The 57,671-nt window shown below is 52.7% G+C and carries 52 protein-coding genes (1 of these 52 running past the window's edge); 20 read left to right on the top strand and 32 right to left on the bottom strand.

What is annotated here, in order from left to right:
• The 9 genes from CCY01nite_RS11290 to CCY01nite_RS11250 form a co-directional block, all read right to left on the bottom strand.
• Positions 1 to 457: the beginning of a cryptochrome/photolyase family protein gene (locus CCY01nite_RS11290; protein ID WP_146861171.1), read on the bottom strand. 848 nt of this gene lie to the left of the window's left edge; 457 of the gene's 1,305 nt are visible here — the first part of the coding sequence; its start codon is at positions 455 to 457; its stop codon lies beyond the left edge, outside the window.
• Positions 458 to 467: 10 nt separating this feature from the next.
• The gene (locus tag CCY01nite_RS11285) at positions 468 to 1,271 is read right to left on the bottom strand and encodes an aminotransferase class IV (RefSeq protein WP_186831017.1); all 804 of its coding nucleotides are present in this window, start codon (positions 1,269 to 1,271) and stop codon (positions 468 to 470) included.
• A gap of 42 nt (positions 1,272 to 1,313) precedes the next feature.
• Positions 1,314 to 1,970, bottom strand: coding sequence for a 3-oxoacid CoA-transferase subunit B (locus CCY01nite_RS11280; protein WP_146861165.1), 657 nt, complete (start codon positions 1,968 to 1,970; stop codon positions 1,314 to 1,316).
• A 4-nt stretch (positions 1,971 to 1,974) separates the two neighbouring features.
• Complete coding sequence (locus CCY01nite_RS11275; RefSeq protein WP_146861162.1) at positions 1,975 to 2,667, bottom strand: CoA transferase subunit A; 693 nt, start codon at positions 2,665 to 2,667, stop codon at positions 1,975 to 1,977.
• Between the two features lie 35 nt (positions 2,668 to 2,702).
• Positions 2,703 to 3,155, bottom strand: coding sequence for a DUF4296 domain-containing protein (locus tag CCY01nite_RS11270; protein WP_146861159.1), 453 nt, complete (start codon positions 3,153 to 3,155; stop codon positions 2,703 to 2,705).
• 11 nt (positions 3,156 to 3,166) lie between these two features.
• Positions 3,167 to 4,096, bottom strand: coding sequence for a type IX secretion system protein PorD (gene porD, locus CCY01nite_RS11265; RefSeq protein ID WP_146861156.1), 930 nt, complete (start codon positions 4,094 to 4,096; stop codon positions 3,167 to 3,169).
• Complete coding sequence (coaBC, locus tag CCY01nite_RS11260) at positions 4,089 to 5,324, bottom strand: bifunctional phosphopantothenoylcysteine decarboxylase/phosphopantothenate--cysteine ligase CoaBC (protein WP_146861153.1); 1,236 nt, start codon at positions 5,322 to 5,324, stop codon at positions 4,089 to 4,091. The genes porD and coaBC overlap by 8 nt, the downstream gene beginning before the upstream one ends.
• A 66-nt stretch (positions 5,325 to 5,390) precedes the next feature.
• A complete protein-coding gene (locus CCY01nite_RS11255; RefSeq protein ID WP_146861150.1) occupies positions 5,391 to 5,732 on the bottom strand; it encodes a DNA-directed RNA polymerase subunit omega in 342 nt (113 codons plus the stop codon).
• On the bottom strand, positions 5,701 to 6,504 hold the full coding sequence (locus CCY01nite_RS11250) for an outer membrane protein assembly factor BamD (protein ID WP_246129913.1): 804 nt from the start codon (positions 6,502 to 6,504) through the stop codon (positions 5,701 to 5,703). Before CCY01nite_RS11250 ends, CCY01nite_RS11255 begins: the two co-directional genes overlap by 32 nt.
• 400 nt (positions 6,505 to 6,904) lie before the next feature.
• Here CCY01nite_RS11250 and mraZ point away from each other — a divergent pair, with 400 nt between their 5' ends.
• The 13 genes from mraZ (at position 6,905) to ftsZ (ending at position 23,180) form a co-directional block, all read left to right on the top strand.
• Complete coding sequence (gene mraZ / locus CCY01nite_RS11245) at positions 6,905 to 7,372, top strand: division/cell wall cluster transcriptional repressor MraZ (protein ID WP_146861143.1); 468 nt, start codon at positions 6,905 to 6,907, stop codon at positions 7,370 to 7,372.
• 9 nt (positions 7,373 to 7,381) lie between these two features.
• A complete protein-coding gene (rsmH, locus tag CCY01nite_RS11240) occupies positions 7,382 to 8,290 on the top strand; it encodes a 16S rRNA (cytosine(1402)-N(4))-methyltransferase RsmH (protein WP_146861140.1) in 909 nt (302 codons plus the stop codon).
• 69 nt (positions 8,291 to 8,359) lie between these two features.
• A complete protein-coding gene (locus CCY01nite_RS11235; RefSeq protein ID WP_246129912.1) occupies positions 8,360 to 8,731 on the top strand; it encodes an FtsL-like putative cell division protein in 372 nt (123 codons plus the stop codon).
• Between the two features lie 32 nt (positions 8,732 to 8,763).
• Positions 8,764 to 10,866: a PASTA domain-containing penicillin-binding protein gene (locus tag CCY01nite_RS11230; protein ID WP_146861137.1), complete on the top strand. Its 2,103-nt coding sequence runs from the start codon at positions 8,764 to 8,766 to the stop codon at positions 10,864 to 10,866.
• Between the two features lie 89 nt (positions 10,867 to 10,955).
• Positions 10,956 to 12,422, top strand: coding sequence for a UDP-N-acetylmuramoyl-L-alanyl-D-glutamate--2,6-diaminopimelate ligase (locus tag CCY01nite_RS11225; RefSeq protein WP_146861134.1), 1,467 nt, complete (start codon positions 10,956 to 10,958; stop codon positions 12,420 to 12,422).
• Between the two features lie 21 nt (positions 12,423 to 12,443).
• Positions 12,444 to 13,697 (top strand): phospho-N-acetylmuramoyl-pentapeptide-transferase, encoded by a 1,254-nt coding sequence (mraY, locus tag CCY01nite_RS11220; protein WP_146861131.1) that lies wholly within the window; start codon positions 12,444 to 12,446, stop codon positions 13,695 to 13,697.
• 4 nt (positions 13,698 to 13,701) lie between these two features.
• A complete protein-coding gene (gene murD / locus CCY01nite_RS11215; RefSeq protein ID WP_146861128.1) occupies positions 13,702 to 15,039 on the top strand; it encodes a UDP-N-acetylmuramoyl-L-alanine--D-glutamate ligase in 1,338 nt (445 codons plus the stop codon).
• Positions 15,040 to 15,057: 18 nt separating this feature from the next.
• A complete protein-coding gene (locus CCY01nite_RS11210; RefSeq protein WP_146861125.1) occupies positions 15,058 to 16,224 on the top strand; it encodes an FtsW/RodA/SpoVE family cell cycle protein in 1,167 nt (388 codons plus the stop codon).
• A gap of 43 nt (positions 16,225 to 16,267) precedes the next feature.
• Positions 16,268 to 17,362 (top strand): undecaprenyldiphospho-muramoylpentapeptide beta-N-acetylglucosaminyltransferase, encoded by a 1,095-nt coding sequence (gene murG / locus CCY01nite_RS11205; protein WP_146861122.1) that lies wholly within the window; start codon positions 16,268 to 16,270, stop codon positions 17,360 to 17,362.
• Positions 17,363 to 17,451: 89 nt separating this feature from the next.
• Entirely contained in the window at positions 17,452 to 18,849 is a 1,398-nt protein-coding gene (gene murC, locus CCY01nite_RS11200; protein ID WP_246129911.1) for a UDP-N-acetylmuramate--L-alanine ligase, read from the top strand.
• 15 nt (positions 18,850 to 18,864) lie between these two features.
• On the top strand, positions 18,865 to 19,887 hold the full coding sequence (locus tag CCY01nite_RS11195) for a POTRA-like domain-containing protein (RefSeq protein ID WP_146861116.1): 1,023 nt from the start codon (positions 18,865 to 18,867) through the stop codon (positions 19,885 to 19,887).
• Positions 19,888 to 19,902: 15 nt separating this feature from the next.
• Positions 19,903 to 21,315: a cell division protein FtsA gene (gene ftsA, locus CCY01nite_RS11190; protein WP_146861113.1), complete on the top strand. Its 1,413-nt coding sequence runs from the start codon at positions 19,903 to 19,905 to the stop codon at positions 21,313 to 21,315.
• A 113-nt stretch (positions 21,316 to 21,428) separates the two neighbouring features.
• Positions 21,429 to 23,180 (top strand): cell division protein FtsZ, encoded by a 1,752-nt coding sequence (gene ftsZ / locus CCY01nite_RS11185; RefSeq protein ID WP_146861111.1) that lies wholly within the window; start codon positions 21,429 to 21,431, stop codon positions 23,178 to 23,180.
• A 90-nt stretch (positions 23,181 to 23,270) separates the two neighbouring features.
• Here the strand turns inward: ftsZ and CCY01nite_RS11180 are convergent, their stop codons facing one another.
• Positions 23,271 to 25,241, bottom strand: coding sequence for a KUP/HAK/KT family potassium transporter (locus CCY01nite_RS11180; RefSeq protein WP_146861108.1), 1,971 nt, complete (start codon positions 25,239 to 25,241; stop codon positions 23,271 to 23,273).
• A gap of 156 nt (positions 25,242 to 25,397) precedes the next feature.
• Positions 25,398 to 26,942: an OmpA family protein gene (locus CCY01nite_RS11175; protein WP_146861105.1), complete on the bottom strand. Its 1,545-nt coding sequence runs from the start codon at positions 26,940 to 26,942 to the stop codon at positions 25,398 to 25,400.
• Positions 26,943 to 27,190: 248 nt separating this feature from the next.
• Here CCY01nite_RS11175 and CCY01nite_RS11170 point away from each other — a divergent pair, with 248 nt between their 5' ends.
• Both CCY01nite_RS11170 and recJ read left to right on the top strand, forming a co-directional pair.
• On the top strand, positions 27,191 to 28,156 hold the full coding sequence (locus CCY01nite_RS11170) for a polyprenyl synthetase family protein (protein WP_146861102.1): 966 nt from the start codon (positions 27,191 to 27,193) through the stop codon (positions 28,154 to 28,156).
• Positions 28,157 to 28,256: 100 nt separating this feature from the next.
• Positions 28,257 to 29,996, top strand: coding sequence for a single-stranded-DNA-specific exonuclease RecJ (gene recJ, locus CCY01nite_RS11165; protein WP_246129910.1), 1,740 nt, complete (start codon positions 28,257 to 28,259; stop codon positions 29,994 to 29,996).
• Between the two features lie 12 nt (positions 29,997 to 30,008).
• On the opposite strand, the gene CCY01nite_RS11160 is transcribed toward recJ, so the two are convergent.
• Both CCY01nite_RS11160 and htpG read right to left on the bottom strand, forming a co-directional pair.
• The gene (locus tag CCY01nite_RS11160; protein ID WP_222614368.1) at positions 30,009 to 30,776 is read right to left on the bottom strand and encodes a carboxylesterase family protein; all 768 of its coding nucleotides are present in this window, start codon (positions 30,774 to 30,776) and stop codon (positions 30,009 to 30,011) included.
• A 124-nt stretch (positions 30,777 to 30,900) separates the two neighbouring features.
• A complete protein-coding gene (gene htpG / locus CCY01nite_RS11155) occupies positions 30,901 to 32,727 on the bottom strand; it encodes a molecular chaperone HtpG (RefSeq protein WP_146861096.1) in 1,827 nt (608 codons plus the stop codon).
• 269 nt (positions 32,728 to 32,996) lie between these two features.
• On the opposite strand from htpG, the gene rpsF reads away from it, so the two are divergent.
• The 3 genes from rpsF to rplI are packed head-to-tail and all read left to right on the top strand — an operon-like array spanning position 32,997 to position 34,074.
• Positions 32,997 to 33,350, top strand: coding sequence for a 30S ribosomal protein S6 (gene rpsF / locus CCY01nite_RS11150; RefSeq protein ID WP_146861094.1), 354 nt, complete (start codon positions 32,997 to 32,999; stop codon positions 33,348 to 33,350).
• Positions 33,351 to 33,354: 4 nt separating this feature from the next.
• On the top strand, positions 33,355 to 33,621 hold the full coding sequence (rpsR, locus tag CCY01nite_RS11145) for a 30S ribosomal protein S18 (RefSeq protein WP_119078554.1): 267 nt from the start codon (positions 33,355 to 33,357) through the stop codon (positions 33,619 to 33,621).
• 6 nt (positions 33,622 to 33,627) lie between these two features.
• A complete protein-coding gene (rplI, locus tag CCY01nite_RS11140; RefSeq protein ID WP_146861092.1) occupies positions 33,628 to 34,074 on the top strand; it encodes a 50S ribosomal protein L9 in 447 nt (148 codons plus the stop codon).
• A gap of 268 nt (positions 34,075 to 34,342) precedes the next feature.
• On the opposite strand, the gene CCY01nite_RS11135 is transcribed toward rplI, so the two are convergent.
• From CCY01nite_RS11135 to CCY01nite_RS11050, 18 genes are all read right to left on the bottom strand, one after another.
• Positions 34,343 to 35,617: an ABC transporter permease gene (locus CCY01nite_RS11135; RefSeq protein WP_146861089.1), complete on the bottom strand. Its 1,275-nt coding sequence runs from the start codon at positions 35,615 to 35,617 to the stop codon at positions 34,343 to 34,345.
• Positions 35,618 to 35,821: 204 nt separating this feature from the next.
• Positions 35,822 to 37,195: an NADH-quinone oxidoreductase subunit N gene (locus tag CCY01nite_RS11130; protein WP_146861087.1), complete on the bottom strand. Its 1,374-nt coding sequence runs from the start codon at positions 37,193 to 37,195 to the stop codon at positions 35,822 to 35,824.
• A gap of 30 nt (positions 37,196 to 37,225) precedes the next feature.
• Positions 37,226 to 38,671, bottom strand: coding sequence for a complex I subunit 4 family protein (locus CCY01nite_RS11125; RefSeq protein ID WP_146861084.1), 1,446 nt, complete (start codon positions 38,669 to 38,671; stop codon positions 37,226 to 37,228).
• A 24-nt stretch (positions 38,672 to 38,695) separates the two neighbouring features.
• Positions 38,696 to 40,582: an NADH-quinone oxidoreductase subunit L gene (gene nuoL, locus CCY01nite_RS11120; RefSeq protein ID WP_146861081.1), complete on the bottom strand. Its 1,887-nt coding sequence runs from the start codon at positions 40,580 to 40,582 to the stop codon at positions 38,696 to 38,698.
• A gap of 24 nt (positions 40,583 to 40,606) precedes the next feature.
• Positions 40,607 to 40,924, bottom strand: a complete 318-nt coding sequence (nuoK, locus tag CCY01nite_RS11115) for an NADH-quinone oxidoreductase subunit NuoK (RefSeq protein ID WP_146861078.1) — start codon at positions 40,922 to 40,924, stop codon at positions 40,607 to 40,609.
• Between the two features lie 10 nt (positions 40,925 to 40,934).
• A complete protein-coding gene (locus CCY01nite_RS11110; RefSeq protein WP_146861076.1) occupies positions 40,935 to 41,429 on the bottom strand; it encodes an NADH-quinone oxidoreductase subunit J family protein in 495 nt (164 codons plus the stop codon).
• A 15-nt stretch (positions 41,430 to 41,444) separates the two neighbouring features.
• Positions 41,445 to 41,969: an NADH-quinone oxidoreductase subunit NuoI gene (gene nuoI / locus CCY01nite_RS11105; RefSeq protein WP_146861073.1), complete on the bottom strand. Its 525-nt coding sequence runs from the start codon at positions 41,967 to 41,969 to the stop codon at positions 41,445 to 41,447.
• Between the two features lie 28 nt (positions 41,970 to 41,997).
• Positions 41,998 to 43,047 (bottom strand): NADH-quinone oxidoreductase subunit NuoH, encoded by a 1,050-nt coding sequence (gene nuoH / locus CCY01nite_RS11100; RefSeq protein ID WP_186831016.1) that lies wholly within the window; start codon positions 43,045 to 43,047, stop codon positions 41,998 to 42,000.
• An 8-nt stretch (positions 43,048 to 43,055) separates the two neighbouring features.
• A complete protein-coding gene (locus CCY01nite_RS11095; protein ID WP_246129909.1) occupies positions 43,056 to 44,171 on the bottom strand; it encodes an NADH-quinone oxidoreductase subunit G in 1,116 nt (371 codons plus the stop codon).
• Between the two features lie 47 nt (positions 44,172 to 44,218).
• Positions 44,219 to 45,586: an NADH-quinone oxidoreductase subunit NuoF gene (nuoF, locus tag CCY01nite_RS11090; protein WP_146861071.1), complete on the bottom strand. Its 1,368-nt coding sequence runs from the start codon at positions 45,584 to 45,586 to the stop codon at positions 44,219 to 44,221.
• Positions 45,587 to 45,817: 231 nt separating this feature from the next.
• Positions 45,818 to 46,312, bottom strand: a complete 495-nt coding sequence (locus CCY01nite_RS11085; protein WP_146861068.1) for an NADH-quinone oxidoreductase subunit NuoE family protein — start codon at positions 46,310 to 46,312, stop codon at positions 45,818 to 45,820.
• Positions 46,313 to 46,397: 85 nt separating this feature from the next.
• On the bottom strand, positions 46,398 to 47,615 hold the full coding sequence (locus CCY01nite_RS11080) for an NADH-quinone oxidoreductase subunit D (protein WP_146861065.1): 1,218 nt from the start codon (positions 47,613 to 47,615) through the stop codon (positions 46,398 to 46,400).
• A gap of 17 nt (positions 47,616 to 47,632) precedes the next feature.
• Positions 47,633 to 48,148: an NADH-quinone oxidoreductase subunit C gene (locus CCY01nite_RS11075; RefSeq protein WP_146861062.1), complete on the bottom strand. Its 516-nt coding sequence runs from the start codon at positions 48,146 to 48,148 to the stop codon at positions 47,633 to 47,635.
• Positions 48,149 to 48,167: 19 nt separating this feature from the next.
• Positions 48,168 to 48,695: an NADH-quinone oxidoreductase subunit B gene (locus CCY01nite_RS11070; protein ID WP_246129908.1), complete on the bottom strand. Its 528-nt coding sequence runs from the start codon at positions 48,693 to 48,695 to the stop codon at positions 48,168 to 48,170.
• A gap of 108 nt (positions 48,696 to 48,803) precedes the next feature.
• Positions 48,804 to 49,199, bottom strand: a complete 396-nt coding sequence (locus CCY01nite_RS11065; protein WP_146861056.1) for an NADH-quinone oxidoreductase subunit A — start codon at positions 49,197 to 49,199, stop codon at positions 48,804 to 48,806.
• 243 nt (positions 49,200 to 49,442) lie between these two features.
• Complete coding sequence (locus CCY01nite_RS11060; RefSeq protein ID WP_146861053.1) at positions 49,443 to 51,176, bottom strand: tetratricopeptide repeat protein; 1,734 nt, start codon at positions 51,174 to 51,176, stop codon at positions 49,443 to 49,445.
• A 318-nt stretch (positions 51,177 to 51,494) separates the two neighbouring features.
• Entirely contained in the window at positions 51,495 to 53,213 is a 1,719-nt protein-coding gene (locus CCY01nite_RS11055) for a tetratricopeptide repeat protein (RefSeq protein ID WP_146861049.1), read from the bottom strand.
• Positions 53,214 to 53,248: 35 nt separating this feature from the next.
• Positions 53,249 to 54,172, bottom strand: coding sequence for a substrate-binding domain-containing protein (locus CCY01nite_RS11050; RefSeq protein WP_146861046.1), 924 nt, complete (start codon positions 54,170 to 54,172; stop codon positions 53,249 to 53,251).
• A gap of 530 nt (positions 54,173 to 54,702) precedes the next feature.
• Between CCY01nite_RS11050 and CCY01nite_RS11045 the strand changes: the two genes are divergently transcribed.
• Positions 54,703 to 55,134: a low molecular weight protein-tyrosine-phosphatase gene (locus CCY01nite_RS11045; RefSeq protein WP_146861043.1), complete on the top strand. Its 432-nt coding sequence runs from the start codon at positions 54,703 to 54,705 to the stop codon at positions 55,132 to 55,134.
• 28 nt (positions 55,135 to 55,162) lie between these two features.
• A complete protein-coding gene (gene hisS / locus CCY01nite_RS11040) occupies positions 55,163 to 56,506 on the top strand; it encodes a histidine--tRNA ligase (RefSeq protein ID WP_186831015.1) in 1,344 nt (447 codons plus the stop codon).
• Positions 56,507 to 56,600: 94 nt separating this feature from the next.
• On the opposite strand, the gene CCY01nite_RS11035 is transcribed toward hisS, so the two are convergent.
• Entirely contained in the window at positions 56,601 to 57,560 is a 960-nt protein-coding gene (locus CCY01nite_RS11035) for an SDR family oxidoreductase (RefSeq protein ID WP_146861037.1), read from the bottom strand.
• Between the last annotated feature and the right edge of the window lie 111 nt (positions 57,561 to 57,671).

Raw genomic sequence — 57,671 nt, 5'->3', positions numbered from 1 at the left:
TGCTGTAAGGCGTAAACACCGTGTAGGGTTCACCGTTATCCTTTACCACTTCGTTTTGTTCGAAGATGACCTGGTCTTTATAGCTGTGAAAGGAAATTCCGCCGGCTTCCAGGAGCTTTGCCACGGCGGCATCGCGGTTGCGGGCATAGGGTTCGTAGTCATGATTGGTGTAGACGGCTTTCAGCGGATATTTTTGCATCCAATGGCGGAATGCAGCTTCCGGCGTTCCGGAAAACACGTCCAGCGTACTTTTCAGCGGCTTCAACTGCAACTGTATATTTTCCAGCGCATCGTGGATGAACTGCAAACGCCTGTCTGCTTTATCTTCCAGATCATCGAGGATGTTCGTATCGAAAACGAATACCGGCACAACCGGGAAGCCGCTGCGCAGCGCGTGGTACAAAGCGGCCTGGTCGTTCAGCCGGAGATCGCGGCGGAGCCAGCAGAGAGCAATCATAATACATGGTTTACAGCATGGCTTCGTGCAGCAGCTCGTGGAGAATGGCGGTATTGGCGTTTCCGTAGCTGGTACCGCGGAACTGCCCCACCCAGCGGATGCCGTAGATCGCGTTGGTCAGGAATACTTCGTCCGCCTGCTCAATATCCCGCAGCGTTAGCGGCTGCTCCTCCACTTTGAAAGGGAAGTCGGATTGCAGCAAATGTTTCCGCATCACACCGCATACGCATCCTTCGGTTTTGGGCGGCGTGATCACCCGTTTGCCATCTATAATGAAGATATTCGCGATGGTGGTATCCGCGGCACGGCCGTACTGGTTCAGCAGCAGCACTTCGCTGAGCTGGTGTTCTTTGGCGTACAGCGCGCCCAGCACGTAAGGGAGGCAGTTATTGGATTTGAGGGCGGACAGCTTGTCGCTGCTCTTCACGGCGTCGGGGAATACGCCGAGCGTAACGCCCACGTCATTCAACTCGAAAATATGCCGCGGCAGCCGCCAGCACTGGATCAGGAATTCCGGGCGATGGTCCACCGGATCATAGAACCCGGTGCCGGAGCGCCATACGGTGAGGCGTACACGCGCCAGCTGGCTCACGCCGTTCTCACGGCAAAGCTCCAGGATGAGCCCCGTAAAATATTCTTTTGTAAAGTGCGCGGGAATGTGAAAATGCAGGATATGCATACTGGCTATCAGCCTTTCAAAGTGAAGGTCCGCCAACAACAGTTGCCCCTGGTACACTTTCATGGTCTCGAAACATCCATCGCCATACCGGAAACTGCGGTTATCCACGGTCAGCAATGGCTTATCACCCGCCATGATTTTTCCGTTATAACACAATTGCATATTGTAAGTTACGAATTATAATACCATTTCGGGCACGTCACCGTCAACGATCAGGCGGCCGGCGGTTTTGGAGCGTATCTCTTCCACGCTTACGCCCGGCGCCCTTTCCAGCAGGCGGAACCCCTGCGGCGTTACCTCCAGCGCAGCCAGTTCGGTAACGATCTTCTTCACACAGCGCACGCCCGTTAACGGCAGTGAACATTGCGGCAGCAGCTTGCTCTCGCCTTTGGGATTGGTGTGCATCATGGCTACGATGATGTTGCGCGCGGAGGCCACGAGGTCCATGGCGCCGCCCATGCCTTTCACCATTTTGCCGGGAATTTTCCAGTTGGCGATGTCGCCGGTGTCGGAAACTTCCATGGCGCCCAGTACGGTAAGGTCTACCTTACCCGCACGTATCATGCCGAAGCTTTCCGCGGAATCGAAGAATGATCCGCCGGGCAGCACGGTCACCGTTTCCTTGCCGGCGTTGATGAGGTCTCCGTCGATATCTTCCTCCGAAGGATAAGGGCCCATGCCCAGCATGCCGTTCTCCGATTGCAGCATGATAGAGATGCCGGCGGGAACGAAATTGGACACCAGCGTGGGTATGCCGATACCCAGGTTTACATACATGCCATCCTGCAGCTCCTGTGCAATGCGTTTGGCGATTCCATATTTGTCGAGGGCCATAAGATCAGATTTTAACGGTTTTACGCTCGATGCGCTTTTCATAATTGTTTCCCTGGAAGATGCGGTGCACGTAAATGCCCGGCACATGTACCTGGTCGGGGTCCAGCTCTCCCGGCTGCACCAGGTGCTCCACTTCCACGATGGTGATGTTACCCGCCTTCGCCATGGACGTGCTGAAGTTGCGGGTCGTCTTGCGGAAAACAAGATTGCCCATCGTATCGCCCTTCCAGGCTTTCAGCAGGGCGAAGTCCGCATGCAGCGCCAGTTCCATCAGGTAATCCTTCCCGTTAAAGTTCCTGGTTTCCTTGCCTTCGGCGATCTCGGTGCCATATCCTGCCGGTGTGAAGAAAGCGGGGATGCCCATACCGGCCATCTGGATACGGGTAGCCAGCGTACCCTGCGGGATCAGGTCCACTTCCAGCTCGCCGGACAACAGCTGCCGTTCAAATTCGGCGTTCTCTCCCACGTAAGACGACATCATCTTTTTGATCTGCCGCGTCTGCAGCAAAAGCCCGAGCCCGAAATCATCTACGCCGGCGTTATTGGAAATACAAGTGAGGGAATGTACGCCTTTGCGTACCAGCGCGGAGATGCAGTTCTCCGGGATGCCGCAAAGGCCGAAGCCTCCGAGCATCAACGTGGCGCCGTTCGGAATGTCCGCCACCGCAGCATCCGCGTTTGCTACTACTTTTTTCATCCGTGTAATTTTCTTGTTCTGGTGTTCGAATTATACTAGGGTAAAATCAATTTCCGGATATCCTTGTTGGGCCAGCGCGTGGTATCTTTCGTCACCGGGTCCTTCACCGTGAGCGCGTCTATTTTTGCACGTTCCAGCGAATCTATCACAGCTTTTTTCCTGGCCAGCACCTCCTGCATGGCCTTGTACACTTCTTCCAGCCTGTCCGGGTGGCCTTCATAGAAGCGGTAGCTGCGCATGAATTCCTCCCTTGTCACGCCGTGTATCTGCAATATCTGCACGTAATACCGCTTTACATTCTGTTCGCGGATGGAATCGGCGATACGCACGGTATCCATCTGCTCCCGGCCGTATACGTCCGCGAAGTTCATATCGAGCAAAATATCCCGCATCTTTTCTTTTGGCAGCACATCTCCCGGCACCCTGTCCGCCTGGCCGCAGGCGAACAGCAATCCGAACAAAAGTACCGCCGCTGTCTTACGCTTCATGTGTTGAATCTTTATCGTAGTTGCTGATATTTATTGGCATTGGGCACATCCAGCTGCGCCATCATCTGCGCGGCCCGGGCTTTTTCCTGCGGCGGCGCGGCACTGAAAATCTTCAGCAGCTCATCGCTTTTGGCATTGAAGAAGACCTGCATCAGCATGGAGTTAGGCACATCTTCATGGATGGCCATGAGCATGTTGAGGCAATTCACAATAGCCGCCCTTCCCTTGCTCACATCCTCATACATCTGGTCCAGCCCCATGCGGTGATACTGGTACATCACATCGTGAAAGCGGCTGAACTTTACATTCAGCAGGTTGTCCTGCAGCCAGTAGCGGTTCCGGTTGCCTTCAAAGGCTTTCCATCCCGCAATATCCCTGCCATCCGGCGCATTGTTCACTACGTTGAGCGCCTTTTTAAAATAGGGATCGCCGCCGCGGGGCGAAAAGGAATCATAATCCATTCCCAGGATGATATAAATATAATAGGCGATGGTGGCGGTAAGATTGGATACCAGCGGATCATTGCCCACGATCCTTTGCTCATTGAATTCCAGCGGCTGGAACTCTACGTATTTGAACACGATGTTCGGGTCCTGCGTATTCAGCAGGCTGGAATTGTAGCTGGCGTTGAACACCGGGCGGGTGGCCTGTATGGTGAGCGTAGCCTTGTACGTATTATTGCCCGGCGCGTCCGTGATATTCAGCAGGAAGTTGCATTCGATGCGCTCCGCCGGCGTAAATGCATCGTCTGACCAGCGACGGTTGTTGATGAACTCCGATAGCGCGGTCTGCAGGGTGGTCAGTACTTTTCTGTCGGTGCCCGTGCTGAGTTTCGGGCCGGCCTGAACGGATACATTGGCCCGTAATTCCTGTGCATGGGCGGATGAAACAAAAACCAGGCAGAGGGAGGATAGCAGCAGGATGCGGATATGTTTAAGCATGTTGCAGATCGATTATTGCCAGAACTATATTACGCGCCACCTCCTGCTTGGATAACAGGGGAAGCGCCTTTTCCTTTCCGTCGGGCGACAGCAGCGTCACTTTATTGGTATCATGGAAAAAGCCGGCGCCCGCATCGTTGAGCGAGTTGAGCACCACCATGTCCAGATGCTTGTCCTTTAATTTCTTTAACGCATATTCGCGTTCGTTGTTGGTTTCAAGGGAAAAGCCGATGAGCAGTTGGCCGTTCTTTTTCTGCGCGCCCAGCGTGCGGGCAATGTCCGCAGTCTTTTCCAGCTCGATGCTCATTTCATCGTCCTTTTTCTTGATCTTGATGTCCGCCACTTTACGCGGGCGATAGTCTGCTACAGCCGCGGCCATTACGAGGATATCCGCGGCAGCGGCATGTTCCATGCAACGCTCGTACATTTCTGCCGCGGTTATCACGCGGGTGGTGGTGATGCCGCTATGCGTTGTGGAAAGCGGGGTGGGACCGAGCACGAGCTGCACGTTGGCACCCGCTTCCGCCAGCGCTTCCGCCAGCGCGATGCCCATTTTACCGCTGGAATGATTGCTGATAAAGCGCACGGGGTCTATCGGTTCCTGGGTGGGACCGGCGGACACGAGCGCTGTTTTGCCCGACAGGGGCTTGCCGGTTACAGGCGTACCGGAATGACCGCCGGATGCCGCTGCACCCGCCAGAAACTCACTCACATACGCCACAATAGATTCCGGTTCCGCCATCCTCCCTTCACCAAACAGGCCGCTGGCCAGTTCCCCTTTATGCACGGGCAATTGCCGGTGACCGTATGACAGCAGCTTCGCAACATTAGCTTTGGTAGCGGGATGCAGCCACATGTCCTCATCCATCGCCGGAGCGAAGAGCACGGGACAGGTGGCGGAAAGATATACGGCCAGCAGCAGGTTGTCGCAAATGCCGTTGGCCATCTTGGCAATGGTATTCACTGAAGCGGGCGCGATCAGCATAACATCAGCCCAGCGCCCGAGCATCACATGGTTGCTCCAGTTGCCGTTCTCGCTGACGTGCACGCCTACTTCGTGTTTCGACAGGGTGGATAACGTAAGCGGTGTGATAAAATCACAGGCGGCCGGCGTCATCATCACCTTTACTTCCGCCCCTTCCTTTACCAGCAGGCGCACAAGCAGGGCCGCCTTGTAAGCGGCGATGCTGCCGGTAACTCCCAATAGAATTTTTTTCCCTTGTAACATGCGGACAAACAAAAACGGCAGAATTGAAACATTCTGCCGCTATGAAGTTAGTATTTTGTAACGAGATCAGCTATACAGATCATCGTCATTCTTACGGAAATAGATCTTGTTGTCCAGGAACTCATTGGTAGCCTGGATAGCAGAATTGGCCAGTCTTTCGTAAAAACGGGAGATCTCGATCTGCTCCTTGTTCTCATGCACTTCTTCCAGGTTGTCCGTATGGCTGGCGAACTCTTCCAGTTTGGAATGCAGTTCTTCCTTTACGGTGATATTGATCTGGTTTGCCCTTTTGGCAATAATGGCAATGGACTCATACAGGTTACCGGTCCTGTTCTTGATATCGGTGGTATTCCTGGTTTCTACCCAGGGATTGATGCTACTGGATAGACTTCTCTTTAGTTTGCTCATTTTCCAGGGATTTAATGTTATTTTTTGCTAAGTTATAATATTTTTCGGCATCATCCTTCAATTTGCTGGAAGGATAGCGGTCCGAGAACTCCAGGTATTCATTCACCACGGTTTCGTAACGTTCCTTTTGCCTGGGCAGGATGCTGTTCTTGGCATACAGGTAATAGGCTTTGATGGCCATGTACTTGTAGCTGTCGCTTTTATCGGAATCCGGGTAGGCCCTCATCAGGCTTTTGAAGGAAACACCGGCGGATTTATAATGCCCGAGGTTGTAATACAGTTCGGCGGCGTTATAATCTTTCTGTTCCAGCTTCTTGCGCAGCAGCTCAATGATCACATTGGCTTCCGCGGTTTTTTCCGAATTCGGGTAAGAGTTGATGAATGTTTGCATGGAGGCGATCGCCTTCATGGTGTTGGTCTGGTCCAACGGCACTTTGGGAGAAAGCTTGTAGTAGCAATATGCCTGCTGGTAGTCGATCTCCATGGCGCGGGGGCTGCTTGGCAGCGCTTCCAGGTAGTTCTTGAAGTGGAAGCCGGCCTGCGTATAGTCTTTCAGGTAGAAAGAGCAATAGGCATATTTATAATATAGCCCCTCAAACTTCTCGGTACCCTTGAAAATGGGGATCAGCTCCTCATACAGCGTTTGCGCCATCTGGTACTTTTTCTTTTCGTACATCTTGTCTGCGTACGCCAGTTTCTTTTCCAGGTCATTGCTTTTTTCTATGCGCCGGAGTTCCCGGTTGCAGGATGCTGCGCTGACCAAAATCGCCAAAAGGCCCGTGTATAAGAGAATTTTCCTCATAAAAAAGAATCGCAAAGGTACGAATTAAAAGCAAATATTGATAATGAGGAAGAAAGGAGCCGTTAAAGTTTTGTAAAAATGACCGTTTGGGGCATTTATGCCGATGAAGGCGAATTCGTCAAAATTAATCAGCTGATAATCAATCTATTAAAATCCACCTCGACTTATCAACATTTTCTCACTCACTATCAACAATTTATCCACACAAACCTCCATTCTATTCACATCCCATTACACAAGTTGGCCCCGTAACCCGGTACACGACACAAAATTCTCCTGTGGAAAAAATATATAATGCATTTTTTCGGTTAAAAGTGGGAAAAAGTGTTATTTTGTGTTAGAAAATGGAAATCAGGTATTAAATCGAAACATGACGGGCTTTCTGGGCGAATATGAAGCAACGCTGGACGCCAAAGGGCGCTTCCTGCTCCCTGCCGGTTTTAAACGGCAGATAGCAGAAAGTGCGGGCAACCAGTTCGTACTGAACCGCGGTTTCGAAAAATGCCTGACACTGTACCCGATGAACGAGTGGCAGCCTATCCAGGAAAAGATCAGCAAGTTGAATGATTTTGATCCGAAAGTTAGGGAATTCCGCCGCTATTTTCTGAACGGTGCCACCATCCTGGAGCTGGACAGCGCCGGCAGGCTCAACATACCGAAGAACCTGATGGCGCATGCGGGGCTGGATAAAGACATTGTGCTCGCGTCCGCCAACAACAAAATTGAAATTTGGGATAAAAGTAAGTACCAGGAGTTCTTTGATAATTTTTCACCGGAAGCCTTCAGCAGCCTCGCACAGCAGGTTATGTCCGGCGATCTGCCAAACCTTGGATTGTAAAACGGGCGTATGGAAGCATCACAGTATCACCAGCCCGTTCTGCTCCGTGAAGTGGTGGAGCATCTGCATATCCGGCCGGACGGCACGTATGTGGACGCGACCTTCGGTGGCGGCGGGCATTCCCGCGCCATACTGGAGCAGCTTGGCCCGCAGGGCCGGCTGATCGTATTCGACCAGGACGAAGATGCCTACCGGAACCGGATCGTGGACGACAGGGTCACTTTCGTCCGCGAGAACTTCCGCCACCTGCAGCGTTTCCTCAAGCTCCACAGAGCTTTGGAAGCAGACGGCCTGCTGGCGGACCTCGGCGTTTCCTCCCACCAGTTCGATACCGGTGAGCGGGGATTCTCCACCCGGTTCGACGGGAACCTGGACATGCGCATGGACACCCGCAACGACCTCACGGCGGCGGACATCCTGCACACCTATTCCGAACAGCACCTGCTGCGGCTCTTCCAGGACTACGGGGAAGTCACCAATTCCCGCACCCTGGCGAGGACCATCGTACAGCTGCGCAAGGCCCATCCGCTACGCACCATCGGCGAATTCAAATCACTCATACAGCCCATCGTAAAAGGCAATCCTGCCAAATACCTGGCACAGGTGTTCCAGGCCCTCCGCATCGAAGTAAATGATGAGCTGGGCGCCCTGAAAGAACTGCTCACACAATCACAGCAGGCGCTCAAAACAGGAGGCAAGCTGGCCGTTATCACCTTCCACTCCCTGGAAGACCGGCTGGTGAAGAATTACATGAAAACGGGCAGCTTCGAGACCACGGACGATAATCCATACAGTTTCGAAAACCCGCCAAAGCTGTTCAAGCCGCTCACCAAAAAACCGGTGACGGCCACAGCGGCAGAGCTGAAAGCCAACCCGCGTAGCAGAAGCGCAAAATTGCGGGTGGCAGAAAAAATATAGCCGCAAACGTTACTTCCGTCCTATTGCCCTGTTTTACCGAAAGCATTAAAAATATTCAAACCTTGTATTGTGTTGCAGGAAGAAGAAAAGGACATAAAAGAAGAAGCCGTTGAGGATACACTGCCCCAGGAGCCCAAAAAAGAATGGCGCCTGCGGATCAACTACCGGTTGATCACGCAAAACCTGCCCTTCCTGCTCTTCCTGGCAGTCGTGGCCCTGGTGTACATCGCCAACAGCCACCTCGCCGAAAAGAAAGTGCGCCGCATCAACAAACTCAGCCGGGAGATCAGGGAACTGAAATGGGAATACCTGAGCGTGAAAAGCGAACTGATGTTCCGCAGCAAACTGAGCGAAGTCAGCAAAGCCGTTGAGCCACTGGGACTGAAAGAGCTGAATACGCCCCCGCAGCGGATAGAAGTGAAGCAGGCAACGGAAGAATAATTGATAACAAAAATATACTGACTAACCCGGCAATGGAGATCAAAAAAGACATACTATGGCGTGCGTACCTGTGCTTTATCGGCATGGCGCTCTTCGCTGTGGCTATCCTTGCCAGGGTGTTCTTCATCCAGCACGTGGAAGGGAATTACTGGCGCAGTATGTCGGACAGCCTCCATACCACTTATATGGACCTGGATGCGGACCGCGGAACGATCTACTCCGAAGAAGGCCGCATGCTGTCCACCTCCATCCCCTACTTCGATATCCGCATCGATTTCAAAGCAGACGGACTGCTGGATAAAAAGGGCGAAGTTTTCAAAAAGAATGTAGACTCCCTCTCCATCTACCTCGCCAACCTCTTCCGCGACCGCTCCGCCGCCGCATATAAAAGACTGTTGCAGGAAGGTTACAAGGACAAGGACCGTTACTTTCTTTTGAAAAAAGAGATCAAGTTCGATGAATACCAGGCCGTGCGTTCCTTTCCCATGTTCCGCCTCGGCCGCAACAAAAGCGGCTTCATCGCGGAAACGAAGAACAAACGCATCAATCCTTTCAAACTGCTCGCCAATCGTACGATTGGCCTTGCGCGTGAAAACGCACAGAACGTAGGATTGGAAAGAACATATAACGAACAGCTGAACGGCGTCACCGGTAAACGCCTCATGCGCCGCATCGCAGGCGGTACGTATATGCCGGTGGAAGGATACGACATTGAACCGGAAAACGGGAAAGATGTGATCACCACGCTGGACGTGAACATGCAGGACATCGCGGAGACCGCCCTCATGAACATGATGGTGCAGAACGAAGCGCAGCACGGCACCTGCATCCTCATGGAAGTGAAGACCGGAAAGATCAAGGCCATCGCCAACCTGGGCCGTCAAAAGGACGGCAGCTACTGGGAAGATATGAACTACGCCCTGCAGGTAGGCGAACCGGGCTCCACCTTCAAGCTGGCCACCATGATCGCCGTGCTGGAAGATGGCTTCGTTACGCCCAACTCCATCGTTGACCTGAATTACGGCAGATGGAAGGTAGGCCGGCGGACCGTTTACGACTCCGAGCCGCACCACCTCACCGCCGTTACCGTGAAAAAGGCGTTTGAGCGCAGCTCCAACGTAGGCATGGCAAAGCTGGCTTACCAGTATTATTATAAAACGCCGAACAAATTTGCCGAACACTTTAAAAGGCTGCACCTGGACGATAAAACAGGGATAGACCTCGTAGGTGAAGGCAGGCCGGTGATCAAGACCACCGAATCCCGCACCTGGAGCGCCACAACGCTTCCCTGGATGGCTTTCGGATATGAAGTGCTGCAAAGCCCGCTGCAAACGGCCATGCTGTACAACGCAGTAGCCAACGACGGCAAAATGATGCGGCCCTACCTCGTGAATGCCATCATGGAATATGGCAAGGCGGTGAAAGAATATCAGCCCGTTGTGTTGATGGACAGCATTTGCTCCTCCCGCACCCTCGGGCAGTTAAGGGATATGCTGGAAGGCGTTGTGCTGAACGGCACCGCCACCAAGCTGCAAACACCGTACTACCGCATTGCCGGTAAAACAGGTACAGCGCTGGTGGCGAACGGCAACCGCGGGTATGCGGACAAGATCTACCAGTCATCCTTCGCGGGATATTTCCCGGCCGATGATCCGCAGTACACCTGCGTGGTAGTGATCAAGAACAAGCCCCACGCGGCGAAGTTCTATGGCGGCTCCGTAGCGGGGCCGGTGTTCCGCGAGGTGGCGGACAAGTTATACGCCCTCGCGGTAAACAAGCCAAGGCCCGTGCAGGGCACGCCGGGGCTGGACACCCTGATGGCGCTCAAAGGCGGCAAAGGCAGCGAGTGGAAAAGCATTGTGGAAACGCTGCAACTGCCCTGGCAGGGAACGCTGACCAGCTCCAACTGGGTGAGTCCGGACGTGACCAATAAGAAGCTCAGCTTCCGCTCCATGCAGCAAGCGCCAGGCACCGTGCCGGACGTAAAGGGAATGGGGTTGAAAGATGCGCTCTACCTGCTGGAAAATGCAGGGCTGCGCGTGGTGATCAAAGGATCAGGGAAAGTTAGTATGCAGTCCCTCCCCGGAGGAAGCCGCATCAACAAAGAACAAACGATCGTCATCGAACTAAGCTGATAAACCGGCCACAAACAACGGCCGGCAACAACATATCAACCGGGCAGCAACAGGCCGTCCGGCAAACGAAAAAGAAGAATAACGAAAGAATGCGAACGCTGCGGGAAATATTATATAATGTCAACATCCTGGCCGTGCAGGGCAATACCGATATTGCCGTGCGCGCACTGGCTATTGATTCCAGACAGATCAAAGCCGGGGATGCTTTCATTGCCATGAAAGGCGCCGCAGCGGACGGTCACCAGTTCATTGCCAAAGCCATCGCGCAGGGAGCGGTGGCCGTTATCTGCGAAACCCTGCCGGATACCGCCGCTCCCGGAGTATGCTACGTGCAGGTGAGCAACAGCGCACAGGCGGGCGGCATCATGGCCGGCAATTTCTACGGCAATCCCTCCGCGCAGCTCACGCTGGTAGGCGTTACCGGCACCAACGGCAAAACCACCATCGCCACCCTGCTGTTCCGCCTCTTCACCCGGCTCGGGTACAAATGCGGCCTGCTCTCTACCGTACAGAACCAGATAGGCGATACCGTTATACCGGCCACGCATACCACGCCGGACGCCGTGAGCCTCAACGCCCTGCTGGCGGACATGGTGGCGGCCGGATGCAAGTATGCTTTCATGGAAGTAAGCTCCCATGCGGTACACCAGCAACGCACGGCGGGACTGCAATTCGCCGGCGGCATCTTCTCCAATATCACGCACGATCATCTCGACTACCATAAAACATTCGACGAGTACATCCGCGTGAAAAAATCCTTCTTCGACGGCCTGCCGGCAGGCGCTTTCGCGCTGACCAACGTGGACGACAAGCGGGGAAACGTGATGCTGCAGAACACAAAGGCCCGCAAAGCCACTTACAGCCTGCGCAGCATGGCGGACTTCAAAGGCAAGATACTCGAGAACAACCTCACCGGCCTGATCATGCAGATCGGGGAAAGAGAAGTGCACTTCCGCCTCATCGGGGAGTTCAACGCATATAACCTGCTGGCAGTATACGGCGCCGCCGTGCTGCTGGAGAAAGATAAAGACGATGTGCTGGCTGCCCTCAGCGACATCCAGGGCGCCGAAGGCCGTTTTGACTACATCGTTTCAAAGAGCGAACGCATCATCGGCATTGTGGACTACGCCCACACGCCGGACGCCCTGCTGAACGTACTGGCCACCATCAAGAACCTGCGGCAGGGACACGAGCAGATCATCACCGTAGTCGGCTGCGGTGGAGACAGGGATACCGCCAAACGCCCCGTGATGGCAGAAGTAGCGGCAGAGCACAGCGACAAGGTGATCTTCACGTCGGATAACCCGCGCACCGAAGATCCCGCCGCCATCATACAGCAGATGGAGGCCGGCGTGCCTGTTCATCAGCGTAAAAAGACCATTTCCATCGCGGACCGCAGGGAGGCCATCAAAACTGCCTGCAGCTTTGCCGGGCAGGAGGACATCATTCTGGTAGCGGGAAAAGGACATGAGAAATACCAGGACATCAACGGCGTAAAACATCCGTTCGACGATAAAAAAGTACTGGAAGAAATGCTGGAAATAATGGAAAAATAATCACGAAGCGATCACGATCATATGTTATACTACTTATTCAACTACCTGAAAACAGAATTCAACTACACCGGTACCGGCATGTGGCAGTACATCACATTCCGCGTAACGATGGCGCTCCTGTTGTCGCTCGTGATCTCCTTGTTGCTGGGTAAACGGATCGTGCGGTACCTGCAGCGCAAACAGATCGGTGAAGTGATCCGTGACCTCGGCCTCGCCGGGGAACACAGCAAAAAAGGCACTCCCACTATGGGCGGCCTGATCATTCTCGCCGCCATGGTGATCCCCACCCTGCTGTTTGCCCGCGTCATGAACGTATACATCCTGCTGATCCTGCTTTGCACCATCTGGTTAGGTTTGATCGGCTTTATAGATGATTATATCAAAGTATTTAAAAAGAATAAAGAAGGACTGGCCGGCAAGTTCAAGATACTCGGACAGGTAGGTCTTGGCATCATCGTAGGTTCCACCCTCTACTTTTCCGATAACGTGGTGATCTCCCGCGAGATCATGAACGGCAAAAAGCTGGCGCCGAACGAAAGGGTGATCAGCAGCACCGAACGGGTAACGGAAGACGGGCAGCGGTTCGTGGACGTAAAAACGCCTATCACCACCATTCCGTTCGTAAAGAACCACGAGTTCAACTATTCAAAGCTGATCTCCTGGATGGGCCCGAATGCGGAGAAATTCACTTTCATTCTCTACATCTTCATCGTGATCGTGATCATCACCGCCGTATCCAACGGCGCCAACCTCACGGACGGGCTGGACGGGCTGGCAACGGGCGTCTCGGCGGTCATCGGCATTTGTCTTGGCATCTTCACCTACGTAAGCGGCAACATCCAGTTCGCGGAGTACCTCAACATCATGTACATCCCGAATCTCGGCGAGCTGTCCATTTTCATCGCCGCGTTCGTGGGCGCCTGCGTGGGCTTCCTCTGGTACAACGCCTACCCGGCGCAGGTATTCATGGGAGATACGGGTAGTCTTGCGCTTGGCGGCATCATTGCATCCCTCGCCATCATCATCCGGAAAGAACTGCTGATACCCATCTTCTGCGGCATTTTCCTCGTGGAGAACCTCAGCGTGATGATACAGGTATCGTACTTCAAATACACGAAGAAAAAATATGGTGAAGGCAGAAGGGTCTTCCTCATGAGCCCCCTGCACCATCACTATCAGAAGCTGGGATATCATGAAAGCAAGATCGCGGTGCGGTTCTGGATCGTGACGGTGATGTGCGCGGTATTTGCGATCGCAACTTTAAAAATGCGGTAGGCCGATGGGAAAGCTCGTGATACTCGGCGCCGGAGAAAGTGGCATTGGTGCGGCTCTTTTAGGGAAGAAGGAAGGATACGATGTATTCGTGTCGGACGGCGGACAGATCAAAGACATTTATAAACAGGAGCTGGCGGTGAACCACATCCCCTTCGAGGAAGGGCACCACTCCTGGGATATCATACTCGGTGCGGATGAGATCGTGAAGAGCCCGGGCATTCCGGAAAAGTCGGAATTAATGAAGAAAGTGCGGGAGCGCGGCATGTCCGTGATCTCGGAGATAGAGCTGGCCTGGCGGTTCAGTAAAGACAAAAAGATCATTGCCATTACGGGAAGCAACGGTAAAAGCACCACAACGGCGCTCACTTACCACATCTTCAAAACAGCCGGCCTGGACGCCGCGCTGGTGGGCAACATCGGCATCAGCTACGCCCGCCAGGTAGCCATCCAGCCCGCTGAGTATTACATCGTGGAGATCAGCAGCTTCCAGCTGGACGATATACGTGATTTCAAACCGGATGTAGCCATCCTGCTGAACATCACACCGGACCACCTGGACCGCTACGATTATAAAATGGAGAACTATGTGGCGTCGAAATTCCGCATAGCCATGAACCAGACGAAAGAAGATTATTTTATTTATTGTAAGGACGATCCGGAGATCAGGAATTACTTGGAAAAGAAACCCATTTATTCAGAACCAATACCTTTTAGCATTATGGAACATTTGAACGAAGGTGGATTTATTGAGAACGGCCAGGTGAATATACAGGTGAAAGACGAACCGGTCATTATGTCGATGTACGACCTGGCATTAAAAGGTAAACACAACATGTATAACTCAATGGCAGCAGGGATTGCGGGCCGCACGATGGATATACGGAAGGAAAAGATCCGGGACAGCCTCAGCACCTTCAACGGCCTGGAGCACCGGATGGAATACGTGGCTACCGTTCGCGGCGTGGACTTTATAAACGACAGCAAAGCGACCAACGTGAATTCCGTATGGTTCGCGCTGGAAAGCATGGAACGCCCGGTGGTGCTTATCATGGGCGGTGTGGACAAAGGCAACGACTACAGCGCCATCCGCGAGCTGGTGCGCGAGAAAGTAAAAGCGATCATCTGCCTGGGCGTGGACAACCGCCCCATTCACGAAGCGCTTTCCAAAGACATGGAAGTAATGGTGAATACAGACAATATGAAAGACGCCGTGGCGGCCGCCTTCCAGATGGCCGGCAAAGGTGACGTAGTACTGCTCTCCCCTGCCTGCGCGAGCTTCGACCTCTTCCGGAACTATGAAGAAAGAGGCCGCATGTTCAAGGAAGCGGTGAGAGAACTTTAACAAACAAAATGAACGCACGTGAACAACCTGCTTTATAGGACGAAAGGTGACAAGGTGATCTGGACGATCGTGTTCTTCCTGTCTGCCGTAAGCTTGTTGGCGGTGTACAGTTCAACCGGCTCTTTGGCATACCGGGTGTACAGCGGGCATACCGAGTACTACCTGTTCAAACAATTGTCCGTGCTCATTCTCGGATTGATGATCATTTATTTCGCGCACCGCGTGAACTATACCATCTATTCGAGAGTAGCGCAGATAGGGTTCCTGATATCCATCCCCCTGCTCGTGTATACGCTGGCGTTCGGCTCCAACCTGAACGATGCCAGCCGCTGGATACGCCTGCCGGTCATCAACCTGACCTTCCAGACTTCAGACATCGCGAAGCTGGCCTTGTTCATGTATGTGTCCCGGCAGCTCTCCCGCAAACAGCAGGTGATCACGGATTTCAGGAAGGGCTTTTTGCCGATCATTCTGCCCGTGGGCATCATCTGCGCGCTGATCATGCCGGCCAATATGAGTACGGCATTGTTGCTGGGCGCCAGCTGCATGCTGCTGTGTTTCATCGGCCGCGTGCCCATCAAATATCTCATGGCGATGGTAGGCGCCGTGGTGGTGCTGGTGCTGCTGATGTTCCTCATTGCCAAGGTATCCGGCAACAAAGGCCGTACGGAAACATGGGAGAAAAGGGTGGAAAGCTTTTTCAGCAAAGAAGACAGCGAAGTGCCTTACCAGGTGCAGCAGGCGAACATCGCGATAGCAGGCGGCGGTACATTGGGCAAAGGTCCGGGTAACAGTACGGCGCGGAATTTTTTACCGCATCCGTATTCTGATTTCATATATGCGATTATTCTGGAGGAGTATGGTATCTTTGGCGCTTTTTTAGTGTTGAGCGCATACCTTTTACTACTGCTGAGAAGCATCCGGATATTCAAAAAATGTCCGTTCGCATTTGGCGCGTTCCTGGCGCTTGGCCTCAGTGTTACGCTGGTAATACAGGCGCTGATGCATATGGCGGTGAACGTGCACCTGTTGCCGGTAACGGGTTTGACGCTGCCGCTGGTGAGCATGGGCGGATCTTCCGTGATCTTTACCAGTCTTGCTATCGGTATTATATTGAGCGTATCCCGGCATGTGGAAGAATCGGAAGGGCAGCAGGTTGCTGCTAATGTGGCGGTTGCGGCATAATTCGCGGACGCATGTTCGCGTTACCATAAAAACAGATTTTGACTTGGCACACAAAGTGATCATAGCAGGCGGCGGTACAGGAGGACATATCTTCCCGGCCATTGCCATTGCCAACGCCCTCCGCAAGCTGGAGCCGGATACGGAGATTCTTTTTGTGGGCGCCAAAGGCAAAATGGAAATGGAGAAAGTGCCGCAGGCGGGATACCCGATCGAAGGGCTGGATATTGCCGGTTTTAACCGCAGCAATATGCTGAAAAACCTGCTGCTGCCGTTCAAGCTGCTGAAAAGCCTCCGCCAGGCCCGTAACGTACTGAAGCAGTTTCAGCCGGACGTGGTCGTAGGTGTTGGCGGATACGCCAGCTTTCCCGTGCTGCGCCAGGCGCAACGCCGGGACATTCCCACCCTGATACAGGAACAGAATTCCTGGGCAGGGAAAAGTAACAAGATACTGGGCCGCAAGGCGGAAAAGATATGTGTGGCGTATGAAGGGATGGACAAGTTCTTTCCGGCAGACAAGATCCTGCAAACCGGCAACCCGGTGCGCGGGGCCATCACGCAGAGCGCCGTTTCCCGCGAAGAAGCGATGCTGCACTTCGGTCTTTCAATGGGCAAGCCTACTTTGTTCGCGGTAGGCGGAAGCCTCGGCGCAAAAGCCATCAACGACGCGCTGATGCCCCACCTGGCGGAATTTGTGAACAAGGACATACAGCTGATCTGGCAAACCGGCAAGCTGTACTACGATACGGCCAAAGCGGCGGCTACAAAGTACGCCACGCATGTGAAGGTCTATGACTTTATCAATGTGATGGACTTTGCCTACAAAGCAGCGGATGCCGTGATCTCCCGCGCGGGGGCCCTGGCCATCGCGGAACTGTGTGTAGTGAAAAAGCCGGTGATCTTCGTGCCCTATCCTTTCGCGGCGGAAGACCACCAGACGCAGAACGCGCTCAGCCTTGTTAACAAGCAGGCCGCGCTGATGATACCGAATAGTGAAGCCGGCGCGCGCCTCGTTAATGAAGCGCTCAGCCTGGTGCAGAACAAGGCGCTGATGCAGCAGCTGGAAGCGAACATCGCGCCGCTGGGGGGCATTAATGCAGACATGACTATCGCCCGGGCGGTGCTTGGGTTGATAAAATAAAGGTTCCGGCACGGCCGGAATGCATAAAACAGAAAGGTTCCCTAACGGGAACGGAATGCAGATAAAAGTACAACCAGTGTTGTGCGGGAATGCAAAAAAGAAAAGTTTCCCTAACGGGGAACGGATATATGGAACTGAGTAAAATACATAGGGTCTACTTTGTAGGTATCGGCGGCATCGGCATGAGCGCCATCGCCCGCTTCTTCCATGAGAAGGGCGTGGCCGTGAGCGGGTATGACAAAACGTCCACACAGCTCACACAACAGCTCGAAGCCGAAGGCATCCGCATCCACTACACGGAAGACCTGGACCAGATCGACCGTTCGGCGGACCTGGTGGTGTACACGCCCGCCATCCCCGCCGCACATACAGAACTGGTGTATTACCGCGAGAATGGTTATGAAGTAGTGAAACGCAGCGATGTGCTGCAGGAGATCACCCGCGAGCTGTTCGCCATCACCGTGGCGGGCACACATGGAAAGACCACCGTTTCCACCATGATCGCGCACCTGCTGCGGCATACCGGGTACGGCTGCAACGCCTTCCTCGGCGGCATCAGCTCCAACTATGGCAAGAACTTCTGGAGCAGCGACAAACAGGTGGCCGTGATAGAAGCCGATGAATACGACCGCTCCTTCCTCAAGCTGAGCCCTGACATTGCAATACTGACGGCGATGGACCCGGACCACCTGGACATCTACGGCACGGAAGCGGAAGTGGAAACGGCATTCATCCAGTACACGCAGAACATCAAGCCCAACGGCACCCTGCTGGCGAAGCACGGCCTGCCGCGCGGCCCGGAGCTGAAGGGCGACAACAAGCTCACCTACAGCCTGCAAAACAATGCCGCCGACATCTATGCCGCCAATATCAGGATGGAAGACGGAGGATATGAATTTGATGTGGTGCAGCAGGACTGGATGATCGACAAGGTGAAGCTCCGCATCGGCGGCATGCACAACGTGGAAAACGCGGTATCTGCCATCGGCGTGGCGCATTTGCTCGGCATCGGCAGTGACAAGATCCGTGCAGCGGTCGCTGATTTCAAAGGCATCCGCCGCCGCTTCGAATATTTAGTAAAAAAAGAGAATGCAGTTTATATCGATGATTATGCGCATCACCCGGAAGAGCTGCGGGCGCTGATCACCAGCGCAAAAACGCTGTTCCGCGAAAAAAAATGCACCGTCGTATTCCAGCCGCATCTTTTCACACGCACGAGAGATTTTGCGGAAGGGTTCGGGGAAGCGCTCTCGCTGGCGGACGAAGTGATACTGCTGCCTATCTATCCGGCAAGAGAACAGCCGATAGCAGGCGTGACCAGTGAAATGATCGCCGCGCGAATTGAAGGCCCGGTTGTAAAGATCATCGCGCGGGACGAGGTGCCGGCATACCTCCGGGAGCATCCGGCGGAACTGCTGATCACCGCCGGCGCGGGCGATATCGACCTGCTGCGTGAACCGTTACAGACATTATTGAACAAACCATAAAAAGTATCCGTTATCATGGCATCTAAAACCAGAACAGCTTTCAGGCGCATCACCACCCTCCTTCTGTGGAGCGGTGTGCTGGCGGGCTTTGTGGTGCTGCTCGCAGCAGCGGTGCAGGAAAAGGATACCGCAAAATGCAAAAGCGTGCGCGTGATCCTGCAGGGAGACGACCGCAATGCATTCATCGATGAAAATGATATCAAGGCGCTGATCACGAAAGACAAAACACAGAACCCCGTGGGCATGGCGATCAGTGATATCAACATCAACAACCTGGAACGCGTGGTGGAAGCAGATCCCTGGGTCCGCTCCGCAGAGCTGTACATCGACAACCAGCAGGTGCTGAATATCGAAGTCGTGCAACGCGATCCGCTGGCCCGGGTGTTCACCTTTTCCGGGAACAGCTTTTACCTGGATGAGCAGGGTGAGCGCATCCCGGTATCAGACCGCTTCTCCGCCCGGGTGCCCGTATTTACCGGCTTCCCCACCGAAGCAGCGAAGCTGAAGCAAGAAGACAGCCTGCTCTACCGGCAGATCAGCGCCATGGCGCGCTACATCGCCGCGGACTCCTTCTGGAACGCGCAGGTTGAACAGGTGGTCATCACCGGCGACCGCAAATTCGAGGTCATTCCCAAGCTCGGCGATCATGTGATCGTATTCGGCGAAGGAACGGACATCGGAAAGAAATTCGCCAAGCTGCTGCTGTTCTACCGCGAAGGGTTGAGCAAAGCAGGATGGAACACCTACTCGCGCATCAACATTGCCTATCATGAGGAAGTGATCGGAACGAGGAGAGATGGCAAAAGCGCACCCCCGCCACCCATGTACCGCGATTCTACCGTTGCCGACCTGGCAATGGACGATGATCACGGCACACCGGCAGCGGTATCACCTCCGAAACCGGCGGAAAAGCCCAAAGCAACGGCGAAACCCGCTTCCAGCACTGCTAAAAAGCCAGCAGCCAGAAAGCCCGCAAAGGCCAATGGCAAGCAGCCCAAAGCAGTATATCCTAACAACAAACGTAATAACCGCAACTAAAAAATAAACAACACCATGAATCAGGAAGCTCCCATCATTGTAGGTCTCGACATTGGAACCACGAAGATAGCTGCCATCGCAGGAAGGAAGAATGAATACGGGAAATTGGAAATCCTCGGATTCGGGAAGGCCCCATCATTTGGTGTGCAGCACGGCATGGTGCTGAACATCGATCAAACGATCAAGGCTATACGGCAGGCCCTGGAGAACTGCTATGCCTCCAACCCCAACCTTGAGATCAATGAAGTCTACGTCGGCATCGCCGGTCACCATATCAAAAGCCTCCAGACCCGCGGCGACATCGTGCGCAGCGACACGGATGCGGAGATCTCCCAGAAGGATATCGACCAGCTGATCAACGATCAGTACAAGACCGTCATCCCCGCCAGCGACCAGATCATCGACGTGATCCCGCAGCAATATATTGTGGACAGCCTGCAGAACATCACCTATCCCATCGGGATGAGCGGTGTGAAGGTAGGCGCCAACTTCCACATCATCACCGGCGACAAGAACGCGATCCGGAACATCAACCGCAGCGTGGAAAAGTCCGGGCTCCGCATCAAGGACCTCGTACTGCAGCCGCTTGCTTCCGCCGCCGCAGTCATGTGTGATATGGATTTTGAAGCCGGCGTGGCGATCGTGGACATCGGTGGTGGTACAACAGACCTCGCCGTATTCTACGAAGGCATACTGAAACATACTGCGGTGATCCCCTACGGCGGTGAGAACATCACCAACGATATCAAGAACGGCCTTGGCGTGCTGAAAACGCAGGCGGAACAAATGAAGGTACAGTTCGGCTACGCACTTGCGGACGAAGCCAAGAACAACGCCTACATCACCATTCCCGGACTCCGCGGCCAGAGCCCGAAAGAGATTTCCGTGAAGAACCTCGCCCACATCATCCAGGCAAGGATGAGCGAGATACTGGACTTCGTGGTATATCACCTGAAACAGATCGGGATGGACAACAAGATGCTGAACGGCGGTATCATCCTCACCGGCGGCGGCTCCCAGCTGAAACACCTTATTCAGTTAACCGAATACACCACTGGTGTTAGCGCCCGCATCGGCTATCCGAACGAACATCTCGCCAGCGGCCACACCGACGAATTGACCAAGCCCATGTACGCCACCTGCGTAGGGCTGATACTGAAAGGATATAATGATTATGAGAACGACAAACGCGCGCTCGAAGAGAATTATGTAAAGATCAACACCAGCTATTTCGCCAAAGAACAGGCGGCACGGGCAACTACGGAAGATGAAGACTGGATGGATGAAGAAGAGGATGCTTCAGAAACGCCGGGCGCGCGCCAGGACAGAAAAGCAAGAGAACGCAACGCCTCGCTGAAGGGTTTCCTGGACAGGATGAAAACAAAGATCATCGACATGTTCACCGAAGAAGAGGACGCCAAGCTGTAATGCAGTTCTGTGGCGTGATTGTTGCAAGTAAATATCAATTTTAAAAATAACGATCAAAACAGTAGCGTAGGAAAACGGTACGTTAATACTAACCCAAAAAAAGAGTAAGAGTCATGATACATTTTGATCTTCCAAAGGAAAAATCCTCCATCATCAAGGTCATTGGCATTGGTGGCGGTGGTAGCAACGCGGTGAACCACATGTTCAGCCAGAACATAGACGGGGTGAACTTCATCATTTGCAATACCGACGCACAGGCGATTGCAAACAGCCCCGTGCCCAACAAGGTACAGTTGGGACCGCATCTCACGCAGGGTTTGGGAGCCGGCGCCAATCCACGGATCGGCGAGCAGGCCACGGAAGAATCCTTTGAAGAAATCAAAAAGATACTGGAGGTGAATACCAAAATGGCGTTCATCACCGCAGGCATGGGCGGCGGCACGGGCACCGGCGGCGCTCCCATCATCGCCAAGATCTGTAAAGAGCTGGGCATCCTCACCGTGGGCATTGTAACCACGCCTTTCTCCTACGAAGGGAAGAAACGCATGCTGCAGGCCGAAGAAGGCATCAACCGCCTGAAAGATTATGTGGATACGTTGCTGATCATCTCGAACGACAAGCTGCGGCAGAAATTCGGCGACCTGAAGTTCAAGGCGGCATTCGAAAAAGCGGACAACGTACTGGCCACCGCCGCAAAATGTATCACCGATGTGATCAACTCCACCGGGCAGATCAACGTGGACTTTGCGGATGTGTGCACCGTGATGCGCAATGGCGGTGTAGCCATTCTCGGCGCAGCCGTTTCTGAAGGCGAGAACCGCGCCCAGAAAGCAATTGAAGAGGCGCTGACCTCACCGTTGCTGAACGACAACGATATCAAGGGAGCCAAATGGATCCTTATCAATATTTCTTCTTCCGAAGGCGAATTCGAACACACACTGGATGAAATGGATACGATCCAGGCTTACGTTCAAAGCATGGCCGGTGAGGATTGCGACGTGATCCTCGGTGTGGGCTACGATCAGGAACTGGACCGCAAACTGGGCGTGACTATCATCGCTACCGGCTTCGAGCAGAACCCTATTCAGCAGATCAAACCGGCTGCCAACACGGAAACTACTCCGAAAGAAGAACCGAAGATCGTGATGACGCTGGGTGAAGAAGGAGAAGAAAAAAAGATGAACAACCAGGGCATGCTTTTCTCTGATGAAGAACCGGAAGTGAAAGACATGATGGCGCCGAGGCTGGTGGAACCGCAGGTAACGCATCCCGTTCCCGCCGCCGCATTCGAGCCGCCTGTGCAGGAAGAGAAACAAACCTTCGTGCTGAACATCGAGCCCGTGGAACCGGAACCTGCTCCGGCGCCTGCCGCAGCACCCGCTCCGCCGGTACAGCAACAGCAGGCAGCTCAACAGCCGCAGCCTCCCGCGCAGAAACCGGCTGCTTCCACACCGCCTCCCGCCTCTTCCGGTGGGTACCTGAACCGCCCCTCCAACATCTATGTGGAGCCGGTGAACGATGACAAACCGGAAATGAAAATAGTGCTGAAAGATGAACCTGCCGCCGCACCGGAACAACCGGAACAGCCTTCACAGCAGCTGCAGGACGAGCAGATGGAAGAACAGAAGCGCAAGCAGATGGAGCGCGTTGCCAAACTGCGCAGCATCAGCTTTAACGTGAAGAACATGGAAAATAACCAGGAAATAGAAAACGTTCCTGCTTATCTGCGCCGCAACGTGGACCTGGACAACGGCGCCGGCTCCGCTGAACATTTCTACTCCGGATACACCGTGGGCAGCAATGGGGATAACCAGGCGGAGATCAATACCATTAATACATTCCTGGATGGCAAAAAGCCAGACTGAATAAATGACGTTTGATTGTTTTTTTAGTTGTGTTAAAAAAATCCTCCGATTCCTCGGAGGATTTTTTTGTGGGTATATCTTGTTGGCACCTTAGTCGTCCTGCCGGTATTTCTCGTGTATCCTTTTCAACTGCAAATTTGTAACAGGCGCCACCACCAGCGGGAACTTCTCCAGCGTCACATAGCTGGAATCCAGTCCAAAGCCCCGCTCCTCCGACAGCCCGATCCGCTTCAGGAAAAAGTAGATGCGCATGATGATGCGTTCGTGCAGCGGCAGGTCGTTATCGTGAGAGAGGAATTTTTCCATGACAATAAACTGGAAATCGCCCACCACATTGTTTTTGCTCAGTGATTCGTAGCGGCTGGTGATATTCACTTCCTTGTTGCGCACCATGTCTTCCACCACCATTCTGAACATGAGGTTGATGCGCTGCTCCACCCGGAAACCAAGGCGGAATTCCACCCGGATCACTTCATTCGGGATAATGGTCTGCACCGAGTATTCACTCATGTAAGGTTCATCCACCACATCCACATGCACAAACCAGTAAATATCCGCGCGCTTGGGCTTTTTATTGAGGACGGAATAGATGATCTTATGCTCGATCTCTTTCGGGTTGTCCGCGCTACTCATATACACGAGATGCGTGGCATATTTCGGGATGGACGTGTCGTTGCTCAATTCCTGCAGGATGGGCAGGTAATCTTCCAGCTTCACAAACTCCACGTAACGGTTCTTGATCTTGCGGGACCGGAACCAGGCATACATCACGAGGAAAAGGGCGCCGGCGACGATCACGGTCACGTAGCCGCCGTGCATGAACTTCACGAGGTTGGCGAAGAGGAAAGAGAATTCTATGGTCAGGTAAACAACTAAATACAGTGCGATCCACATCAGCTTTACCCGCCGGGTATACAGATAAAATGCAAAGAGGCAGGAGGTCATCAGCATGCAAATGGTGATGGAGAGGCCGTATGCGGCTTCCATTCTGCCGGATTCCCGGAAGATCAGCACAATCGCGCTGCATCCGACAAACAGCATCAGATTGATGCCGGGTATATAAAGCTGACCGCGTAATTCGGTGGGGTAATTGATTTTGAGTTTCGGCCAGAGGTTCAGGCGCATGGCTTCGGAAATCAGGGTAAACGACCCGGAGATCAGTGCCTGGCTGGCAATAATGGAGGCGATGGTGGCGATCAGTACCCCGAAGATCACAAACCACTCCGGCATGATGCTGAAAAAAGGATTAGTGCCGGCGTTGAGGGTCTGTCCTTCCTGCGTCAGCAGCCAGGCGCCTTGCCCCAAATAATTGAGTATCAGTGCGGATTTAACAAAGATCCAGGAGATGCGGATATTGCCCCGGCCGCAATGCCCCAGGTCGGAATACAGGGCTTCCGCCCCGGTGGTACAGAGGAATACCGCGCCGAGGATGAGAAAACCGTGGGGGTACAGGGTGAGTAGTTCAATAGCGTAGTAAGGATTAAATGCTTTCAGCACCGAGAGATCGTCCGCAATATGGGAAATGCCGAGTACAGCCAGCATACCAAACCAGATCATCATAATAGGCCCGAACATCCTGCCGATGGACACCGTACCAAACTGCTGCATAAAAAACATCCCGCTGATAATGACCAGCACGATCTTTACGATCGTCCATTCCCCCAGGTCGCGGAAGACCTGCAGCGTCCGCAGACCTTCGATCGCGGAAGTTACTGTAATGGGTGGGGTGATGATACCGTCTGCGAGGAGGGCCGCACCACCGATCATCCCGAAGATGACAGACCATCTCCCATGCCGCCTCACGAGGGCGTAGAGGGAAAATATCCCGCCTTCCCCTTTATTGTCTGCTTTCAGCGTGAGGATTACATATTTTACGGTGGTCTGAAGGGTGAGAGTCCAGATGATGCAGGAAATCGCTCCCGTGACCAGCAGTTCGCTGATCTCGTTGGTCCCGACAATGGCTTTGAATACGTAAAGCGGAGAGGTGCCGATATCGCCGTAGATGATCCCTAGCGCGACGATAAGACCGGCCAGGGTAGCTTTATTGAAATCTTTTACCACGCTGATAAAAATATAAGATGAAACCCCTTATAATGAAAGGCAGGTTCAAATTTAGTGATAATTACGAATTATCAATGTGAATTAAACAGCTATAAAAAAAGAGAGGTCCTGCGATATGCAGGACCTCTACAAGTTTTATTTACCTATGGAGTGGTATTAGTTGGCAGGAGCCAGGTCTACAGTACCAGCATCACCAGGAGTGTTTTGCTTGATGAAGCGGCCGCGGTCGATACCCTGTTTTTCAGCCAGGTAGTCGATTACAGCGTCAACACGGCGGGAGCTCAGGTCAACACCACCTTTCTTGCCTTTGGCACCAGCGTGGCCGGTAACCAGTACATTACAGGAAGGATTCTGACGCAGTGTGTTTGCTACGCTACCCAGAACAGCTTCGAAGTCGCTGGAGATCCTGGTAGAGCTACCTTTGAAGGAAACGCTCGGCAGAACCAGGCTAGCGCAGGAGAACGTCTGGATGTTCTTGCAGCACTCAGGATCCGGGCATTTACCAACGCCGTCAGCGTCAACAGGCTGGCAATAAGTCGGAGTGATGAGTTCTTTATCCTTGTAGTCAGGAACACCGTCACCGTCAGTATCTTTTGCTACACCGTGAGAATCAACAGGAGCACCTGCGGGTGTGTTGGGTTCGCGGTCGAACTGGTCAGTTACACCATCACCGTCAGCATCAGGCAGAACCGGAGTCGGCAGCTTCATGCGGCGGGGGCTGTTCAGCTCGTTGTAAGCGAAGTCCAGGGGATTAACCCACCAGAGGGGTTCAACACGTTTGTTCGGGTTGCCCAGGTTGAAGTTCAGGCGCAGGCTGGTGTAGGAGATGATGTCCTTGCTTGCGTCGTATGCACCTGCAGTGTAACCATCCAGATAGTCATCAAACGGCATGGTGATTTTCTCTTCAATACCGATGTTGAAACGTTTAGAAACTTTGAACGCGATACCAGTACCGAGGTTCAGTGCGTGACGGAGCAGTTGGTTGTCGTCCTGACGGCCAATCTGAACCCTGTTGCCCTGAGAAGGAGCATTTTGTTCAAAGTCTTTATCCCACATATCCTTCAGTTCGTCGCGGATATCTTTCTTTTTACCGCTGAAGTTAACGGTGCTGTAGTCGTAAGGAGCAGTGCCGTTCAGGGCGTCTACGTCTACGTCAGCAGCCAGAACACTATAACCAGCCAATACATACCAGTTTACTTTAGGCTGCGCCTTGTAGAACAGGATGTTGCTCAGAGAAGCGATCAGGTCCAAAGACAGCGCATGAGTAGCGGATTTGTAGTTGGGAACAACCATTCCACCGTTGTTTGCAGCTGTAGCAGCCCAAGCGTTGGAGTTTGAATAGTTAGGAGCCTTCAGCTGGTAATCCAGACCGTAGTCAAAAGAACCAGTATACTCACCTCTGATAGAGAAAGTATGACCGAGTGCTTTTCTTAAAGAGATACCGCCACCAAAGCCAGGCAGAGCTGCCACATCACCTTTAATAAAGTGGTAACCACCGTGGAAACCGAGTTCCCACATATTTCTTGGTTTAGCCGGATAGTCGGATTGGTTGTTTCTGAAGCTGTTAAATTGCTCCATATTACGAGCCGAAACTTTTGAGGAGTCGAGGGCGTCATAATTGGGTTTAACCTGCGCAAAACCAGGAGATGCAGCCAGAAGGGTCATTGCACCTGCCAGTAGTAAGTACTTTTTGCTTGCCATAATTGTTTTTTTATTTAAAAACTGTTAAAGATTTTACAATTAACGCGTTTTTTACCAAGCAAAGGTAAAAATCCTAAATGAATATACAAATTTTTCTTGCGATTTTATTTGCATTGGTAAGTGCCTCAAAATTAGTACATAATTAAAACATCCTTTAAAGAACTTCCGGGCATTAACTACAAATTCGGGGCCAAATTATCGAAATATGATATTTTAGGGCTAGCTTAGCGAACCTTTTTATTTAACACATGGAGGAAATTAAACAACTGATCGGTAAGGAATTACAGGATTTCGAAGGGAAATTTGCGGAGGCAGTGAAAAGTGATGTTCCCCTGCTGGACCGGATTATGCACTATATCGTTAAACGAAAAGGAAAGCAGATCAGGCCCATGTTCGTCATTCTGTCCGCCCGGCTCTTCTCCGGCGGCATCAATGAGAACACCTACCGCGCCGCCGCACTGGTGGAGATCCTCCATACCGCCACCCTGGTGCACGACGATGTAGTGGACGATTCCCTGGAACGCCGTGGTTTTTTTTCCATCAATGCCCTCTGGAAAAACAAGATCGCCGTACTGGTCGGGGATTACCTGCTTACCAAAGGATTGCTGCTGTCCCTCAACAATAACGACTACCGCACCCTCCAGATCCTTTCCATGGCCGTAAAAGAAATGAGTGAAGGAGAATTATTACAAATAGAAAAAACACGCAGGCTGGATATCAAAGAAGACATCTATTTCGAGATCATCCGCCGTAAAACGGCCTCCCTCCTCGCCTCCGCCTGCGCCGCAGGCGCCTGGAGCACCACCGCCTCAGAAGAAGAAACAGAAAGAATGCGCCTGTTCGGCGAAAAAGTAGGCATCGCCTTCCAGATCAAGGACGACCTGTTCGACTACGGCGCCGCCAACATCGGCAAACCCACCGGCATCGATATCCGGGAAAAGAAAATGACGCTTCCGCTGATCTACACCCTTCAGCATGGCAGCACCGCGCAGCGTAGACATATTATTAATATAGTAAAGAATTACAATAAGGATAAAGACAAAGTCAACGAAGTGATCGGGATGGTAAAGGAAAGCGGCGGTATCGCCTATACGCAGCAAAAAATGCTGCAGTACCGCGACGAAGCCCTGTCCATCCTGCATGAGCTCCCCGAAAGCGATGTGCGCGGCGGGCTTGAATCCCTGGTCCGTTTTACCACAGACCGGAAATTTTAACGGTTACGGTTTACAGGCAATTTATTTCCACGTTTTAGCGTAAAGTATCCCGGATAAAGGGATAATACGCTAATCATCCTTATATTACAACCAAGACTGATTGAACATTGGAAGCCACTTCCGCAAGCAAGAATTCATGCAGAAACGCTGGACAGTAAAAAAATATCAACCAAGAGAAGAACAACAGCTGCAGGCAGCTTTGCGCATTCATCCCTTACTATGCAGACTACTGGTACAAAGAGGCATCAGGAAATTCGATGAAGCCAAACAATTTTTCCGTCCTACACTGGATGATCTTCATGATCCATGGCTCATGAAAGACATGGACCTGGCCATTTCCCGCATTGAGCTCGCCTTCTTCCGGCAGGAAAAAATCCTTGTTTACGGGGACTATGACGTGGACGGCACCACTGCCGTAGCCACAGTCTACAGCTTCCTGCAGACCATATATAATAACATCGAATTTTACGTGCCGCACCGCTACCGCGAAGGATACGGCGTATCGCTGCAAGGGATTGAGTATGCGCATGAGAACGAGTTCAGCCTGATCGTGGCGCTGGACTGCGGCATCAAATCCGTGGAGCATATCGCGTACGCCAAATCCCTCGGCATCGATTTTATCATATGTGACCACCACCTGCCGGATGCCATTCTTCCGGAGGCGGTGGCGATCCTGAACCCCAAGCAGGAGGACTGCCCCTATCCCTACAAAGAACTGAGCGGCTGCGGCATCGGCTTCAAGCTGATCTGCGCCCTGGCGCAGAAAAAAGGCATCCCGATGGAGGAGGTTTACCAGTACCTCGACCTGGTGGCGACCAGCATTGCGGCGGATATTGTGCCGATGACCGGCGAAAACCGCGTGATGGCCTACCATGGCATCAAGCAGGTGAATGATACGCCCAGCTCCGGCATCAAAGCGCTCATCGACCTGAGCAACCTGAAGGAAAAGCTCACCACCTCCAACCTGGTATTCGTGATCGCGCCGCGCGTGAATGCGGCCGGCAGGATGGACGACGCCCGCAAAGCCGTCAACCTCTTCATCGAAAAAGATGTGGAAAAGGCCCGCGCCTTCGCGGAAATGCTGCACGCTGATAATTTCGACCGCAAAGAGATCGATATGACCATCACCCAGGAAGCGGTGGCGATCATCCAGAACGATGTGGCGCAGCTGGAACGGAAATCCACCGTGCTTTTTCAGCCGCACTGGCATAAAGGTGTAGTGGGGATCGTAGCGTCGCGGCTGATCGATAAATATTATTACCGGCCTACGGTGATCCTGACGCAAAGCAATGACAAGGTTGCAGGGTCCGCCCGCTCCGTTTCCGGGTTCAATGTCTATGAAGCGATCCACCAGTGCAAGGAGCTCCTGGAAAACTACGGCGGCCACTTCTACGCCGCCGGCATGACGCTCCTGCCCGAAAATGTTTCCGCCTTCCAGGAAAAATTTGAAGCCGTTGTGGCTGCGACCATCCACCCGGACATGCTGATCCCCGAGATCGTGATCGACACGGAAATATTCCTTTCAGATATCACACCCGCTTTTTATAATATCATCCGGCAATTCGAGCCCCTCGGCCCCGAGAACCTCAAGCCGGTCTTCCTCGCCCGCAACGTTATAGACACCGGCTTTTCGAAGATCGTGAAAGAAGAACATCTCAAGCTGTCCGTCAAACAAAAAGGCAGCGGCTCGTTTTCAGGGATCGGCTTTTTTATGGCCGATAAATTCCCGATCGTGGAGAGCAAGCGGCCTTTCGACATCGTATTTACGATCGAGGAAAATGAATGGAACGGAAATATATCGTTGCAACTGAAAGTAATTGATGTCAGGGCTTCCGCGTAAAAAGGCAACTTCTCAAAGTTTTTGTGCCTTGAGCCAGGTGAACAACGCAGGATCGGAATAAGCCTTCGTCCATGCATTATGCCCGCCAGTAGGGTTTTCCGTGTATTTCACCAATGTACCCCCGCAATCCCGGATGGCGTTCACCATGTTCCGCGACTCCCGCACATTCACTGTCGGATCGTCCGCATTGTGAAAAGCCCATACCGGCTTCGTTTTCAGCACACAGGCTTTTGACGGCGTTCCGCCGCCGCAGATGGGTACCACCGCCGCAAATTTCTCCGGTGCGGAAAGCGCCCAGGCCCACGCGCCGTACCCACCCATGCTCAATCCCGTCAGGTAAACACGCGAAGAATCTACGTTATACTTCTCCAGTATTTCATTGTACAATATCGTGAGGCTCGGCACATCCCACCAGGAATCGGTCTTGCATTGCGGAGAGATCAGCACAAAAGGGAAATCCGGATCTTTGGCGGCGATCCCCGCCAGTCCGGCGTTCTTCACCTTGTTCAGGTCATTTCCGCGCTCGCCGATGCCATGCAGGAAAATGATCACCGGCCATTTTGCAGCCTTTTTCTGATTGTAGCTGGCTGGTATTTGCAGCACATAATCGGTCACGCCTTTGGGATGACCGACCTCCTGGAAAGTGACGCCCGTAGTACGGGAAACAAAGTTGGTGGTGTCCACCGGCGGAGCGGTTTCTTTATCCGTATCGTTTTGTTTGGAGCAGGATGCCGCGGTGATAACAGCCAGCAACATCGTTGTAAGAATGGTTAAGCGCATGAGAAAGATATGGTTTTTCAATTGCTGCGCTAAGAACAACTTCCATACCAAAAAAATAAGCTGGTAGCGTTGAAACCCGCTACCAGCTTACGATTAATTATAATCCTTGTAAAATCTGTATATATTATTCCTTCCCTAACAACTCAACACTGCGGTTAACGAATGCGGTAAGGTCCGCTCCCGTCAGCAGGTTCTGGGACAGCAGAGCCAGGTCCGCGAGATTGCGTACCAGCTTTTGCTGCTTGTCCGCGTTCGCTTCCTGCAGAATATTCAGATAAATAGGATGATTGGCGTTTACGGTCATCGTGATCTCGTCCGGCATGTTGGCGTACCAGCTCGCCGCGGAACCGCCCATGGCCGCCATGTCTTTCATTCGGCGCATGAACTCGGAGCGGGTGACGATCACCGGCTGCTCCTGCGCGTTCAATCCTTTCAGCTCCACTTTGATATTCGGCTGCTGCAATTGCGCGCCGAACAGCTCTTTCAGCTTGCCTTCCTGTTCTTCGCTCAACACGCTCTGGGCCTGGGCATCGGCATTGATGAGATTATCTGCGATGTCCGCATCCACGCGGGTGAACTGCACGTTCTCCCATTTCGCTTCCATCTGGTTGATGAAAGCCGCGTCCACCATCGTGTCCAGCTTCACTACGGTGTATCCTTTTGCCTTCGCTGCCTGCACGTAGCTGTCCTGCTGCACCGGGTTGGTCACATACAGGATCACGAGCTTGTTCTCTTTGTTGGTTTGCAGCGGTGCGGTGGCCGTGCGGTATTCTTCCAGCGTGTAGAACTTGTCGCCCGATACTTCGGAGAAAACGTGGAATTTGTTGGCTTTGTCCAGGAACTTGTCGTCCGTCATCATGCCATATTTCACGAACAGGCCGGTATGCTCCCATTTCTCTTCGAAGGCCTTGCGGTCGTTCCGGAACATTTCGTCCAGCTTGTCCGCCACCTTTTTTGTGATGTGGGCATTGATCTTTTTCACGTTCGGATCGCCCTGCAGGTAGCTGCGGCTAACGTTCAGCGGGATGTCCGGCGAATCGATCACACCATGCAGCAGCATCAGGAATTCCGGGACGATGTCTTTCACTTCGTCCGTTACGTACACCTGGTTGCTGTACAGGTTGATCTTGTCTTTCTGTATTTCGTATGACTTCGTGATCTTGGGGAAATAGAGGATGCCGGTCAGGTTGAAGGGATAGTCCACATTCAGGTGTATCCAGAACAGCGGCGGTTCCGCGAAAGGATACAGCTCTTTATAAAAATTCTGATAATCTTCCGCGCTCAGCTCGCTGGGCTTTTTCACCCAGGCCGGCGTGGTATTGTTGATCTGTTTGTCTTCAAAGCGGATCGGCACGGGCAGGAAGCGGCAGAATTTTTCGAGGATGGTGCGGATGCGGTGCTCATCGAGGAATTCTTCGCTTTCTTCATTGATGTGCAGCACGATGTCCGTGCCCCTTTCTGCTTTTTCCGTTTCTTCCAGCTGGTATTCCGGGCTGCCATCGCATTCCCATCTTACGGCCTTTGCCTCCGGGCGCCAGGAGCGGGTGAATATTTCCACCTGGCTGCTGACCATGAAGGAGGAATAGAACCCCAGCCCGAAATGCCCGATGATATTGGCGCCATCGCCCTGGCCTTTGTATTTCTTTACGAATTCCTCAGCGCCCGAGAAGGCCACCTGGTTGATGTATTTATCCACTTCCTCGGCCGTCATGCCCACGCCGCGGTCGGAAATGGTGATGGTTTTCTTTTCCTTGTCCAGCGTAACCGTCACATCGATATTCCCGATATCGCCTTTGACCTCCCCTACGCTGGCGAGGGTTTTGAGCTTCTGCGTGGCGTCCACGGCATTGCTCACCAGCTCACGCAGGAAAATGTCGTGATCGGAATACAGGAATTTCTTGATAATGGGGAAGATATTTTCGGTTTGGACACGTATGGCACCTTTCTGCATAGTATATCAGTTTTTTTAGAACGGGTGATCCCTTTCAAAGGGTATGCCACGGGGAGGTATGCTGACAAGATGACGGCATGACCGAGCAGAAAAATTTATTTAAATATGTAAATAGATAATAACCAATATTTACATCTGCTTGCCCATCATCCCCAAAAATCTGCATAAATTTGCTGAAATTCCCGCCAGTAAAGCGGTAGAATCAAAAAATACCCCTATCTTTGCACTCCAAATTTTATTCTAAATTAAATCACAAACAAGGGAAATTTATGTCAAACTACGAATTGATGGTGATTTTTACCCCTGTGCTTTCTGAGGAAGACTACAAAGCTGCCCAGAAAAAATTCGTTGACCTTGTGAAAGACAATGGCGGCGAAGTTACGCACGAAAATCCCTGGGGTCTGAAATCACTGGCGTACCCTATCCAGAAGAAAACCACGGGCATGTACCTGGTACTGGAATACAGTGCGCCATCCGACTTCAATGAGAAGCTGAAGATCCAGCTCAACCGCGATGAAAATGTATTGCGTTACATGTTTACCAAACTGGACAAGCACGCGGTAGCGTACAATGTCAGGAAGAAAGGTAACTACGATGCTGAACCTAAACCTGTAGAAGCTTAAAGTTATGGCAGTTAAACAAGAGATCAAGTACTTAACCGCGGTTAAGCAAGAGAAGCGCCAGAAAAAATACTGCCGCTTCAAGAAATTGGGTATCAAGTATGTAGATTACAAGGATGCCGAGTTTCTGAAAAAATTCCTGAACGATCAGGGCAAGATGCTGCCTCGCCGTATCACCGGCAACTCGCTGAAATTCCAGCGCAAGGTAGCCGAGGCTATTAAAAAAGCCCGTCAAATGGCTTTATTGCCTTATGTTACTGACCTTTTAAAGTAAGAAACAATGCAAGTAATCTTAATACAAGACGTAGACAATCTGGGCCAGAAGAATGAACTGGTAAACGTGAAGAACGGTTACGCCAGGAACTTCCTGATCCCTCAAAAGTTTGCCGTTGAAGCGAGCAATTCCAACATGAAGCAGCTGAACGAGCGCCTGAAAGTTGCGAAAGTGAAGGAAGAGAAAATGTTGGCCGAGATCGCGCAGGTGGTAGAAGTGCTCAAAGCTTCTCCTGTGAAGATCGGTGCCAAAACCGGCACTTCCGGCAAGATCTTCGGTAGTGTTACCGGCGTACAGATCGCCCGTGCTATCAAAGAACAAAAAGGATATGAGATCGACCGCCGTCGCATCCATATTCTCGGTGACGTAAAAGAACTGGGTTCTTACAAAGCCCGCCTCGATTTTGGCAAAGGCAATGACGCCGAGCTGGAATTTGAAGTGGTGGCAGAGTAATCAGCCTGCTGATATTACCGAAGGGTTGTTTCGAAAGGAACAACCCTTTTTTTATGCCTGCCGCCGAATATTGATGCGCTGAAACGGCTTGCAAACAAACCCGCCCGCGCCTTCCCTGACAGCGGAACCAAACGACACGCCGCGCCTTCCACAGCAACGAAATGTGTGAAGCAATTGATGCCTTGTGCTTTCCTTAGCGGGAAACATCTGGACCCACAACCATCTTAAAAAAAGGGAAAAATAGCGCCGGAGCCCCGGCGCTGTTACATTATTCATAACGCAAAGCAACGATCGGGTCCAGTTTGGACGCCTTGATCGCCGGATATATACCAGAAACAAGGCCGACGGCGGCGCAGGATAAAATACCAACAGTGATCCACACCCAGGGTATCACAAAGCTCGATCCCAGCAACAACGACATCAGGTTACCGACCATCATCCCCAGGAAAGTGCCCAACACTCCCCCAAGCACACTGATAATGATCGCTTCAAATACAAACTGCTGCCGGATGGTGGGCGCTGTAGCGCCAAGCGCCTTGTTCACCCCAATCTCGCGGGTACGCTCGGCCACAGATACCAGCATGATGTTCATCAACCCGATAGCGGAGCCAAAGAGCGTGATCAGCCCTATCAGCGCGGCGGCCAGCGTGATCGTGCCGAGGCTTTTGAAAAGCATCTCGGCCACACTGTCGCTGCGGCTCATGTAGAAATTATTTTCTTCATCCGTGGTCATCTTCCGGATGATGCGGAACGTGCCGGTCGCTTCCCCGATGGCCGCTTCTATCATCGAAATATCATCCACATTCACGTTTACCTGGTAGCTGGCATTGGGACGGTTGAACACGCGGCGGGTGTTGGCTACGGTTGTTACCACCACATTGTCCGCGCTGAAGAGGTTACTGCTGCCTTTCGTTTTAAGTATCCCGATGACCCGGTACCGCACGTTCCCCACCCGCACATTGGAGTTGAGCGCATTTTCCGGCCGTTCTCCAAAGATCTTTTTCACCACATCGTTCCCGAGTATCGCCACGTTACGCCCCGATTCCAGGTCCGCCTGGTTAAAATTGCGGCCCATGGACAGTTCGTAGTTCGAAAGTTTAAGATAGTTGTCATCTCCGCCGATCACCTGCACGGTGGGGTTGGTCTTGGCATCGCCGTGGTAGACCGTCATACCGCCGCCGGCGCGGAACTGCACGCCCACCGTAGCGGGGAAGTTGTAGCGTTCCTTGAATTTCATCGCTTCGTCAAAAGTGATGACGGCGTTGCGGTTGGAGCTGCGTACGCGCATTTTGCGGTTGGAGCCGCGGGTAGCTTTGCCCGGCCCGCCGATGCGGATGTTCAGTTCACGGTTGCGGATGGAAAAGCCGTTGGCGCCCATGCTGGCAAAGCTGTCGTAGATCTTGCTCTTCATGGTGTCTATAGCAGTGAGGATACCCACCAGCGCCATGATGCCGAAGGCAATAATGGAAATGGTCAGCCCCGCGCGTAAGCGGTTGGCGCTGATGGAGCGCATAGCGAGGGAAAAGGTATCTCTTAATTGCATAACTACGGTTACAGTAAAGTTAATGTAATTCCGCTTTCAAAAAACAGGGGATGGGATGAACGGGGGTGCAAAAATATTCAGAAACAGGCGGCTTTCCGGGCAGGTGGATGAAGCAAGTATCACCGGCAAACCGATCTGGTGGCCGCCAAAAAAAATCCCGGCTACAGCACGTAACCGGGAATATCTTCATACAAATTAATGCGATCAAAGGAATTGCAGCACCAGGTTCGGGAACACCCCCAGCAGGATGATCACTGCCGCGCCGATCACGAGCACGCTGCGGAAGCCAGCCGTGATGGGCAATGTTTCCGCATCGCCGGTTTTGAAATACATGGCGATGATCACCCGGAAATAGTAATAGGCGCTGATAGCGGCGCACAATACAGCCAGTATCACCAGCCACAGCAGCTGTCCCTGCTGGACGGCCGCGGTGAGCACGAAATACTTCGCGAAAAACCCGGCGGTCAGCGGTATGCCGGCGAGGGAAAGCAGGAAGATGGTATTCACCAGCGCCAGCAGCGGTTGCCGGCGGGCGAGGCCGTTATAGCCGTCGAATGTATAATCCTTCATTTTCAGGAGGATGGCGAAAATGCCGATGGTAGCCACGCTATAGGCGATGGAATACAGAATGATGCCCTGGGTAGCGGTTTCGTTCGAAGAAACGATCGTGAACAGCATGAAACCCGCCTGCGCGATACTGGAATAGGCCAGCATTCTTTTCACGCTCTGCTGGAACACGGCGGTGAAATTGCCGATCAGCAGCGTGGCCGCGGTGATCAGCGCAATGATCAGCTGCCAGTGATGCTCCAGTCCGCCGCCGGTGAAGCTCACCTGGAAGAGGCGCAGGAAAGCAATGAACCCGGCAGCCTTTACCACCGTAGCCATAAAGGCGGTGAATACGGTAGGCGAGCCGTCGTACACGTCCGGTGTCCAGAAGTGGAAAGGCACGGCGGATACTTTGAAAGCCAGCGCAAAGCCCAGCAGGATGATGCCGCACAATGCCAGCGGGGAAAGGTCCCCGGTGCCGAGGCCCATTTCGTAGATGTTGAAAGAACCGGTGGCGCCATAGATCAGCGCGATGCCCATCAGCAGGATGCCGGTGGTGAAGGAACCCATCAGGAAATATTTCAGGGAGGCTTCGTTGCTTTTCAGGTTCTTTTTATCAGCGCCGGCCAGGATGTATTGCGGAATGGAAATGATCTCGATGGCAAGGAACAGCATCAGCAGGTTGCTGAAAGATGCGGTGAGCGTGATCCCCGCGAGGATAAAAAACACCAGCGCAAAATAATCCGCCACATCGTCCCCTACTTTTTCAAACGAGCTGCCGCACAGCACGAAGTACAGGAATGTGGAGCCGATGGCTACTGCGTTGAACAGCACGGAGAGGCGGCTCACTTCGATCATGCCGTGCAGGATAGTGCTGCTGCCGCCGGCCAGTTGCCCGTCGTACCAGTTGGCGATGAAGGCAATGATGGTGCCGGCGATGGCGAAATATTTGATTTGCTGTTTGTTCTTTACGAACAGCCCCACAAACATCAGTACAATCCCAAATACAGCAGTAGAAATTAATGCGTTCATATCTTAGCGTTACAGAATCTCTATTTTAAATTATTTCACCCATGCGGCGGCATTCACCATCGCCGTTGTGCTGTCCACCAGCTCCAATAACGGTTTCGGATATACGCCCAAAACAAAAATGATCACGATCACCACGCTGATAGCCAGCAGCTCTCCTGTTTTCAGGTCGGCCGTGGTGGAGGTCAGCGCATTGGCTTCGCCGAAGATCACTTTCTGCAGCATGTTCAGCATGTACACGGCGGCCAGGATGATGGCTACAGCGGCGATGGCGGCGAACCAGGCATTGTACTGGAACAGTCCGCTAAACATGAGGAACTCCCCGATGAAGCCGTTGGTCAGCGGCAGCGCGATATTGGCGAGGCTAACGATCACGAGGGCGATGGCGAGTTTCGGCGCATGGGTGGCAATGCCGCCCATTTCCTGCATATTCTTAATGTTCAGCCTGTTCTGTATCACTTCCACGATCATCCACAAACCGATAATATTAATACCGTGGTTGAACATCTGCACCTGTACCCCCTGCATGCTCTGCTCGTTGTTCGCAAAGATGGCGGCGCTCATCAGGCCGATGTGCGCGATGGAGGAATAAGCGATCAGGCGTTTCAGGTCGGTCTGCACAATAGCGATGCAGGAAGCGTAGATGATGCCGATGACGCTTAAAACGATCGCGGCTTCCTGCCATATGTAAACGCCCTGCGGCAGTACGGGCAGCAGCCAGCGGATGACGCCGAACAGGCCCATCTTCACCATGATGCCGCTCAGCACCATTGTAACGGGCGTGGGCGACTGCTCATAGGTGTCCGGTTGCCAGGTATGGAAAGGAAACACGGGCATCTTGATGGCGAAGGCCACGAAGAACAGCCAGAAGAGCCAGGATTGCTCCGTGGAACCGGGCTGCAAAGCCGTGAAGGCGGTCCAGCTGAAGGAATGCTCCGGTGTTTGGGTGTAGATATAAATAATACCGGTGAGCATCAGCAGTGAACCGGCGAAGGTGTATACAAAGAATTTGAAAGTAACGGGGATGGCCCTTTCTCCGCCCCACATGGAGCAAAGGAAGTATACGGGTATCAGCGCCAGTTCCCAGAATACGTAGAACAGCAGCGCGTCATAAGCGGTGAACACACCGATCAGCCCGGCCTGCGACAACAGCAGGAGGCCGTAAAAAGCACCGGGACGGTCGTACTCCCTGCCGTACACGGTGATGAAGATCAGCGGAAAAGAAACGGCGGTGAGCAGGCATAACATGGCGCCCATTCCATCCAATCCTACATTAAATTGACTGCCCAGCTGGGGAATCCATTCAGCAACGAACTGCAATGTTTCCGGTGCCGTAGCTGCCTGCTGCCAGGCAATTACCGCGATCACCAGCGTGGCAAAAGACGACAACAGGCTCAGCGCTTTCGCTCCGGCGCCTTTCAGCCCGAACGTGATCAGGCCCGTTATCAGGGGAATCAATATGAGTAATACTGTCAACATATCTTTATCTTAATCCGCTATCGATTATAAAAACAAACTGATCACAAACAACACGATCATTCCGATGACCATGGCAAAGATGTAAAAGCCTACCTGTCCGTTCTGCAACAGCCGGATGCGGCCGCCGCCCCATTTCACGCCCCTGCCTACGCCGTTCACCAGCGCGTCGATGCCTGACCGTTCAATGCCGTCGCGGAAGAAGCGGCTGAGCACCAGCAAAGGTTTTACAATGATGGCATCGTACAGCTCGTCCACATACCATTTGTTTTCCAGCACTTTCGCGATGCCGGTGTTTTCCGCGCCGGTATCTTCATACCTGCTGAATTTGCCGCGGGCGATGAAGATCATCACGATCACCAGCACGGTGCTCAGGCCCATCAGTCCCCATTCCAGCGTATGGTCCAGGTGGTGCGGGTGCTCGGACACGAGTACAGGTGAAAGGTATTCATGCAGCAGGTGCGGTGCGCCGAAAACTTCGGGCAGGCCCACATAACCGCCGATCACGGACAATACGGCCAGGATGATCAGGGGCAGCGTGATGGCTGCGGGACTTTCGTGCAGGTGGTGTTCCTGCTCGTGTGTGCCACGGAACTTACCGCTGAAAGTGATGTAGTATAAACGGAACATATAGAAGGCGGTCATCAGCGCGCCGATCAGGGCCAGCGCATAGATCACCTTGTTATAGCCGAAAGCGTTCGCGAGTATTTCGTCTTTCGAGAAGAAACCGGAAAGACCGGGTATGCCTGCAATGGCAAGGCATCCGATCAGGAAAGTGATGTTGGTAACGGGCATCCATTTTTTGAGGCCGCCCATTTTACGGATGTCCTGCTCGCCGCCCATGGCATGTATCACGGAGCCGGAGCCGAGGAACAGCAAGGCTTTGAAGAAGGCGTGCGTCATCACATGGAACACGGCGGCGGTGTAAGCGCCGGTGCCGAGTGCGAGGAACATATAGCCGAGCTGGCTCACGGTGGAGTAGGCCAGCACTTTTTTAATATCGTTTTGTTTCAGTGCGATGGAAGCCGCCAGCAAAGCGGTGACCACACCTACGATGGCGATGATGGCCTGGATGTAGGGGGCGAGGGAATAGAGCACGTTGCTGCGGGCTACCATATAGATACCGGCGGTAACCATGGTAGCGGCGTGGATGAGGGCGGATACCGGGGTGGGACCGGCCATCGCGTCCGGCAGCCAGGTGTACAGCGGCACCTGCGCGGACTTACCCATGGCGCCTACGAAGAGCAGCATGGCAATAGCGAACAGGATGATGCTGCCTTCGCCGAGTGCGGGTACTTTTTCAAATACTTCAGAGAAAGTAACGGAACCGAATTGCTGGATCATCAGGAAGATGCCGAGCAGGAAACCGAGGTCGCCGATGCGGTTCATGATGAACGCCTTGTTAGCGGCCTTGTTGAAGTTGATGTTCCTGAACCAGAAGCCGATCAGCAGGTAAGAGCAGAGCCCTACGCCTTCCCACCCGATGAACATCATCACATAGTTGGCGCCCAGTACCAGGATGAGCATGGAGAACACGAACAGGTTGAGGTATGCGAAGTAACGGGCGAAGCCTTCGTTACTTTCCTCGTGCATGTAGGAAGTAGAGTAAATGTGAATGAGGGAGCCTACGCCGGTGATGATCAGCAGGAACAGGGCGCTCAGCTGGTCTACCTGGAAGGCGAAGGGAATGTGGAGCGAGCCCACATTGATAAAATCGAACAGTGTTACTACCTGCGGGGTGAAACCCGGTTGCCGTACTTCAAAGAAGATAAGGAGGCTGATCACAAAAGCCGCCAGCACACTACCGCTGCCTACAACGCCTGTCAGTGATTTGGGCAAATATTTTCGGCCCAGTCCATTGATCAGGAATCCTAATAATGGTAAGAACGGAACCAGCCATACAAGATGTATCATCGATCTATACTATTTTTTAAATCCTTAGTTTTTCAGCCTGCTGAGAATATTGATATCCACCGAATGGGTGTTGCGGTACATCATCACGATGATGGCGAGCCCTACAGACACTTCCGCCGCGGCCACGACCATTACAAAGAACACGAAGAGCTGCGCGGCGTCCGCATCGATCCGGCCGGCATCCACCCACATTTTGGAAAAGGCTACCAGCAGAAGGTTCACAGCATTCAGCATCAGCTCTATGCACATGAAGATGATGATCGCGTTCCTGCGCATCAACACGCCCATGACGCCTATGCAGAAAAGGGCGATACTCAAGAAAATGTAATATTGAACCGGCATGAAAATGATTTTATTTTTTACCAATGACAACCGCACCTACCATGGCACTGAGGAACAGCACGCTGCTCAGCTCGAACGGCACTACATAACTGGTGAACAATGTTTTACCCAGGTTGGCGATCAGCCCGATGTCCGTAGCGGAGCCGGCCTGTACAGCGGGCAGGCTTGCTTCGCGCAGGGCGCCTACCAGTACCAGCAACAGCGCGCCGCCGCTGATAGCGCCGGCATATTTCAGCCAGTTGCGTTTCTGCGGCTCAATGTCCGCATTCAGGTTCATCATCATCAGCACGAACAGGAACAGCACCATGATAGCGCCGGTGTATACGATGAGGTGTACCACAAACAGGAATTGCGCATTCAGCATGATGTAATGCCCGGCGATGGCCACAAAGCAGATGATCATGTTCAATACGCTGTTGACGGGATTCTTGCTCAGGATCACGCCCAGTGCGGAAGCAATGGCGATCGCCGAAAGCAGGATGAAGATCATTAGTTCAGTACTCATTGTTCCCATTGCTGTCTATTGTTCTTTCTTGTTTACAGTTACCGGATGCTTGGGATCAGGGATCAGCAGATCATCTTTTCCATAAATGAATCCTTTACGCTGGTAATTGGCCGGGGCAAAGGTTTCCGTCATATAGATCGCCTGTTTCGGGCAGGCTTCTTCACAGAAACCACAGAAAATGCAGCGCAGCATGTTGATCTCGTAACGCGCGGCGTACTTCTCTTCGCGGTACAGGTGCTCCTCTCCTTCCTTGCGTTCCGCCGCTTCCATCGTAATGGCTTCGGCTGGACAAGCCACGGCGCACAGTCCGCAGGCGGTGCAGCGCTCGCGTCCTTCCTCATCCCGGTTCAGCACGTGCAGGCCGCGGAACACCGGGCTGAAGGGGCGTGTTTCTTCCGGGTAATTGACCGTTGCCTTCTTTGAGAATATATGCGAAAGGGTGATGCCCATGCCTTTTGCAATGGCGGGCAGGTACAGCTTCTCCCAGAATGTCATGGGCCTCCTGTCTACCTGCTGCGCCCTGTTCGTTAATGTCTGCATATATAAATAAGTTTCGTTCGTTTTACAATCAGCCCTGGCGGTACAATACCACTGCTCCGGTGATGAGCATGTTCAGCAATGCCAGGGGTATCAATACTTTCCATCCGAGCTTCATCAGCTGGTCGTAACGGAAACGCGGCAGCGTCCACCGTACCCACATGAAGAAGAAGATGAAAGCGAATGTTTTCAGGAATAATGCACAGATGCCGAGGATGGTCACCAGGTTGGGACTAAGCCCCAGGCTGTCCATATACGGGAAGCTGTACCCGCCGAAATACAGCGTGGCCATCAGCGCGGAGCTGATGAACATGTTGATGTATTCCGCGAAGAGGTAGAAGCCGAGCTTCATGGAAGAGTATTCCAGGTGGTAACCGCCGTTCAGCTCGTTCTCCGCTTCGGGAAGGTCGAACGGGGTACGGTTACATTCCGCGAAGGCGCAGATCAGGAAGATGAGGAATCCTATCGGCTGCAATACCACGTACCACAGTCCCTCCCGCTGCTGCTCCACGATGTCTTTCAGGCTAAGTGAGCCGCTCAGCATGAACAGCGCGATGAGGGAAAGTCCCATCGGCAGTTCGTAAGATATCACCTGTGATGCACCGCGGCAGGCGGCCATCAGCGAGAATTTGTTGTTGGAAGCCCATCCGCCGATCATGATGCCGTACACGCCCATGCCTACAACGGCCATGATCCACAGTACGCCGATGTTCACGTCCGCGATCTGGAGGCTGATGTCTTTACCGCCGATGTTCAGCACATCGCCCCAGGGGATCACGGCGCTGGTGAGGCAGGCTGTGAGCATGGCCATGGAAGGGCCGAGCACGAAGAGGAATTTGTTGGCCGTGGCGGGGATGATCTCTTCCTTGAAGAAGAGCTTGCCGCCGTCCGCCAGCGGTTGCAGCAGGCCGAAGGGGCCTGCGCGGTTGGGACCGCGGCGGTCCTGGATCCAGGCGGCCACTTTACGCTCGCCCCAGGTGGAATACATCGCGATGACCAGTGAAACGGCCAGCACCGCTGATATGAGCAGTATCTTTTCGATTACAAAAAACCAGTCTATTGCTAATAAGTGTACGTTCATATCTCGCGTTATTGAGCACCATTGTTTTTAGGAAAGTCATTCGAATGCGCCGGGCCGTCTATCTTGCTGAGATCTACGGCAGGCATGTTCACCTCGCTCACGCTGTGGATGTCCATCAGCAGCTTGGGCGCGCGGCCGTCCATCACACGGGCGATGGTTTCCTGCGGTTTGCGTGTGCCTACGTAATGGCCTTGTGAGATCACGCTGTGGCGGGAAACCTTGCGCGGCCCTTCTATCACCCAGTCTTTCGCATCTTTTCTTTCAAAGCGGCAGGTATCGCAGATAAATTCTTCCACTTCGCCGTATTTGTCTTTCCGGGCGGTTACGCGGAAGATCTCGTCGCCACGCATCCAGAGCACGGCTTTGCCGGAACATTTATCGCAAGTGCAATGCGCGTCTACGGGCTTGAGGAACCATACGCGGTTCTTGAAGCGCGCGGTGCGGTCTGTGAGGGCACCAACGGGACAAACATCGATCACGTTGCCGATGAAATCATTGTCCAGCGAGTTTTTGATATACGTGCTGATCTCGGAAGCGTCGCCGCGGCCGAGTATGCCGTGCTCGCGTTTGTTGGTGAGCTGGTCTGCCGTGAACACGCAGCGGTAGCAAAGGATGCAGCGCGTCATGTGCAGCTTGATGTGATCGCCTATATCGATTTTGTCGAAAGTCCTTCTTTTGAATTCGTAGCGGGTGGAGGATACGCCGTGCTCATAGCTGAGATCCTGCAGGTCGCATTCACCGGCCTGGTCGCACACGGGACAATCCAGCGGGTGATTGAGCAGCAGGAATTCCACCACGCCTTTGCGGGCGTCCAGCACTTCGGGAGAGGTGATGTTGGCCACTTCCATGCCGTCCATCACCGTGGTGCGGCAGCTGGCAACCAGCTTGGGCATGGGCCGGGGGTCGGCATCGGAGCCTTTGCTGACTTTCACGAGGCAGGTACGGCATTTACCGCCGCTGCCCTGCAGCTTGGAATAGTAGCACATTGCGGGCGGCACCACATCGCCACCGATCATGCGGGCAGCGTTCAGGATCGTAGTGCCCGGCTCCACCTCTACGGGGATATTATCGATCGTAACCTTGAATAATTTCTTTTCTTCCGCCATTGTTCTAAAACTTTGCATTCCTCCGGAAAAGCCTGTCCGGGCCTGTCCGGGTGAAAATTATTTTATTAAACAGCAGCAGCTGGAGCTGCTACCGGCAAGGGATCTGCGTAATGTGCAAGCCCGAAGTTGCGTTTCACAGCTTCTTCCGGGTGGCGCACGTGCCATTCGAACTCATCACGGAAGTGACGGATGGCAGCGGCCACGGGCCATGCGGCTGCGTCGCCGAGCGGACAAATAGTATTCCCTTCGATCCTGCGCTGGATGTCCCACAGCAGGTCGATGTCGCTTTCCTTGCCTTTGCCGTTCTCTATGTTGAGCAATACTTTTTTCATCCATCCGGTACCTTCGCGGCAGGGGCTGCACTGGCCGCAGCTTTCGTGATGGTAGAAGCGGGCGAGTGACATGGTGTGGCGCACCACGCACTGATCTTCGTCCAGCACAATAAAGCCGCCGGAGCCCATCATGGAGCCGGTGGCGAATCCGCCGTCGTTCAGGCTTTCGTACGTCATCATGCGCTGTTCGCCTTTGGCTGTTTTCAGCAGCAGGTTGGCGGGCAGGATGGGTACGGAAGAACCGCCTGGGATGCATGCCTTCAGGCGTTTGCCGTTCGGGATGCCGCCGCAGTATTCGTCGGAATAAATAAATTCTTCTACGGAGATGCTCATGTCTATCTCATATACGCCGGGCTTGTTGAGGTTGCCGCAGGCGGAGATGAGCTTGGTGCCGGTGGATTTCCCGGTGCCGTATTTGGCGTATTCATCGCCGCCGATGTTGATGATCGGCACTACGGCGGCCAGTGTTTCCACGTTGTTCACCACGGTGGGGCATTGCCACAGCCCCTTTACAGCGGGGAACGGCGGCTTGATGCGCGGGTTGCCGCGCTTGCCTTCCAGTGATTCGATCAATGCTGTTTCCTCGCCGCAGATGTACGCGCCGGCGCCGCGCTGCACGTAGATATCAAGATCAAAGCCGGTGCCCTGGATGTTTTTACCCAGCCAGCCGTTCTTGTGCGCTTCAGCGATCGCTTCTTCGAGGATATCGGGAATCCAGGCGTATTCGCCGCGGATGTAGATGTAGGTACGGTTTGCGCCGAGCGCGAAGCTGGAGATCAGCAAGCCTTCGATGAGCAGGTGCGGAATGAACTCCATCAGGTAGCGGTCCTTGAAAGTACCGGGTTCTGATTCGTCCGCGTTACAAACGAGGTAGCGGGGCACTCCTTCGGGTTTTGCCAGGAAGCTCCATTTCAGGCCGGTGGGAAATCCCGCGCCACCACGGCCACGCAGGCCGCTTTTCTTCACTTCTTCCGTCACCAGGTCAGGGCTCATGCTTTTCAGGGCCTTTTCAGCAGCGGCATAACCGCCGTTCTTCCGGTATACGTCGTAATACCGGATGCCTTCTATATGCGCCTTGTCTAACAGTAATTTACGTCCCATTGTCTCGCTTTATATATCATGCTCCTTTGCGGGAGCGGTATAGTTTTTTCAGCTTTTGTTGCTTTGGCCGGCCGCCGTTGTGTCACTCACTTCAGCGGCTTTTTCTTTGTTGTACAAATACCGGATGCACTTGCCATGTTAGTTACTGCATCATCCCACCACAACTGTATGGCCAGCGGCCGATTTATTTGCGGGCCGCGATGCATTTCTTTGTCTTCATCGCAGCAGTGTTTAATTCGCTTTCGCCCTGCACTCCGCAATGATCTCGTCCACCCTCGCTTTCGTCAGATGTTCTTTATAGAACTTGCCCAGCTGCATCATCGGGGCATATCCGCAGGCGCCGAGGCACTCTACTGTCTTTAAAGTAAAAAGGCCATCTGCCGTGGTTTCACCCACATTGATGCCCAGTCTTTCTTTAATATATTCGATGATGTTATCCGAACCACTCACCATACACGGACCGGTATGACATACCTCGAAAAGGTACTTGCCCACCGGCTTCAGGTTGTACATGGAGTAAAAGGTCGCTACTTCATACACTTCGATGGGATCTATCTGCAGCAGGGAAGCCACATAATCCATCGTCTCCGCACTCAGCCAGCCGCCGAACGATTCCTGGGCCAGGTGCAGCACCGGAATCAGGGCGCTTTTCTGCTTCCCTTCCGGGTAGCGCGCAATGATCTCTTTTACTTTATTCAGCTTCTCTTCAGAAAATTGAACGGCCATTTATAAAACTTCTTTATTGTTAATCTTCAAATATCCAGCGGCGTGTTATGCCGGCCGCACAGATATATTCGTATAAGGATCTCCGTTATGCATCCAGCTCTCCCGCGATCAGGTTCAGCGAGCTCATGCAAATGATCGCGTCGCTGAGCATGGCGCCCTGCACCAGTTCCGGATAGGCCTGGTAATAAATGAAGCAGGGCCTGCGGAAGTGCAGCCTGTACGGGGAACGGCCTCCATCGCTGATGAGATAGAAACCCAGTTCGCCGTTCGCGCCTTCTACGGGATGGTACAGCTCGCCCGGTAAAATATCGGTTTCGCCCATCACGATCTTGAAGTGATAGATGAGAGCTTCCATTTTCGTATATACGTCATCTTTATCCGGCAGGTAATAAGCGGGCACGTCCGCATGATATACATCTTCCGGCAGCGCCTTCACTTTTTCCATCGCCTGGCGGATGATGCTGAGGCTCTGCCACATTTCCGCGTTGCGCACCAGGAAACGGTCGTACGTGTCGCCGGTGGTGCCTACGGGAATGGTGAACTCAAAATCTTCATAGGAGCTGTACGGATTGGCTACGCGCACATCATAATCCACGCCGGCGGCTCTCAGGTTTGGACCGGTGAAGCCGTAGTTCATGGCTCTTTCCGCGGAGATGGCGCCAACGCCCTGCGTCCGCTCCATGAAGATGCGGTTGCGGGTGAAAAGGTTTTCAAATTCTTTCAGCACGTCCGGATACTCTGCCAGGAACTTTTCGATCTTCTGGAAAGCAACAGGCGTGAAATTCCTTTCAAAACCGCCTACGCGGCCGATATTGGTAGTGAGGCGGGAGCCGCAGATCTCTTCATAGATCTCGTACACCAGCTCACGGTATTGCATCACGTACAGGAAGCCTGTGAACGCGCCGCTGTCTACCCCGATCACGGAGTTACAGATCAGGTGGTCCGTGATACGCGCCAGCTCCATGATGATCACGCGGAGATAGTCCACGCGCTTGGGCGTCTGAATGCCCAGGAGCTTTTCCACCGTCATATGCCAGCCCATGTTGTTGATGGGCGCCGAACAGTAGTTCAGGCGGTCCGTCAGCGGCGTGATCTGGTAATACGGCCGGCGTTCCGCGATCTTTTCAAATGCGCGGTGAATGTACCCTACGGTGGGAACAGTAGATACAATGCGCTCTCCGTCCATTTCCATCACGTTCTGGAACACACCGTGCGTAGCAGGGTGCGTGGGTCCCAGGTTGAGGGTGCTGGTCTGCTTCTCAATAGAGCCATCCGGCAGTGTAATATGTTGATGCTCAGACATAGTAATTTTTTAACTGATCAGATACTTCCTCCGCGGCCGAACATTTCATCATCTTTGTCCACGCGGGACTGGTCTTCCAGCGGAAATTCCTTGCGCATAGGGAAGTAATCCATTTCATCCACATTCAGGATGCGCACCAGGTTCGGGTGGCCTACAAAATCAACCCCGAAGAAATCATAGGTTTCACGTTCCATCCAGTTCGCGGTAGCGAAGATCTGTGTGGCCGTGAATATTTTCGGGTCGTTGATGTCTGTAAATACCTTGAATCGCAGGCGCACATTATCTACGAAATTATGCAGGTGGTATACTACCGCCAGCTCCTCTCCTTTGCGGTCGGGATAATGCACAGCAGTAAGGTCTGACAGGAAGCGGAATCTGAGGTCCTCTTCATCGTAGAGGAACTGCATGACCTTGAGGTTGAGATCTTTCGGTGCGTGAAAGGACATCATGCCGAAGGATTCCTCAAAATCTGTCAATACATCGCCAAACTTCTCTGCCAGCCTGTTTTTTATGTGCTCGTTCGTCAAAGACATGTATAAGCTATTATCGTTTCTATTGGATTCCGTAGGAGTTCATCAGGTCTTTATACCGTTCCGAATGGCGGCGGCGCAGGCTTTCCTGTCCAACCAGGTCCTGTACGCGCATCACGCCGTCCAGGATCGCTTCGGGACGGGGCGGGCATCCGGGCACATACACATCCACCGGTATTACCTGGTCTATTCCCTGCAAAACGGAGTAGGTATCAAAGATACCGCCGCTGCTGGCGCAGGCGCCTACGGCGATCACCCAGCGCGGCTCGGCCATCTGCAGGTATACCTGGCGTAACACGGGCGCCATTTTTTTGGCGATGGTGCCCATGACCATCAGCAGGTCGCACTGGCGCGGGGTAAAGCCCAAACGCTCGGAACCGAAACGTGCAAGGTCGTAGTGAGCGGCCATGGTGGCCATGAATTCAATACCGCAGCAGGATGTTGCGAACGGCAACGGCCAGATTGAGTTTTTCCGGGCCAAACCGATCACTTTATCGAAAGAAGTGGCAAAAAAACCTTCACCGGAATATCCTTCCGGCATTTCAACCATCTTGACCTTAGTGTTAAACTGAACAGGACGAGACATATCTAAACCCTCCTTATCCTCTTCCCGGCATACCGGGAAAAGTGTTTTATTAATAGTTAGTTACTTTCCTTATTAATCTTCCCATCTCAGGGCGCCCTTCTTGATGATATAGAAGAATCCCCCCATAAAAAATGCCACAAATGCAAGCATTGCGAGGAACCCGTTCCATCCCAACTCCTTGAAATTAACAGCATAGGGATAGAAGAAGATCACCTCCACATCGAACAATACAAAAAGAATAGCGGTGAGGAAATACTTGATAGCGACCGGCTGGCGGGCATTTCCCATTTGCTCGATACCGCTTTCAAAGTTGATCAGCTTGTCGCTGGTTTTACGCTTTGGCCCTAAAAAGTGGGTGGCAATCATGGTGACGCCAACAAAACCCAAAGCCGCAATCAGTTGTAAAACAATAGGGAAATAACTGAAAGGAGTGTTGTTAGCAGTCAAAAATTCAGAGGCAAAAAACATAAGCTTCCCAATATAATTGTCCGAAAGCGCAAAAATACTGCAAGTAAAGCACAATTCAAATCCACGACGAAGGAAAATCTAATCTTTTTTTTGTATATGTAATATAATAAGATATGACGTATTGGGTTTCCGGGGTTTCCAAAGCGTCTGACGAACGCTTAATCAATTGAGGATAAGGTACTTTTAACACAAAGACCCGGTCTTGCGACCGGGTCTTTGGAAAAATAAATTCCTGACAGATAATTACTTCGTGCCTTTAGGCTGTGCCGCCTGCTGGCTCTGCTGGCTCAGGTTCTCCTTGATGGCTTTTACCGGTTCGCTGTTCGGGTCCAGGGGCTCCAGTTTGCTCATATATTTCTGGAGGTTGGCCTTATCGTCCTTATTATAATAATAGACCATCAGGTAGGTATATGCCTTGATGAGCCCGGCCTTGTTCTTTTCCGGATCGCCTTCCGCCATGGAGATGTACTTCTCAAAATACGGCAAGGCCACGCCTGTTTTGGCTTCCACATCCTTGGCGGCATTGGCCATACCTTGCCAGTAGTGACCGGTGGTGATGTCCGGGTAGTTAGTCGCCAACTGACCAAAGGCGGAATCGGCCTTATTTAGCATGGCTGAATCTGTTCCGGCTTCGCTGGCGGAAGCGCGGTAGTAGTTCAGCCCTACGTTATAGTAGTCCAGTGCGGAGGGCTTTTCCTTCTGCTCTACTTTCAGCTCCGCGAATTTCTTGTACCAGTCGCCGGCTTTGTCGAACACCCGGGCGTCCTGGTAAGCCTTGGCCACGCTTTCATAGCGTTCCAGGTCTTTCACGGTGTCTGATGTGGCGTATTTTTCCAGGTATTCGAGCGCTTTCTGGTCTATGCCTTGCTGCGCGGCGGAATCCTGGTATTTGATACGGCCGTAGATCTCGCTGCCGAGCTTATAGTCCAGCGGTTCGAGCTTGTCCGCGCCGGTGGCCTGCACATATTCGTCAAACAGCTTTTGCGCCGCCAGGGAATCGCCTTTCTGCAGGTTGGCGTCTATGATCAGGCGGTTCAGCTTCATCTTATAAGCGTCGTTGGCTTGCGGAATGAGCCCCTGCGCCTTGGCGATCGCGCTGTCGTAGTCCTTGTCAAAGAACATAATGGAGGCGAGGTAGTATTCGTTCTTCACTTTGTCCGCGGGGTCTGCCAGCGAGAGGTACTTTTGCAGGTTCTCTTTGGCTTTGGCGAGTGAGAACTGCCTGGGCCGCGGTGTGTAGTAGAATTGATACAGTTCGTAGAAAACGGGAGCGTAATTCGGGTCGAGGGAAGCCGCTTTGGCATAATCCCCTACCGCCTGCTCAAGTAACTTGGCATTATAATTTACATGCCCCTGTTTCATTACGGCTTCCGCGTTATTGGCTTCCAGCTCCAGCGCTTTCTCATAGGCGCTGATGGCCTTACCGCCGTTTTCACCACCCAGTGCGCGGTAGGCATCGCCCAATTCTATATAGTCCGCGGCGGTGGCGTTATAGACATCTCTTCTTTTGGCGCCTTCGTTATTCAGCAAAGTTTCCATTACGGTCAGCGCAAACGCCCTGTTGCCTCCCTTAATCTCGGAGTTGGCGTCGGCCACTGCCCGGGACACTTCACTGTTCTTGCCCTTAACGCCCGCGAGGGCGGCATCGAATTTCTGGCGCGCCGCCGCGGTATCTCCCTTCAGGAGATCTATCCGTCCCATCCCCGCCGTCAGCAACGGCGAATTGGGTACTGCTGTTAATCCTTTGGTGAAAGCAGCCGCGGCGCCTTCCTGGTTTTCCATTCCCAGCTCGGCAATGCCCAGGTAATAATGGGCTCTGTCGTCCGTGGGTTTGGACGCCACGATCTTCTCAAAGTCCTGCTTAGCCCCGGCGAACTTGCCATAGTATAATTTTTTTAGACCATCTTCTATTGACTGAGCCATCACCCCGCTGGCCAGGAAGAGCAGGGCAATTACGGTACTGATACGCTTGTTCATGGTTTTAGTTTTAATCCGTTAAACATACCGGTACTTGTTGTTTTACGCCGGTACGGGTTCATTGTACAAAAAAACATGCCAGAATGAAAGCAGCTTTTGGTTCATAGGGGCTTCACCTGTATGCTGAATTTACTCAATTCCGCCGGTATAAACAATGCAGGAAACGTTAAAATAAAGGCTTTCGCGGGGAGGAGAAGGGGGTTGCGGGTATAAACATTATAAAATGTTAAAATTCAATGGGGGGATAAAAAAACCGGGGCTGACGGGGAAGTGTTGATCTTCCCGTCAGCCCCGGTCCTTATCGTAAAGGTGGCAAGATTATTTACCAGCGCCGGCAGCCGCCTGAGCGGTATTGCTGCTGGCTGCTTTCTCAACGGATTCGAAGTACTCCTTCACCTGGCGTACTGTTTCATTCGCCGGATCGATAGCCGTCAGCTTGTCCATGAAAGGCTGCATGTTGGTCTTATCGTCCAGGTTATAATAATACAGCATCATGTAGGTGTACACGTTGGTGAGGAACCTTTTGCTTTTTGCCTCGTCTTCCGGTTTTACCATGGAGAGGTATTTTTCAAAGGGTTCTTTTGCTTTACCTTCTTTGGCCTGCTGGTCCAGTGCGAAGTTGGACATGCCTCTCCAGTAGTAACCGTTGGCCTGTTCAGGATACTTCACGCTGAATTCCGTCCAGGTAGTATCAGCCATGCCGTATTGACCTGCATAGTATTCGTACACGCCTTTGAAGAAGTGGTCTTCGATCGCGCGCGGGTTGTCTTTGAACTGCAGTGTTTTGCCGTACCATTCAGCGGTTTTGGCGTAGTTACGCATTTCCTTGAAGGCTTCGGCTACAGAGCGGTATTTTTCCGCATCTTTCGCGGTATCTGCTTCTGCGTATTTCTCGAGGTAGGTACCGGCGAGGGTTTCGTAAGAAGCGTTGGTAGCGGAGTCTGCATGTTTCAGCTTGCTGTAGATCGCGCTCAGCAGTTTGAAGTCCAGCGCATCCAGCTTGTCTTCACCCACTGCTTTCACGCGCTCGTCCATCAGTGCTTTGGCGGCGAGGGAATCGCCTTTTTGCAGGTGCGCGTCGGCAGCCAGCAGGGTCAGCTTGCCTTTGTAAGCTTCGTTGGCGGTAGCCAGCAATGCTTTGGCTTTGCTGATCGCGGCGTCATAATCTTTCTGGTAGAAAGCGATGGCGGCGAGATAGTATTCGTTCTTTGTTTTGTCGGAAGGATCGCCTACTTCCACATATTTCTGCAGGTACTTTGCAGCGTTGGGCAGGGAGAACTGTTCCTTCTTCTGTGTGATATAGAACTGGTACAGCTCAAAATATGCGGGAGCATAGTTGGCGTCCATATTGGTGGCTTTGGTCCAGTCGGTCACCGCTTGCTGCAGCAGGCGGGCGTTGTAGTTCACCAGCCCTTGCTTCATTACGGCTTCCGCGTTGTTGGCATCCAGTTCCAGCGCTCTTTCATAAGCGGTGATGGCTTTACCGCCGTTCTCTCCACCGAGGAAACGGTAAGCATCTCCCAGTTCGATATAATCGGCTGCTGTTGCTTCGTATTGATGTCTTTTTTTGCGGCCTTCGTTGTTCAGCAGCGTTTCCATCACAGTAAGCGCGTAACCGCGGTCACCGCCCTGGATTTCAGAGCTGGCGTCTGCGATAGCGCGGGCTACATCTCCGTTACGGCCTTCCGTAGCTGTGCTGGCGGCCTCAAATTTCTGTTTTGCGTCTGACGCCTTTCCGTTCAGCAGGTCGATACGTCCCATGCCGGCAGTTAATAAGGGAGAGTTCGGTACAGCGGTCAGTCCTTTTGTGAAGGCAGCGGCGGCGCCGTCCTTGTTTTCCAGTCCCAGTTCAGCGATACCCAGGTAATAATACGCGCGGTCGTCCGTTGGTTTGGCAGCTATCGCTTTTTCAAGATTCTGCTTCGCGGTCTGATATTTGCCATAGTACAAATCTTTCAAACCATCTTCCACAGATTGCGCCATGGCTCCGTTGGCTACGCAGAGCATGGCTACAAATAAACTTTTCCTCGTGTTCATGAGCAATCCGGTTTTAGTTGTGTTATCAGTATTTATTATTTCAAAGTGGCTTCCCTGAAGACGATGTTGAGCCTGGCAGGGTATAGTTTAAATCTGCCTATCAGGAGCTGGCCTTCCTGGCCGCCGAGGAAAGTGGCGAAACCGGCGCCCAGGCCATGATAGGGCTCTTTCAGGACAAAGAACATTCCCCTTGTAAGCGGGTATGTTTTCATGCCAATGTAAAACTGGTACGGCTGAACGAAACTGGTATTGTTGTCCGCGCGTACTTTCACTGTTCTGATGCGGTTGGTGAATTCTATCGACGTAGAATCATTGGTATCAGAGATCCAGTTCACCCCGATCACCCCGATCGCATTTTTGTTCTTTTCCACGTAGTCGATCACTTCGGGATTCGTTTGGGCGGCCATGGTATTTTTCGGCAAGGGTTTCCCCTTGTTGATGGAATCGAGTATAAAACGTACGGTGCTGGAGTTCTGGTTATCGAAAACGATCTGCCAGGGTTTCTCCGCTTCGCCGCTCATGATCTTGCGCACCTGGTCCATCGTAAGAATGGAATCCGGGTTGGCGTGGTTGACGATGAGGGCTATGGCATCTGTCGCCAGCTGCAGGCTTTGCGGCCGTATTCTTTCTTTCTTGAAATATTCTTTCTCTTCTTCTTTCAGGTCCCTTGTTACGATGATCAGCCGGGAGCTGTCATTGAAAAGGTCCTTGAAGCAATCCGCTTCGGGTTTATATTCAGCGATGATCTTCGTTTTCGGATACAGGGATTCGAATACTTTGATCTCGGAATCTATCAGCGGCTTGTAAGTTTCATCCACCGATATCCTGATCGTGCCTTTTGTGGGCGTGTCAAGCTCGGCGCCTTTATTGGAAGAACCGGTGTTACATGCCAGCAACGCTACTGATGCGGTCAAACCTGCGAACAAGATCTTCTTCAGGTCTTTAATGTTTAAAAACATACACACTGTCTAATGATAATCAGATCAAAAAAAAAGTTGTTTGATACCCCTGTACACACGATATAATCCATACGCACAAAGAAGACCTCCAATGATGTAAATCACAACAGGTTCAAAATTGAGTTTACCGAAACCCAGTTTTTCGGAGAAGAAAGCATATAGTCCAAATAGAATAAAGAATAATCCCCTGATCAACTCGCCGAGCGGGCGATAAGATACGTTCATTCGCTTGTTTGTATTTTCGTTCTCCTGATGCATTGGTGGCAAATTACAAGTATACAAAAAAAATTGTTTTCATCTAGTTATGAAAACTTTATTCGTTTGTTAAAAAGTCTTTTGCGGCGGCGCTGCTAAAGAGATGCAGCGGTTCCGGATTTCCATAGCGCGGCGGGATATTATCGCGGGACGCATACCGGTTTACCCGAAAAAATGGTAGGTTTGCGTTCTGAAAAAAGACGGGGAATGCCTGCCAGCAAGGATATCAAATAGCTGGTAACCAGCATCTTACCCTGCACAAGAAATAAACAGCGATGAAAATTCTGATGGTTTGCCTGGGCAATATCTGCCGTTCTCCCCTGGCCGAGGGCATCCTCCGGCACCTGGCTGAACAGCGGCATCTGGACTGGGAAGTTGATTCAGCCGGTACGGGCAACTGGCATGTGGGCGATCCGCCGGATGCCCGCTCCGTAAGGGTGGCGAAGAAACACGGGATCGATATTTCCGGGCTTCGCGGGCGGCAGTTCCAGGCCGGGGACTTTGACCGGTTCGACCGGATCTATGTGATGGACCTGGACAATTACCGGGATGTGCTGCGCAAAGCGCGGACGGAAGCGGACCGGGAGAGGGTACAATTATTGCTGGAACACCAGCAGCCTGTTCCCGACCCCTGGTATGACGACGCACTGTTCGAGCCGGTGTACAATCTGATATATGATGCGTGTGAACGAATCGTGAAAGGATAATTATTCTTCAACTTCATTTCTCTTTATAATGGCAAAATTAAGCATCCCGCAAGGTACAAGGGATTTTGGGCCGGATGTGGTAAGGAAGCGCAATTATATTATTGCCACCATCCGCAAGACGTTCGAGCTATATGGTTTTCAGCCGCTGGAAACGCCGGCGATGGAAAACACTTCTACCCTGCTGGGAAAATACGGCGAGGAAGGCGACCGGCTGATCTTTAAAATATTGAATAACGGCGATATCCTGGGGCAGGCGCAAATGGCGAAAGACAGCCGTGAGCTGAGCCTGCTGCTTTGTGAGAAGTCACTGAGATATGATCTCACCATTCCCTTCGCGCGGTACGTGGCCATGAATCATGGCAAGCTGCAGCTTCCCTTCCGGCGCTACCAGATACAGCCTGTGTGGCGCGGCGACCGGCCGCAGGCCGGGCGTTACCGCGAATTCTATCAGTGTGATGCGGACGTGGTGGGCAGCAATTCCCTGATCAACGAGGTGGAACTGCTGAAAATATACGACACCGTGCTCACCGATCTGCAACTGACGGGGTATGAGCTGCGCATCAACAACCGCAAGGTGCTCGCAGGACTGGCGGAACTTGTAGGCCGGCCGGACCTGATGACGGACATCACCGTGGCGATCGACAAACTGGACAAGATCGGGGAAAGCGGTGTGCGGCAGGAATTGCTGACGCGGGGGCTGACCGATACCGAAACGGACAAAGCGATGGCCTTCATCTCACTGTCCGGTACGAACGAGCAAAAGCTGGAACGGTTGTCTGAACTGCTGGCCTCGTCTGAAACCGGGCTGAAAGGCGTGGAGGAACTGCGCTTTGTGCTGAACAGCAACCTTGCTTCTTTTGTATCTCCTCCGCAGCTGGATCTCACGCTGGCACGGGGACTGAATTATTATACCGGCATGATCGTGGAAGTGAAAGCGCCTCCGGGCGTGAACATCGGCAGCATCGGCGGTGGCGGGCGCTATGATGATCTGACGGGGCTTTTCGGTGTGCCGGGGATTTCCGGCGTGGGAATTTCTTTTGGGGTAGACAGGATCTACGACGTGCTGGAAAAGCTCGGGCTTTTCCCCGTGGAAGCGCAGGAGTCTACCCGCGTTATTTTCTTTCACCCCGGGGAAGCTCGCCTGGCCGAAGTTTTCAGGTATGCTACACAGGTCCGTGACCGGGGCATCGCGGTAGAAATGTATCCGGAAGACATTAAACAGGACAAGCAGTACAAATATGCCGAAAAGCGCGGCATTCCTTTTATCGCTTATGTGGAAGACCATGCGCCGGATACGATCTTCATCAAGAACATTCCGGAAAAGCAGCGGTATACGATCAAAGCGGAGGAATTGGCGGGATTCGGATTTTGATGCTTTTACATTTTTACATTTACAGGAAAGGCGCTGTTGACACAGCGCCTTTCGCTTTTAATATATCAACCTGTAAATCTGTTCCTGTTTAATTTCACTCCCAGGCAGTAGTTCCGCCGATCTTTTTGCCGGAGGGAAAATGCCAGTAGCTGTAGAATGTATCGTCGCACTGTTTATACTGGTAGTCCGGAATAGTTTGTTCAATGTACTTCCGCCAATGCGGGCGATTGCCATCTATATCTGTAAAGCCGTATTCATCGGAGAGGTTCCAGGAGCTGAACACCTTGCCCGTTTTAGCGAATACTGCCGCGTCCGCGGCCAGCGCCGCCGCTGCACGACCAACAAAGTAAGGCGTCTCGGAAGCAATAAAGTTCGGATCTGCTTTCGTGCCTTCCCGCCAATTGGCTTCCGTTACGCCAAAATGCTCCAGCATGGCTTCCGAGCGGAGGAAACCGGGTGTGAGCGCCAGGGATGTAATATGGTGCTGCGATAATTCTTCCGACATTCCGAAAGCCAGGCGGATGATGGATGTTTTAACCAGGTCGTAAAAGAGGTGGCCGCGGTAAAAATATCCGTCTCCATCCGTGATTTCAATGATCAGACCTTTCTTTCGGGGGATCATGAGCGGGACTGCGTATTTGCTGGTGAGGATGTGTGTATGAATGGCCTGTTCCAGCATTTTGAATCCGTTGGACATGTTCTCTTCCCAAAAGGGTTTTCCCCATGATGTTAGCGCGTCCCCGCCCCAGACATCGTTTACAAGTATATCGATGGTTCCTTCTTCTTTCGCAATGTGATCAAACAATGCCCTGACCTGTTCTTCATCGCTGTGGTCCGTTCTGATGGCGATACCTTTGCCACCATGCGCTGTTACCATCTCTGCGGTTTCCTCAATGGTTTCCGGGCGATTGGCGCCTGATGCAAGGTTACCGCGGGTGCTTCTTCCCGTGCAATAGACGGTTGCGCCGGCTTCTCCGAGCATGCATGCTATACCACGGCCTGCTCCGCGTGTAGCACCGGCTACTACAGCGACCTTTCCAGATAATGATTTCATGAATGTTGTTTGGGTGATGCCTGCAAAGATGAGGGTTGTATGCGCAGGGTATTTGCGTAGTGGGATGGGGTAAAAACAAAAAAGCCTTACCGGTTACCCGATAAGGCTCTT

The organism is Chitinophaga cymbidii (assembly GCF_007992715.1).
Taxonomy (GTDB): domain Bacteria; phylum Bacteroidota; class Bacteroidia; order Chitinophagales; family Chitinophagaceae; genus Chitinophaga; species Chitinophaga cymbidii.
Note: the sequence above shows the minus strand (reverse complement) of the source record. Positions and strands in the feature narration are given on the sequence as shown.

Coding starts and splice junctions, on each gene's coding strand:
- CCY01nite_RS11285 (WP_186831017.1), bottom strand. CDS start 1,271: ATGGCGGGTGATAAGCCATTGCTGACCGTGGATAACCGCAGTTTCCGG.
- CCY01nite_RS11280 (WP_146861165.1), bottom strand. CDS start 1,970: ATGGCCCTCGACAAATATGGAATCGCCAAACGCATTGCACAGGAGCTG.
- CCY01nite_RS11275 (WP_146861162.1), bottom strand. CDS start 2,667: ATGAAAAAAGTAGTAGCAAACGCGGATGCTGCGGTGGCGGACATTCCG.
- CCY01nite_RS11270 (WP_146861159.1), bottom strand. CDS start 3,155: ATGAAGCGTAAGACAGCGGCGGTACTTTTGTTCGGATTGCTGTTCGCC.
- porD (WP_146861156.1), bottom strand. CDS start 4,096: ATGCTTAAACATATCCGCATCCTGCTGCTATCCTCCCTCTGCCTGGTT.
- coaBC (WP_146861153.1), bottom strand. CDS start 5,324: ATGTTACAAGGGAAAAAAATTCTATTGGGAGTTACCGGCAGCATCGCC.
- CCY01nite_RS11255 (WP_146861150.1), bottom strand. CDS start 5,732: ATGAGCAAACTAAAGAGAAGTCTATCCAGTAGCATCAATCCCTGGGTA.
- mraZ (WP_146861143.1), top strand. CDS start 6,905: ATGACGGGCTTTCTGGGCGAATATGAAGCAACGCTGGACGCCAAAGGG.
- rsmH (WP_146861140.1), top strand. CDS start 7,382: ATGGAAGCATCACAGTATCACCAGCCCGTTCTGCTCCGTGAAGTGGTG.
- CCY01nite_RS11230 (WP_146861137.1), top strand. CDS start 8,764: ATGGAGATCAAAAAAGACATACTATGGCGTGCGTACCTGTGCTTTATC.
- CCY01nite_RS11225 (WP_146861134.1), top strand. CDS start 10,956: ATGCGAACGCTGCGGGAAATATTATATAATGTCAACATCCTGGCCGTG.
- mraY (WP_146861131.1), top strand. CDS start 12,444: ATGTTATACTACTTATTCAACTACCTGAAAACAGAATTCAACTACACC.
- murD (WP_146861128.1), top strand. CDS start 13,702: ATGGGAAAGCTCGTGATACTCGGCGCCGGAGAAAGTGGCATTGGTGCG.
- murC (WP_246129911.1), top strand. CDS start 17,452: ATGCAAAAAAGAAAAGTTTCCCTAACGGGGAACGGATATATGGAACTG.
- CCY01nite_RS11195 (WP_146861116.1), top strand. CDS start 18,865: ATGGCATCTAAAACCAGAACAGCTTTCAGGCGCATCACCACCCTCCTT.
- ftsA (WP_146861113.1), top strand. CDS start 19,903: ATGAATCAGGAAGCTCCCATCATTGTAGGTCTCGACATTGGAACCACG.
- ftsZ (WP_146861111.1), top strand. CDS start 21,429: ATGATACATTTTGATCTTCCAAAGGAAAAATCCTCCATCATCAAGGTC.
- CCY01nite_RS11175 (WP_146861105.1), bottom strand. CDS start 26,942: ATGGCAAGCAAAAAGTACTTACTACTGGCAGGTGCAATGACCCTTCTG.
- CCY01nite_RS11170 (WP_146861102.1), top strand. CDS start 27,191: ATGGAGGAAATTAAACAACTGATCGGTAAGGAATTACAGGATTTCGAA.
- CCY01nite_RS11160 (WP_222614368.1), bottom strand. CDS start 30,776: ATGCGCTTAACCATTCTTACAACGATGTTGCTGGCTGTTATCACCGCG.
- htpG (WP_146861096.1), bottom strand. CDS start 32,727: ATGCAGAAAGGTGCCATACGTGTCCAAACCGAAAATATCTTCCCCATT.
- rpsF (WP_146861094.1), top strand. CDS start 32,997: ATGTCAAACTACGAATTGATGGTGATTTTTACCCCTGTGCTTTCTGAG.
- rpsR (WP_119078554.1), top strand. CDS start 33,355: ATGGCAGTTAAACAAGAGATCAAGTACTTAACCGCGGTTAAGCAAGAG.
- rplI (WP_146861092.1), top strand. CDS start 33,628: ATGCAAGTAATCTTAATACAAGACGTAGACAATCTGGGCCAGAAGAAT.
- CCY01nite_RS11135 (WP_146861089.1), bottom strand. CDS start 35,617: ATGCAATTAAGAGATACCTTTTCCCTCGCTATGCGCTCCATCAGCGCC.
- CCY01nite_RS11130 (WP_146861087.1), bottom strand. CDS start 37,195: ATGAACGCATTAATTTCTACTGCTGTATTTGGGATTGTACTGATGTTT.
- CCY01nite_RS11125 (WP_146861084.1), bottom strand. CDS start 38,671: ATGTTGACAGTATTACTCATATTGATTCCCCTGATAACGGGCCTGATC.
- nuoL (WP_146861081.1), bottom strand. CDS start 40,582: ATGATACATCTTGTATGGCTGGTTCCGTTCTTACCATTATTAGGATTC.
- nuoK (WP_146861078.1), bottom strand. CDS start 40,924: ATGCCGGTTCAATATTACATTTTCTTGAGTATCGCCCTTTTCTGCATA.
- CCY01nite_RS11110 (WP_146861076.1), bottom strand. CDS start 41,429: ATGAGTACTGAACTAATGATCTTCATCCTGCTTTCGGCGATCGCCATT.
- nuoI (WP_146861073.1), bottom strand. CDS start 41,969: ATGCAGACATTAACGAACAGGGCGCAGCAGGTAGACAGGAGGCCCATG.
- nuoH (WP_186831016.1), bottom strand. CDS start 43,047: ATGAACGTACACTTATTAGCAATAGACTGGTTTTTTGTAATCGAAAAG.
- CCY01nite_RS11095 (WP_246129909.1), bottom strand. CDS start 44,171: ATGCAAAGTTTTAGAACAATGGCGGAAGAAAAGAAATTATTCAAGGTT.
- nuoF (WP_146861071.1), bottom strand. CDS start 45,586: ATGGGACGTAAATTACTGTTAGACAAGGCGCATATAGAAGGCATCCGG.
- CCY01nite_RS11085 (WP_146861068.1), bottom strand. CDS start 46,312: ATGGCCGTTCAATTTTCTGAAGAGAAGCTGAATAAAGTAAAAGAGATC.
- CCY01nite_RS11080 (WP_146861065.1), bottom strand. CDS start 47,615: ATGTCTGAGCATCAACATATTACACTGCCGGATGGCTCTATTGAGAAG.
- CCY01nite_RS11075 (WP_146861062.1), bottom strand. CDS start 48,148: ATGTCTTTGACGAACGAGCACATAAAAAACAGGCTGGCAGAGAAGTTT.
- CCY01nite_RS11070 (WP_246129908.1), bottom strand. CDS start 48,695: ATGGTTGAAATGCCGGAAGGATATTCCGGTGAAGGTTTTTTTGCCACT.
- CCY01nite_RS11065 (WP_146861056.1), bottom strand. CDS start 49,199: ATGTTTTTTGCCTCTGAATTTTTGACTGCTAACAACACTCCTTTCAGT.
- CCY01nite_RS11060 (WP_146861053.1), bottom strand. CDS start 51,176: ATGAACAAGCGTATCAGTACCGTAATTGCCCTGCTCTTCCTGGCCAGC.
- CCY01nite_RS11055 (WP_146861049.1), bottom strand. CDS start 53,213: ATGAACACGAGGAAAAGTTTATTTGTAGCCATGCTCTGCGTAGCCAAC.
- CCY01nite_RS11050 (WP_146861046.1), bottom strand. CDS start 54,172: ATGTTTTTAAACATTAAAGACCTGAAGAAGATCTTGTTCGCAGGTTTG.
- CCY01nite_RS11045 (WP_146861043.1), top strand. CDS start 54,703: ATGAAAATTCTGATGGTTTGCCTGGGCAATATCTGCCGTTCTCCCCTG.
- hisS (WP_186831015.1), top strand. CDS start 55,163: ATGGCAAAATTAAGCATCCCGCAAGGTACAAGGGATTTTGGGCCGGAT.
- CCY01nite_RS11035 (WP_146861037.1), bottom strand. CDS start 57,560: ATGAAATCATTATCTGGAAAGGTCGCTGTAGTAGCCGGTGCTACACGC.